Here is a 57,671-nt window from a genome sequence, read left to right as displayed (position 1 = left end):
TGCCTTCCGACAGCACCGAGCCCTCGTGCAGGCAGGTCACCTTGACGCCAAGTTCGCGCACGAAATGCATGTCGTGCTCGACGACGATGACCGAATGGTCGCGCGCAATATCCTTGAGCAGCCGCGCGGTCTCCTCGGTCTCGGCGTCGGTCATGCCGGCCACCGGCTCGTCGACCAAAAGCAGCTTTGGGTCCTGCGCCAACAGCATGCCGATCTCCAGCCACTGTTTTTGGCCGTGGCTGAGATTGGCCGCCAGCTCATGGCGCTTGTCACCCAGCCGGATGATGCCGAGAATATCGTCGATCTGCCGCGCCTCGGCCGCCGAGCGGCGATGAAAAAGCGCCGGAAAGATCGAACGCGGTCCCTTCAGCGCCAGCATCAGGTTTTCCTCGATCGTGTGGCTTTCGAAGACCGTCGGCTTCTGGAACTTGCGGCCGATGCCCATCATGGCGATCTCGGCCTCGTCATGCCTGGTCAGATCGACCTGGCCGTCGAAGAAGACTTCGCCCTCATCGGGCCGCGTCTTGCCGGTGACGATGTCCATCATCGTCGTCTTGCCGGCGCCGTTGGGGCCGATGATGGCGCGCATCTCACCCTTGTCGAGCACCAGCGACAGATTGTTGATGGCGCGAAACCCGTCGAAGGAGACCGAGACGCCGTCAAGATAGAGGATGGTGTTCGATTTGCTCATGGTCGCTTACTCCGCCGCCTGCGGCTCAGGGTCGGACCATGACCATTCGCCTGGATTTCTCGCCGGCGAGCGAGCGGGCTTCGAAGTCGCGGTCGCCACGCCAACCTCGGTGCCGGCTTCTTCAGCCACGGCGGCTGCGCGCAAGGCCTTCGCATTGCCGCGCCAGCTATCCCACATGCCGATGATGCCCTTCGGCAAGAGCAGCGTGACGGCGACGAAGAGGCCGCCGAGCGCGAACAGCCAGAGCTCCGGCAGCAGGCCGGTGAACCAGGATTTGCCGGCATTGACGAGCAGCGCGCCGATGATCGGCCCGACGATGGTGCCGCGCCCGCCGACGGCCGCCCAGATCACCACCTCGATCGAGTTGGACGGCTCGAACTCGCCGGGATTGATGATGCCGACCTGCGGCACATAGAGCGCACCGGCAATGCCGGCCATGACGGCCGATACGGTGAAGGCGAACAGCTTGACGTTCTCAGCCCGCCAGCCAAGGAAGCGGGTGCGGCTTTCGGCATCGCGCACGGCCATCAGCAGCTTGCCGTATTTGGAGCCGACGATCGCCCAGGTGATGAACACAGCGAGCGCCAGCATCACCGCGCTGGCGGCAAACAGCGCCGAACGCGTCGCATCGGCCTGCACGTTGAAGCCCAGAATATCCTTGAAATCGGTCAGGCCGTTATTGCCGCCGAAACCCATGTCGTTGCGAAAGAAGGCAAGCAGCAGCGCGTAGGTCATCGCCTGGGTGATGATGGAGAGATAGACGCCGGTGACGCGGCTGCGGAAGGCGAACCAGCCGAAGATGAAAGCGAGCAGGCCCGGCACCGCGAGCACCATGATGGCGGCGAACCAGAAATGGTCGAAACCGGTCCAGAACCAAGGCAATTCCTTGTAGTTCAGGAAGACCATGAAATCAGGCAGGATCGGATTGCCATAGACGCCGCGCGAGCCGATCTGGCGCATCAGATACATGCCCATCGCATAGCCGCCGAGCGCAAAGAAGGCGCCGTGGCCAAGCGAAAGGATGCCGCAATAGCCCCAGACGAGGTCGAGAGCGAGCGCCAGCAGCGCGTAGCAGAGATATTTGCCGGTCAGCGCCACGATGTAGGACGGAATGTAGAACGCGCTGGTCGATGAAACCGCCAGGTTGAGCAGCGGCACGATGATGGCCACCGCCAGCAGGATTAAGATGGTGAAGGCGATGCGGCGGTCCGCGCCGGCGGCAAAGAAGCGCCCGGTAATCATGCTTCCACCGCCCTGCCCTTGAGCGCGAACAGGCCGCGCGGGCGTTTCTGGATGAACAGGATGATCAGCACCAGCACGACGATCTTGCCGAGCACGGCGCCGGCATAGGGCTCGAGGAACTTGTTGACGATGCCGAGCGAAAAGGCGCCGACCAGCGTGCCCCAGAGATTGCCGACGCCGCCGAAGACCACGACCATGAAGCTGTCGATGATGTAGCCGCGGCCGAGATTGGGCGAGACATTGTCGATCTGGCTGAGCGCGACACCGGCAATACCGGCAATGCCGGATCCGAGCGCAAAGGTCAGCGCATCGACCCACGGCGTCCTGATGCCCATGGAAGCGGCCATGCGCCGGTTGGCGGTGACGGCGCGCATCTGCAAGCCCCAGGGCGTGCGCTTCATGACGTAGAGCAGCAGGCCGAAGACGGTGAGCGCGAAAACCAGGATCCAGAGTCGGTTCCAGGTGACAGCAAGCTGTCCGACATTGAACGAGCCCGACATCCACGAAGGGTTGCCGACCTCCTGGTTGGTCGGTCCGAAGATCGAGCGCACCGCCTGCTGCAGGATCAGCGACACGCCCCAGGTCGCCAGCAGCGTCTCCAGCGGCCGGCCGTAGAGGAAGCGGATGACGCCGCGCTCGATGATCAGGCCAACCAGGGCTGAGACAAGGAAGGCCAGCGGCAGCGCGATCACCAGCGACCAGTCGAACAGGCTGGGAAAGGACGTGCGGATCACCTGCTGGACGACGAAGGTGGTGTAGGCGCCGAGCATGACCATCTCGCCATGCGCCATGTTGATGACGCCCATGACGCCGAAGGTGATGGCGAGCCCGATCGCGGCGAGCAGCAGCACCGAGCCCAGCGAAATGCCGTACCAGATGTTTTGGCCGGCATCCCAGAAAGCCAGCGTCGAATTGATGCTGGCGATCGCGGCCGTCGCCGCTTCCTTCACGGCTTCCGAGGTATTTGCCTCGACCGAAGTGAGCAGCGAAACCGCGTCGCGGTCGCCGCGCGCGCCGATCAGCGCGATGGCCGCCAGCTTGTCTGCATCGGGCTTGTCTGACACCAGTATGGAAGCGGCACGCGCCTGCTCCAGCAAAGCCTTGACGCTCGCCACGCTTTCACTGGCGATCGCTGCGTCGAGCGGCTCGATATTCGCGGCATCGGGCGTCTTGAACATGGTGTCGGCGGCGGCGATGCGGACAGTCGGATCCTTGGAGCCGAGCGTCAACGTGCCCAATCCATCGCGGATGGCGCGGCGAAGCGTGTTGTTGACGCTGACCTTGGTGATGTCGTCCGCGGAGGCCACGCCTGCCGCCTCGCCGCTCAGCGGATCGAAAAGCTTGACGCTTTCGTCGCCTTCCTCGCCGACAAACACCATTGAGTCGGCCGTGCGAATGTAAAGATTGCCGTCCGCCAATGCGGCAAGCGGCCGTTCGACAGCCGGGTCGCCTGTGGCTGTCAACTCTTGAACGACAGCTCCCGTCTCGGAAAAGTCCGTCACTGTCGCGAATTTGGCGATGATGGCACGCAGATCGGCTTCCGCAGCGCCCGAAGACGACAGGGTCGTCAGCAGGAACAAGAGCGTGAGGCCCATCGCATGGAAAATCTTCATCGGTTTTTGGCGACCCTTGATGGTTGAACTGGGCGTCCGGACAGTGGAGGAAACCGTCCGGACGCACGCGGTCATGGACATGGACCTGAAGTCCAGTCCGGGGAGGATCAGTTCGTGCCCTTGCCGCCGCACTTGCCGGTTTTGACGTTGAAGTTGCCGCAGCTGAGCGGCGCGCGCCAATCCGAGATCAAGTCCTTGGAATCCGGCAGGTAGTCGGACCATTCGTCGCCCATCACCAGGCCAGGTGTCTTCGAAACCGTTTCGAACTGGCCATTGGCCTGGATTTCGCCGATCAGGACAGGCTTGGTGATGTGGTGGTTCGGCATCATCGTCGAATAGCCGCCGGTCAGGTTCGGCACCGAAACGCCGATCATGGCATCGATGACCTTGTCCGGATCGGTGGTGCCGGCCTTTTCAACCGCCTTCACCCACATGTTGAAGCCGATATAGTGGGCTTCCATCGGGTCGTTGGTGGTGCGCTTGTTGTTCTTGATGAACTTGTGCCAGTCGGCGATAAACTTCTTGTTCTCAGGCGTGTTGACGCTCTCGAAATAGTTCCAGGCGGCGAGATGGCCGACCAGCGGCTTGGTGTCGAGACCGGCAAGTTCTTCCTCACCGACCGAGAATGCCATGACCGGGATGTCCTCGGCTTTGATGCCCTGGTTGCCGAGTTCCTTGTAGAATGGGACGTTGGCGTCGCCGTTGACGGTCGAGACGACGGCGGTCTTCTTTCCGGCCGAACCGAACTTCTTGATCGCCGAAACTTCCGTCTGCCAATCGGAGAAGCCGAACGGCGTATAGTTGGTCATGATGTCTTCGGCCGCGACGCCCTTGGACTTCAGATAGGCTTCGAGGATCTTGTTGGTGGTGCGCGGATAGACGTAGTCGGTGCCTTCCAGCACCCAACGCTTCACCGAGCCGCCGTCCTTGCTCATCAGATAGTCGACGGCCGGAATGGCCTGCTGGTTCGGAGCCGCACCCGTGTAGAACACGTTGCGCTCACTTTCCTCGCCTTCATACTGGACGGGATAGAACAGGATGTTGTCGAGTTCGGAGAACACCGGCAGCACCGATTTGCGCGACACCGAGGTCCAGCAGCCGAACACGGCCGCGACCTTGTCCTTCGAAATCAACTCGCGTGCCTTTTCGGCAAACAGCGGCCAGTTGGAAGCCGGATCGACGACGACGGCTTCGAGTTTCTTGCCGAGCAGACCGCCCTTGGCGTTCTGTTGCTCGATGAGCATCAGCATGGCGTCCTTCAGCGTCGTCTCCGAAATCGCCATGGTCCCCGACAGCGAATGCAGAATGCCGACCTTGATCGTGTCCTCAGCCGCTTTGGCTGGTACGGACATCAGCAGGCCGGCGGCGACCACGCTTGCCGAAAACATTTTTGTTATTGTAGAGAAACTACCCCTCATACCGAAGACTCCCAAGCTGGTTGATTGCACCGAAACAGTTCAATGCAACCCCCATGCCAACTGCTGGGACGACGTTAGAAAAAGAAAATATCCTAACGTTCTCAAATGGTTGTTATATTAGTTTGGATAAATGCAGGAAAGCCGGTTAACAATTGGTTGAGGGAAATTTGCGCAGCGCACAAAGGAATTTGCCTAATTTTCGCCCAAATTGAGTATGTGCCTATATTTTGAACTCGGCAGTCAGATCGCAATTAGCGGATGTTGCGGCGCGGCGCAAAAATAGGGCAAGCTCGCTCCTCAACCGAGCAACGTCATGGCATCCCTGATTTCACGCATTTTGATCGGCATCGTGTTTCTGGCGACAGCGACCGGGGCAGCACGGGCCGACTTCAGTGACGGCAAGATGCCCGATGGCACCTATCACTGCGAAGTCTACCTGCTCGGCATGTTCATCAACCTCGGCGACATCACCATCAAGGGAAATGTCTACACAGGCCCTGTAACCTTCGGCACCGTCCAACAGGGCTATAATTACCAGATGGACGCAAACGGCGTGATCTCCTGGCTGGGACCGCTCGGTGGCTACACCACCGGCGGCAACGCGCTGTCGATGACCCAGGCAACGCTGGATGGCCAGAGCCCGCCCTCCTTCGACATCATCATGAAGCAGCCCGACGGCGCCTTCACCGCCTCGACCTGCACCAAGGAAGGCAGTCAGTAAGCCTTTCCTCTGGCAACGGCGCCGCCTCCGTGCGGCCCGCAAGCCGTGTCCGCCGGTCTGATGTCATCTGAATGTTGCCGAAGCTGGATAGGGCAGCGGTGCGCCGTCACCCATCCACATCGAGAGGCAGACACATGGCCGACTTCCCGTCTTCATCCTCCCCTGTCATCCGCGAAATCATTGCCGAGCGCGTCTCGCGCCGGGCCCTCCTGAAAGGCAGCCTCGCTTCCGGCACCCTGATCGCCGGTGGCAGCTTTGTCGGCTCGCTGTTTGCCGGCGAAACACACGCCGCGGCAGCGCTTTCCACACTCGGTTTTCCCGAACTGAAGCGCGTCTATGACAAGACCCACGCCGCCGCGGAAGGTTATGAAACAACGATTGTCGCACGCTGGGGCGATCCGCTTGTCGCCGGCCTGGCGGATTTCGACGGCAACAAGGTCGCCGCCGCAGAACAGGAAAAGCGCTTCGGCTATAACTGCGATTACATCGCCTTCCTGCCGCTGCCCAAGGGTTCGATAAACTCCGACCACGGCCTGCTTTGCGTCAACAACGAATACATCTCGCCCAATGTGATGTTTCCCGGCATGACCGAGGACAACGCCGGCAAGACGATGAACAAGGAACAGGTCGATCTCGGCCTGGCGGCGATGGGTCACTCGATCGTCGAAATCATGTTCAAGGACGGCAAGTGGCAAACCGTCGAGGACAGCCCGCTCAACCGCCGCATCACCGCCAACACCGAAATGACGGTTTCCGGACCGGTGGCCGGCCATGCGCTGCTCAAGACATCCACTGACGCGACCGGCACAAAAGTGCTCGGTACCAGCTACAATTGCAGCGGCGGCTTCACCCCATGGGGCACAGTGCTGACCTGCGAGGAAGGCGTTTCCGACCTGTTCGGCGGCGACCCGAAAAAGGCGCCGACCGCGGACATTCTCGAGCGCTACGGCTTCGACGGCTCCGACATTTATGGCCGTGGCCGTTTCCATGACCGCTTCAACATCGACAAGGAACCGAACGAGCCGAACCGCTTCGACTGGGTGGTCGAGATCGACCCTTATGATCCCCAATCCAAGCCGCTGAAGCGCACCGCCCTTGGCCGCATGTCGCACGAGGCCTCTACCGTCGTCCTCAACAAGGACGGCCGCATCGTCGTCTACATGGGTGACGACGACTATTTCGAATACATGTACCGCTACGTCTCCAACAAGGCCTACGACAAGGCGAACCCGGCTTCCAGCAGCGGCCTTCTGGACGATGGCGTGCTCTCGGTCGCTCGTTACGATGCCGATGGCTCGATGACCTGGCTGCCGTTGGTTCACGGCCAGGGCAAGCTCACCGTAGAGAACGGCTTTGCCGACCAGGCCGAAGTGCTGCTGAAGACGCGCCTTGCCGCCGACGCGCTGGGCGCGACCCCGATGGACAGGCCGGAGGACATCGAGACCAATCCGGTCACCGGCCGCGTCTACGCCGTCATGACCAAGAACAAGAAGCGCGACGAATCCAAGGTCAATCCGGCCAACACGCGGCCCGAAAACCTCTGGGGCCACATCGTCGAGCTGATCCCGCCTGGCGGCCGCGGCACCGAGGCCGATCACACATCAGACAAATATGCCTGGGACCTGTTCGTGCTCTGCGGCAATCCCAAAGATGCCAAGATCGGCGCCACCTTCCATCCCGATACGTCGGAAAATGGCTGGTTCGTCTGCCCCGACAACATCACCTTCGACCCGGCCGGGCGGCTGTGGGTGGCAACCGATGGCGCCAATGATTTCGACCTGCCGGACGGTGTCTATGGCGTTGACACGGAAGGCCCGGCGCGCGGCCTGCCAAAGCTGCTGTTCACCTGCCCGCATGGTGCGGAAGCGACCGGCCCCTGCTTCACCCCGGATGGCACGACGCTGTTCCTTTCGGTCCAGCACCCGTCCGAGGATGCCGAAACGCTCGACAAGGCACAGTCGCTGTGGCCGGATTTCAAGGACGGCCAGCCGCCACGGCCATCGGTCGTCGCCATCCGCCGCAAGGACGGCCAGCCGGTCGGTGCGTAGCGTCCAGCAGACAAAAAAAGGCGCGGAACCGTGTCAGGTTCCGCGCCAGCAGGCAGTCGGGGAGGTCAGATGGTTTTCGCCGACATTTGGGCGGCGATGTAGTCGGCCTGGCGGATCGCCAGCGAGACGATGGTCAGGGTCGGGTTTTCGGCAGCGCCTGTCGTGAACTGGCTGCCATCCGACACGAACAGGTTCTTGATGTCGTGCGTCTGGCCATGCTTGTTGACGACGCCGTCCTGCGCCTTCTCGCTCATCCGGTTGGTGCCGAGATTGTGGGTCGAGGGATAGGGTGGCGTCGGGAATGTGCGGGTGGCGCCGACCGCATCGTAAAGTGCGGTGGCCTGCTTGTAGGCATGGTCGCGCATCGCCGTGTCGTTGGGATGGTCGTCGAAATGCACGTCGGCGATCGGCATGCCGTGTGCGTCCTTTTCGTCCTTGTGCAATGTGATGCGGTTCTCCTCGCGGGGCATGTCCTCGCCGACGATCCACAGGCCGGCCATATGGTCGTAGTGGTCGAGCGCCGTGGTGAAGGAGCGTCCCCAGCCGCCCGGGTTGAGGAAGGCCGCCATGAACGGCAGGCCGAGCGACAGCGTCTCGAACTCGTAGCCGCCGACAAAGCCGCGCGATGGATCATGGCGCGCCTCGTCGCGGATGATGCCGGCCATGGTGGTGCCGCGATACATGTGCACAGGCTTGTCGAAGATGGCATAGACCGAACCGGTGGTGTGCCGCATGTAGTTCTTGCCCACTTGCCCCGACGAATTGGCAAGCCCGTGCGGGAATTTGGCCGATTGCGAATTGAGCAGCAGGCGCGGGCTCTCGATCGAATTGCCGGCAACCGCGACGATGCGAGCCTTCTGCTCCTGCAGCTTGCCGTCCTTGTCGGCGTAGACGACGCCGGTCACCTTGCCGCTGGCATCGTGGTTGATCTTGATCACCATGGCGTTCGGCCGGACTTCGAGATGGCCTGTCGCTTCGCCCTTCGGGATTTCGGTGTAGAGCGTCGACCATTTGGCGCCCCATTTGCAGCCCTGGAAGCAGAAGCCGGTCTGCTGGCAGGAGTTGCGATCGTCGCGCTCGACCGAGTTGATCGCCATGTTGCCGGTGTGGCATTCCTTGTAGCCAAGTTTGTCGGCCCCGGCCTTCAGCACCTTGAAATTGTTGTTGCCCGGCAGGCGCGGCCAGTCATTGGTGCCGGTGACGCCCATTTTGGCTTCCGCCTTGGCGTAGTACGGCTCCATCTCGGCCAGCGTGATCGGCCAGTCGAGCAGGTTCGCGCCTTCCACTTTGCCATAGGTCGACGCCGTCTTGAACTCATGCTCCTGGAAACGCAGTGAGGCGCCGGCCCAGTGCGTGGTCGAGCCGCCGACCGATTTGACGATCCAGGCCGGCAGGTTGGGGAAATCCTTCGCCACGCGCCAGTCGCCGGACGTCGTGCGCTTGTCCGTCCAGGCAAGCTGGGCGAACGAACCCCACTCGTCGTTGATGAAGTCCTCATATTCGTGGCGGGCGCCCGCCTCGAGGATGACGACGTCGATGCCCTTCTGGGCGAGTTCATTGCCGAGCGTGCCGCCGCCGGCGCCCGAGCCGATGATGACGACCACGCCATCGTTTTTCAGATCAAATGTAGCTGCCATGGTTTCCTCCCATGAATTCCTGTTTGCGGGTTACTGGAACGATCGAGGCTCAGAGCCACTCGATGTCGCTGAAACCGCGCGCGATATAGCCGCCCTTGGAGTAGGACTCGCCCTCGTAGCCGAAGATCGGCCACACCTCCTGCTGATTGTAGAGGCTAACCACCAGGCCGCCGCGAACCGTCTGGAAGAAGGGCGTCTTTTCTATCTCGGTGAGCAGCGCCACACGCTGCTCTTCCCAGCCGAGCCCGCGATAGCCGCCCTTGCCGGCCTTCTTGTCGAGTTCGGCAATGCCCTTCTCGATCAGCTCCTTGTGGGCAGGATCCTTGGCGGCCGTCTCGTCATGGCCCTTGACCGCGACGGCATAGTATTTGTCCGGCACCTGGTCGTGCGGATAGATATCGCGCGCCACCTGGATCAGTGTCGCCATCGTCTCCGGCTTCAACGCCGAGGTTTCCAGCCCCCAGGCCTGTTCGGGACTGATGACGGCGCTGCCGGAAATGACGAGCAACGCGCCGATGCTGCCGCGCTTGAGAAGTTCCCGACGTGAAAGTCCAGGCTTCCCGTCATAGATCGTGACCATTTGTTCCTCCCTGCTTGCTATTTGCACCCCTAGGAGTGCCGTTGCTGGCACCGCACCTTTCGGTGCGGCTGCGATGTGTCCTATTGGAAGCGCCCTCCACGCTGCAGAACCTCGATCTTGTAGCCGTCGGGGTCCTCGATGAAGAAAAAGCGGGCGATCAGCGAACCGTCGCGGTTGAACTCGACGATCTTCTTCGGGTTGAGGCCAAGCGCGCCGAGGCGGTCGTGTTCGCCGTCGAGATCGGCAACCGAGACCGCGAGGTGGCCGTAGCCGTCGCCAAGCGCATAAGGCTCCTGCCGGCCCTTGTTGACGGTCAGCTCGACTTCGAAAGGCGTATCGGCATTGCTGAGGTAGATCAGCGTGAAGGTCTCGAAATCCAGCCGTTGGGCAACGTCGAGACCGAAGGCCTTGTTGTAGAAATCGATGGACCGGGCCTCCTCGAGAACCCGGATCATGGTGTGGATCGCCTTCGCCAAATCAGACTCCGCAGCGTTCGTGCTTTCGAAGGTGATTATGCGCGCCGGTCGAGATAAGGTGGTGGCAGCCGATTACCACGCATAGGATCGAAAAACGGGTACATGCATTAAGGACGAAAGTCCGATTGCCGTTGTCGGCCGTCCGGTCGAAAATGAAATCGCAGGCAGTGATCAAAAGGCGCCGATGGCTCCGTCGACGCCCAAGACCAACAAAAATGGGAGGTAACGATGTGCAGAGTGTTTGCCGCACAGGATCCGGAAGGCTATCGCCAGATCAACCGGTCGATTCGTATCGATGGCCATTCGACCAGCATCCAGCTTGAGGCGACGTTCTGGGCCTTGCTCGACGAAATCGCTGAAAGCCAGAACCTGACGACGCCCAAATTCATCTCGAAGCTTTACGACGAAGCCATCGAGATCAATGGCGAAATACCTAACTTCGCGTCCATGCTACGCACCACCTGCGCACTCTATCTGCGCGGCCATCGGCCTGACTTGGACGAGCGGATGGCGTTGAAGCAGGAAGCCGCCTAGAGCAATTCCAGCAAAAGTGTGAGCGGTTTTGCGTCCGGAATTGCGTCAAAACTAAGAGTTAGAGCAATTCGCCGTTTCCGTGAAACGGTGAAATGCTCTAGCGCGCTTCCACGGCGATTTCGAACGCCAGCCGGCTCATATCGGTGAAAAGCGCCTGGCGTTCGGAATAGTCGGCCTGTTCGCCGGTCACCAGATTGTCGACGACGGTCAGCAGCGACAAGGCCCTCGCGCCGAAATGCGCCGAGATCCGGTAGAGCGCGCTGGTTTCCATGTCGACGGCCAGCGCTCCGAGCGCCCTTGCTTCGGCATAGCGGGCGCGCGCTTCAGGATGGTAGAATATGTCGGTGCAGGCTGTCAGGCCGGCGTGGTGGTCGATGCCGAGTTCGGTCGCCTTGGCCAAGGCGCAAGCAAGCAGCGCCGAATCCGGGCCGGCATCAGCTCCGTAAAGGCCAAAGACCTGACCGCTCTCGGTGTTTTCCGGCCGCGCCATTTGCGAGATCACCAGGCTGCGCAGCTTTACCTCATCGCTGAGGCCACCGCAGGTACCGGTGCGGATCAGTGTTCGGACGCCATAATAGTCAAGCAATTCATGGGCATAGATCAGGAAGGATGAAACACCTATACCCGTCGACTGAATGCTGATCGGCCGGCCGCGAAACAGGCCTGTAAAGCCCAGAGCACCCCGCCGGCGATTGACGCAGCGTGGCGCCTCCAGAAATGTCAGCGCCATCCATTCGGCGCGCTGCGGGTCACCCGGCAACAGCACCGTTTCGGCGTAGTCGCCCTTGTCTGCCTCGATGTGTGGCGTCAATCGCTGCTCCCCCAAGCCCGCTTGCCGTTTCATCCACAATCATGGCGCTGTCACGGCGTTACGCAAAACGGTTATTGGAGGACGCTAAATTAGGATTCAAGCACGTCCTTGACGATCGTTGCCAGTTGCTTGAGCGAGAATGGCTTCGGCAGGAAGCCGAAATGCGCGTCGGCCGGCAGGTTTCTGGCGAATGCGTCCTCGGCATAGCCCGACACGAAGACGAACTTGATGTCCGGCTGGCGCTTGCGCAATTCGCCAAGCAGGGTCGGCCCGTCCATTTCCGGCATCACCACGTCGGAAACGACGATGTCGACCTTGCCACCCAAGGCTTCGAACACTTCCAGCGCCTCGACGCCGGAGGATGCCTCGTGCACCGTATAGCCGCGCGAAATCAGCGCCCGCATGCCGCCCATGCGCACGGCATCCTCATCCTCGACCAGCAGCACCGTGGCTGACCCGGACAGGTCCTTGGTGCTGTCGATTGGTTTGACCGGTGCTGCGCTTGGCGCTTCCCCGGCTTCGGCTGCCGTCTTCGCTTCGGCGATGTGGCGCGGCAGGAAGATGCGGAAGGTCGATCCCTTGCCGACCTCGGAATCGCAGAAAATGAAGCCGCCGGTCTGCTTGATGATGCCGTAGACCATGGACAGGCCAAGGCCCGTGCCCTTGCCGACCTCCTTGGTGGTGAAGAACGGCTCGAAGATCTTCTTCAGCACGTCGGGCGCGATGCCGCTGCCGGTGTCCTCGGCTTCGACCACGACATAGTCGGCCGCGGTCAGTTCGCGATAAGGGAAGGTCTTGCACTCCTCGGCGGTGACGTTGCGGGTGCGCACGGTAAGATCGCCGCCGGCAGGCATCGCGTCGCGCGCATTGACCGCCAGATTCACCACCACCTGCTCGAACTGGCCGATATCGACCTTGACCGGCCACAGATCGCGGCCGTGGTCGATCTTCAGCTTGATGTCGTTGCCGACCAGGCGGGCCAGCAGCATCCTGAGATCGGCGAGCACGTCGGTCAGGTTCAGCACTTCCGGCCGCAGCGTCTGCTTGCGCGAGAAGGCCAGCAACTGCCTGACCAGCGAGGCCGCCCGGTTGGCATTCTGCTTGATGTTCATGATGTCGGGGAAAGACGGATCCGACGGCCGGTGATTGGTCAAAAGCAGGTCCGAGGCCATGATGATGGCGGTCAGCACATTGTTGAAGTCATGGGCGATGCCGCCGGCGAGTTGGCCGACCGCCTGCATCTTCTGGCTCTGCGCCATCTGTCCTTCGAGCGCCTTCTGCTCGGTCGTGTCGACGGCGTAGACAATGGCCGATTCCTCGGCACCCTCGCCGCCGGTGCCATCGGCAACGGCATTGACGTAGAATCGGATGTGCCGCTCTTCGTTACCGGGCAGCACAGTGTCGATCGGCTCGATGTCGGCCTGCCGCTGCCGGGCTTTCTCGAATGCGGCGGCAAAGGCCGGCCGCTCGCGTTCATGGATCACCGTATCGAGCCGCACGCGGCGATCCACGGCGTCCCGGTCGACGACCGAGGAAAACAGCGACAGGAACGGCGCGTTGGTGCGCAGGATGCGCCCACTGGCGTCGACACCCGCGATCGCCATCGGCGTCGAGTTGAAGAAGCGGGTGAAGCGCACTTCCGAAGCGCGCAGATCGGCCGAAGCGTCCTCGCCCTGGGTGCGGTTGAGCACGATCGTGCGCGTCGGGCCGCCGACACCTTCGCGGCTGGCCGAAACGCGATGCATGAAGCGCACCGGCAGCGCCTCTCCCGTCATCGTCGTCAGGTCGAGATCGATGACCGCGTTGCGCGTCGTGCCGGGATCGGCCTTGACCGACCGCACCAGCGCCATGCCGTCGCCGGCTACGATATCGGGCAAGGTCACGGCGCCAGGTGTGAAGCTGGCGAGATCGATACCCAGCCACTCCGCCAGCGTGGCGTTGATGTAGGTGACCCGACCGTCCTGGTCGGCGGAAAAGAAGCCGGCCGGGGCATGGTCGAGGTGATCAATGGCCTTCTGCAGGTCAAGGAAGAAACGCTCCTGCTCCGCCCGCTCCTGCGAAATGTCGGAGAGTTGCCAGGCCAGCATCGGCAAGCGCTGGCCCGGAACGCTGAAGGTGCGGGCGCGCGCCCTGTACCAGCGGGCGCCCGGTTCGGCGCCGGGCCGAATCGACTGCGCCAGCCGAAACTCGCCGTCCCCCGGCTGGCCGTCACGCAGGCCGGATGCCAGCCGGTAAATGGTCACCGAGGCCTCGGGAACATCCGATAGCAGCCCTTCGACCGTCTTGAGGTCGGCGGCCGAGGAAGCTCCGGTCATCTCGGCATAGGCCCGGTTGGCGTAGACGACGCGGCCCTTTGTGTCCGTCACCAGCAGGCCCTGTGCCATCGAATCGACGAAAGCCTTGGACAGTTCATCGCCGGTCGAGCGCGGCGTCACCTGTACGAAGCCGATCGCGGTCGCGAACAGGAAGCCGACGCCGATCATCGCCAGCACGCCCAGCATGCCGAGCAGGAACGGGTCACCGAGGCGCTCGCGGAACAGACCGAAAATGATCGCGGCGCCCGTCAGAACGACGATGAAGATGATGAGCCGGGTGACCGCGCCCGGTCGCGTGTTCTGGTCGACGATCGGTACCGGATAGAAATCGCCGCGCGCTTCCTTGGCCATATGCCCCCTGCTCGTGAAGTCCGATGTTCCGACACCCGCCCCTAATGCATGTCGCCCAAAAGTGACTTCGGTTTTGGGAAAACGACATGCATGAAAACAAGGACCTAAAGCGCGTCGCATGAATCGGCGTCAGCGCGACGCGCTTTAGCCGGTTGAATCACATTCTCCTAGTCCGGAAAAGGCCCGGGCGGCAAATGTCAGATAAAAATGATGCCGGCCGGCCTTCCCTGTGTTTCAAGCTGTTCACGATGCGTGAAGGCAACTTGCGGTAGCTAGTCCCAACGGTCTAGTGTCGCGTCACTTTCCGAACCGATCAGGGGAAACCAATGCAGTGGCTGGATAGCGTGGCGGGCCCTGGTTATGCGGCTGCACTCCTGTGGACCTTCGCGGCGCTGATCCTGCTGGTCATCGTGCTCGTCATCATCAGGCTCGTGCGCAACCTGACCTTCGGCACGTTTGTCGCGGGTGGCCGGAACCGCAAGACGCGGCTCGCCGTCATGGACGCAACCGCCGTCGACAGCCATCGCCGGCTGGTATTGGTGCGCCGCGACGACATCGAGCATCTGCTTCTGATTGGCGGCCCGACCGACGTCGTCGTCGAGCGCGACATCCGTCTCGCCGCCCCGCGCCGTCCGGCGCTGACTGGAGATGGCGGCTTGCAGCCTGTCCCGGCCACCGCGGCCCCGGCGAAACCGCGGCCGCCGCAGCCGGCTCCCGCACCGGCACGACCGGCACCGGTGCCGCAACCGGTGACCGCGGCCGTGCAGCCTGCCCGCCCGCGCCCGGCAGCGCCGCCACCGGCACCGGCGCCCGCACCAAAACCGGTAACGCAGGCCTATCAATCGACCAATGTCACGCCGCTGCCTGCATACGGCTCCGCCAACGCCAATGCCATCAGGCACGCACCACCACCGCCGCCAAGGCAGGACAGCATCGACGAAACATTGATGAAGGACCTCGAATTTTCGCTCGACCAGCCCCGCTCCGGCGGCCCTGTCGGCAAACCGGCAGCCAAGGCGCCGCAGTCGCTCGACGATGAAATGACCAAGCTGCTGGGCGAACTTTCAAGCCAGAAGAGATGATTGGCGCCTGAGGCGCCCCGCCGGCGATCTGGCCGAGGTTTGCTTCCGTTTGCTGCAATGGATTTGCCACGCACCAATAAAAACGGCCGGAAAACCCGGCCGTTTTTATTGCAACTTCATTGAAACTGCCCTGACAGACGGTTCACAATCAATACGTCAGTCGTCGCGATAGACTTTTTCGCGGCGCTCGTGCCGTTCCTGCGCTTCGATCGACAGGGTAGCGATCGGACGCGCGTCGAGCCGCTTCAGCGCGATCGGCTCGCCGGTTTCCTCGCAGTAGCCGTAAGTGCCCTCATCGATGCGCTGGAGCGCCGAATCGATCTTTGAGATGAGTTTCCGCTGACGGTCGCGGGCCCTGAGCTCGATGGCGCGGTCTGTTTCCGAAGAAGCGCGGTCGGCGAGGTCGGGGTGGTTGGCGTTTTCCTGCTGCAGGATTTCGAGAGTTTCGCGCGCTTCGCGCAATATGTCATTTTTCCAGGTGACGAGCTTCAGGCGGAAGTAGGATTTCTGCCGTTCGTTCATGAACGGCTCGTCTTCGGAGGGTACGTAATCGGCGGTAACGATGTCGTTCATTCGACTCACCCAAACTGCCCCAAATTTCGCGCCTATATATTCGCCGCCCGACGCCTGCACAAGCGCAATCGGCCACCGACTCACGCAATTGTTAAAGTGCCCCAACGGCACTTGCTGAAGAGAAATGCAGTTGATTCTATGACGAAAGCACCGCAACCCCTTACCACGTGGTGTTATGCGCAATTCCTTGCGCGGGAGAATACGGACCATTGTGCGCAACGCCCTTCTCGTGGCTAATCGCGATGCAGCTTCGGCATCGGCATCATTGGAGGTTGGGTGAGCAGGCTCTATCTGTTGCGACACGCCAAGGCCGGCTGGGCGCTGCCCGGCATGCGCGATTTCGATCGTCCGCTCGACGCATCCGGCCGCGCCGACGCCGAGATCATGGGCACCGCCATGCGCTCACGTGGCTATGTCCCCGACCTGACATTGTGCTCCAACGCCAGGCGCGCCAAGGAAACGCTCGAAGGCCTGGCCGGCCAGACCGACACCGGCAAGGTGCTGTTTTTCGATACGCTCTACAGCGAAGACGCGGCCGGCTACCTCCGCCTTATCCGGGAGCATGGCGGGCCGGGTTCGCTGCTGGTCATCGGCCACAACCCGATGACGGAGGATCTTGCCATGGCGGTGTCAGGCGACGGCGACGAGACGGCGCGTGCGCTGCTCAATCACGGTTTCCCGACCTCGGGCCTGGCGGTCGTGCGTTTCCTGGACGATCTGGCGAAAGCGGCCCAGGAAACGGGTTATCTCGAAGCGTTTCTGACACCGGCCGATCTCTAGCATCGATTTGGATGTCAATTTCTGGCGCCATTTCAAAGCCGGGTCCCAACGCCTATATCGGACGCACCGAAGCCCGAGAGATCACATTTTGGCATCATCGCTGACCACCTTCACCGACGAGGCAAGGATTGCCCTCGATACGCTGTCGGGACGCGCCACCGGGCTTTTTTCGCCGTCGCTGCGATTGGGCGTTACAGGCCTTTCGCGCGCCGGCAAGACGGTGTTCATCTCCGCGCTGGTCCACAATCTGATCCATGGCGGACGCTTGCCGCTATTCGAGGCGCAGAAATCCGGGCGTATCGCTCGCGCCTTTCTCGAAGAACAGCCCGACGACGCGGTGCCGCGCTTCCAGTACGAGGACCACATCGCCGCATTGGTCAACGACCGCGTCTGGCCCGATTCGACGCGCGCCATTTCGGAACTGCGGCTAACGATCGAATACGAATCAGCCTCCGGCTGGAGCCGCATGTTCTCCTCCGGCAAACTGTCGGTCGATATCGTCGATTATCCCGGCGAATGGCTGCTCGACCTGCCGCTGCTCGGCAAATCCTTCGCTGATTTTTCACATGAGGCCATCGAGATGGCCACTTTGCCGGTGCGCGAGGATCTGTCGCGGGCCTGGCGAGCGATTTCAGCCGAGATCGACCCGAATGCCGACGCCGATGAGATGACCGCACGCCGCCTGGCCGAAAGCTTCGCCGCCTATCTTCAGGCCTGCAAGCTCGACGAGCGTGCGCTTTCGACCCTGCCGCCTGGCCGTTTCCTGATGCCTGGCGATCTCGAAGGCTCGCCTGCGCTGACCTTCGCGCCGCTGGCCGGCCTCGACAGGCGTCCGCGCCTGGGATCGCTGCACGCCATGATGGAAAGGCGCTACGAGGCCTACAAGACGCATGTTGTGAAGCCTTTCTTCCGCGAACACATTGCGCGTCTCGATCGCCAGATCGTGCTGATCGATGCCATGCAGGCGCTGAACGCCGGCCCTGGCGCCATGGCTGACCTCGAGCGCGCGGTGACCGAGATCCTCAGCTGCTTCCGTCCTGGCCGGGGCAGCTTCCTCACCGACCTCTTTTCGCGGCGCATCGATCGCATCCTGGTCGCCGCGACCAAGGCCGATCACCTGCACCACGAGAGCCATGACCGGTTGCAGGCCATCGTGCGGCGACTGGCCGACCGTGCCGTGGCGCGGGCGAATTTCACCGGCGCCGATGTCGACGTGGTCGCCATGGCGGCGGTGCGGGCGACCCGCGAGGGCATGGTCAAGCAAGGTCGCGAAACCTTGCCCGTCATCATCGGCACGCCGATCGCCGGCGAGAAGATCAACGGCGAGACGTTTGATGGAAAGACGGAAACAGCTATATTTCCTGGTGACTTACCAGAGAAGATTGATGCGGTATTCGATACTTCGGGTCCAGATCACCGGCAGGATTCCACGGACCCGGCAATCCGCTTTGTGCGGTTCCGTCCGCCAAAACTCGAACGCACGGCCGAAGGCGTGACGCTGTCGTTGCCGCATATCAGGCTCGACCGTGCCCTGCAGTTCCTGATCGGAGACCATCTGGCATGATCGCGCCCCGCAAACCAGCGGCATTCCGCATCGAGCCGGAAGCCGCGCCAACGCAAGAGGCGTCAAAGACGCGCCAGGCCGAACCTTCGCGCAAACCCCGCGTGATGAAGACCGATGTCGCGCTGGTCATACCGGCGGAGGTCGACGTCTTCGACGAACCCGACATCATTGCCGCCGCACCGCCGCCGACGATCGCCCCCAGAAAACGCTCGCTGTTCGGCAGCATCTTCTTTGGCGCCATAGGCGTGCTGGTTTCGCTGGCTGTCGGCCTGTGGACCGACCAGCTGATCCGCGATCTCTTCGCCCGCGCCGAATGGCTGGGCTGGCTGGCCGCCGGCATGGCCGTTATCGCGCTGCTGGCGCTCCTGGTGATCCTCATTCGTGAATTCCTGGCGATTGCCCGCCTTGCAGAGGTCGAAAAGCTGCAAAAACGTGCGCTCGATGCCATCGCGCGCGACGATCCCAAGGCGGCGCGATCGGTGGTCGACGAGCTTTCGGCTTTCGTCGCGGCCAAGCCCGAAACCGCGGCCGGCCGGCGCGCACTGGCCGAACTGCGCGGCGAAATCATCGACGGCGGCAATCTGGTGCGCCTGGCCGAGGCGGAAATTCTTGGCCCGCTCGATGCCAGGGCAAAGGTGATGATTCTCGAGGCCGCCAAACGCGTCTCGCTGGTGACGGCGGTCAGTCCGCGCGCGCTCGTCGACGTCGCCTATGTCGTGTTCGAGGCCGGACGCCTCATTCGCCGTCTCTCGGAACTCTATGGCGGACGGCCGGGAACGCTGGGTTTCTTCCGCCTGGCACGCAGCGTGCTGGCGCATCTGGCGGTCACCGGCTCGATCGCCGTCGGCGACAGTTTCGTCCAGCAGATCGTCGGCCATGGGCTGGCCGCACGGCTTTCAGCCAAGCTTGGCGAGGGCGTCGTCAACGGCATGATGACGGCGCGCATCGGCATCGCGGCGATGGAAACGGCGCGCCCCCTGCCCTTCAGTGCAGCGAAGCGCCCAGGGCTTGGCGATTTCCTCTCGGCACTGACATCGTTTGCCACGAAGAAGGACACCGAGACGCCGGGCTCCGGCAAATAGCGTTTTACTCTTCGAGTCGGTGAACGGATCGCGGTTTCGAGGCCCCGCAGTGACGAAGCATTAACCAATCTTCTTCATGGTCAAACCGGTTCCAAACAGCATCTTTGTTGCCGGGTGTCGTCGATGAAAAGCGTAATTCTGTCCAGCGTCTTGCCCCTGGCCGTCGCGATCACAGCGGTCGTCGGTGTTGCCTCGGGGGCTTCCGCCACAGAGCCGGACAAGCAGTTCTTCCAGTCGGCCGAAGGCAAATGGGTCGGCCCGGGCGAAATCGTCGCCGGCAAGTACAAGGGCACGAAATTCAACTGCAGCTTCACCGGCTCCACGCCGGACGGCAAGATGGGCATGACGCTGGACGGCGGCTGCCGGGTCGGCATGTTCACCCAGCCGATGTCGGCCAAGATCGAGCGCAAGGGCCGTGACTACAAGGGTTCCTTCATGGGCGGCGCTGCCGGTTCCGGCCTCGACATCATCGGCGGCAACGTTGTCGATGCCCGCAAGGTGGTCTTCACCATCAACCGCAACCAGTTGCGCGGCGTCATGCAGGCCCGCATCCCCGACGACAATTCGATGACCGTGACGGTTGCCGTGCGTGTCCAGGACCAGCTGGTACCGGTCATCGGCATGAGCCTGAAGCGCGTCGACGCCGTCGAAGTCGGCTCCATCGCGCCGAACTGAGCGCGTATCGCGCCCTAGCACATTCCCCAAAAACAAAGAGGCGGCAGCCCATCGCCACCGCCTCCCCTAGAAACAAACAGTCGAACCAGGCGTTAGCCCTTGATGGCGGCCGTCACCTCGTCATACGCCTTGCAGGCGTCGGCAAGTGTCGTGGCGCCCTGATACTTGGTTGTCACCGCCTGGACCTTGGCAGTCAGGTCAGCCGCCTTGGACGGATCCTTGGTGATCGCTTCCTGCAGAGCGGCAGCCATGTCCTGCGCCTTCTTGGTTGCGATCTCGGTCGTGCATTCCGGCGCCTTCGAACAGGCAGAACCGGCGAGCACCGCCAGGCCGACGGCAACAAGCAAAAACTTCTTCATGTCAGTCATCTCCTCAAAAGGGCGCGACTTGATCGTCGCTCACCCTCCAATGGCCGTAGCCGAGCGTCCTTAGCCTTCGAATGTGGCAACAAGCAACGCGCACCCGGCGTAAACTTGTGTAACGCGCCTGCAATATTGTCCGGGCCGGATTCGGGCTACTGTGTCAGCGGCGGCAAAGTTTAGTTGCGCGGCTGTAGCAGCGCCAGGACGGCTGTCGATGCGGCAAGGATAGCAGTCACGGTCAAAGGCGCTGTAGGGCCATAGGTGTCCACGGCATAGCCACCGACAACCGCGCCGATGGTGATGGCGACCTGAAAAGAGGCGACCATCAGGCTGCCCGCTGCTTCCAGCGCGTCCGGCGCTGCGCGAGACAAATTTGTCGGCAGCACCACCGGCGCCATGCCGAAGGCGAAGCCCCACAACGTAGCGAAGCCAAAGGCAACGCCAATGTGCACGCCCCAAAGCACCAATGCCAGCGCCGCAAACGCCATCAATGCGGCGGTAACCACAAGAGCCACGTGGATATTGGCGTCGGCCATGCGGCCACCGGCAATATTGCCGATCACTGCGGCGATGCCAAATCCGAGCAACGCCAGGGCAATTGGCCCGGTTGCAAGCAGCGTCACATGTTCGAGAAAGGGGCGCACATAGACCGAGCCGGCAAAATGCCCCGTCATCAACAAAAGAATAGCAAGCATGCCAAGTTGAATGCCACGCCGCCGTGTCAGCCGAAGGACGTCTGCAAGACTATTGCTTGCCGTTGCGGGCAACGACGGCAGGCTAAGCAACTGCAGCAACATGGCGACCACGGCCAGCCCCGCTGTCATGGCCATGGCGCTGCGCCATCCCAGCCAGTCGCTGATCAGCGCACCCATCGACGGTGCGGCAATGGTGGCGAGCGAGACGCCGAGGGTGACGATAGCCATGCCCCGACCTGTCGCATTGGCGCCAACCAGCCTCGCGACGACGGCGACCGAAAGCGCCCAGAAGGCGCTGAGAGCGATTCCCAGCCCGGCCCGGCCTAGCAACAGCAGCCAGAAATTGGGCGCCAGCGCCGCAAGAATATTGGAAGCGACCGCTAGGGCCATGAGGCCAACCAGCACCGTCTTGCGGTTCAATCGGCCGATAAGAACATTGCTCAACATCGCCGTCACGGCGCCGACGGAAGCGGTGGCGGTGACGACCTGTCCGGCCGTTCCCTCGCTGATGCCGAGATCGCGCGCCATTGGTGTCAGCAGACCTGCCGGCAGAAATTCGGCTGAGACCAGGGCAAAGCTGGTGGCCGCCAATGAAATGACCGCGAACCAGGTGGTTGCGCTCCACGCGGTCGGCGCAGCCGCATCAACGTCTATCGCCGCGTCTTCAAGCTGTAATGTTGTGTCAGTCACGGAAAGATCTCCTAAGTTTGGAGATCTTCATAAACCAGTCTCTTCGGATGATATGTATCTAAAAATCCGAAATCCATGTCTATTCGTCCGGGAATTGTGCGACGCACAACGCCTGGCGAGACATTGGTGATGCGCTTGAAGGCGCGAGCGAAGGATGCCTCGGACTCATAGCCCAAGCGGGTAGCTACCTCGGCCACCGACAAGCCGTTTTGCCCCAACAACTCGCGGGCAAGCTGCATGCGCAAACGGGCGAGATAGCGTGCAGCACCCTCTCCCAATACAGCGCTGAAGCGCTCGGCGAAAATCGAGCGCGATTGGCCTGCCAGGCTGGCGAGGCTTTCGAGCGTCCAGTTATGGCCGGGGTCTCTGTGCATGGCTGCCAGAGCGCGGCCAATATGGGGGTCGCGGATGGCAGCGAGCCAGCCGGTGGTCGAAGCTCCCGTACAATTGACCCAGCAGCGAATGAGCCGGGCTGTCAGCAAGTCCGCCATACGCGACAAGATGGTGGCGCTGCCCATCTGCGGTTGCGCGGCCTCCGCGGTCATGGCCGCCAGCAACGGACCAACCACCGGGTCATTGCCAGCCACGTCGCAACCCTTGATGATAGGCGGCATCAGCGTGATCAATGGGTTTAACGCACAGGCGCCCAAGGCCATTGAGCCGCAAAAAAGTGTGCTTGTCGCGCCCGTGCCTTCCCGTACGACTTCGCAGACATTGCTCCCCAACTTGGTTACCCGGCAATCATCGAGCGAGCCGACTGCAACGTCCGGCGCACTGGCCAGCCGATGGGCGATGCCTTGCGGCAGCAGCACCAGATCGCCATCGCGCAACTCCTGCCATCCCTGCGCTTCGGTATGGATCCAGCAAGGACCCTGACCGACAAAGTGAAAACGAAGCAGCGATTGTTGCGGAAACTCTATGCTCCAAGGATGTCGGAGCTCGCAGCGGCCATAATTGACGCCACTCAAGCGAAAGTCTTGCAGGACCTCGCTAAGCGCATCCATCGGAATATGGGGCGGCGGAGACGGTCGGGACGAATGGATAGTCATCCCGCCGATATAGATACCAATCGTCCGGCAGGCAAGCGAAGACGGTTGTTCCACCAGGGGAAACGCTTCAACGGCACCTACCCGTCCTGGCAGGCTCCCCGCCCTTGCCTCCCGCTCCAACTGCATGCAAGGAGTGCTGTCGGACATAGGGACAAGAGGCATGGCAGCGGAAGCGTCGGGCAGCGATCTCATTCAGGTGGTGGCGCTGCTTGCCGCAGGGGTCGTCGCCGTCCCGATCTTCAAGCGCATGGGCCTCGGCTCGATCCTTGGCTATCTCGCCGCCGGCGTGGTGATCGGCCCGTTCGGCATCGGCGTTTTTTCCGAATCGGGGGCCATCCTCCATGTCGCCGAACTCGGCGTCGTCATGTTCCTGTTCATCATCGGACTGGAAATGCAGCCGTCGCGGCTCTGGGGCCTGCGCCGCGAAATCTTCGGGCTCGGCGCGCTGCAAGTCGGCGTCTGCGCGGTCTTGTTGACCGGTGTCGGAATGGCCGGTGGTTTTCCAATCTCGCAATCCTTCGTCGCCGGCGCCGGTTTCGTGCTGACCTCGACGGCGATCGTCATGCAGCTTCTCGAGGAACGCGGCGAGATCGCCTCGCCGAAAGGCCAGCGCATCGTCTCCATCCTGCTGCTGGAAGATCTGGCCATCGTGCCGCTGCTGGCCCTGATCGCGTTCCTGGCGCCCGGTGGCGCCGACACCAGCCTGTCGGAAAGGTTGACAGAGGTCGGCATCGGCCTTGCCGCGATCGTCGGACTGGTGCTGGCCGGTCGCTATCTGCTCAACCCCTTTTTCCGCATCCTGGCCGATGCCCGTGCGCGTGAGGTGATGACGGCCGCGGCACTTCTGGTCGTGCTCGGATCGGCGCTCGCCATGCAGCTCAGCGGCCTGTCGATGGCGATGGGCGCGTTCCTGGCCGGCGTTCTTCTGTCCGAATCGACCTTCCGCCATCAGCTCGAAGCCGACATCGAGCCGTTCCGCGGCATCCTGCTCGGCCTGTTCTTCCTGGCCGTCGGCATGTCGCTCGACCTGCATGTGGTGGCCGCGAACTGGAAGCTGATCGCCATCTATGTCGTCGCCTACATGGTGATGAAGGCATTTGGCATCTACATCGTCGCCCGCATCCTCAAGACCGGCCATCGCGAGGCGCTGGAACGCGCGGTCTTCATGGCGCAAGGCGGCGAATTCGCCTTCGTCCTCTACTCCGCCGCCGCTGCCGTCGGCATCATCGACAGCAACGCCAACGCAACGCTGACGGCGATCGTCATCATCTCCATGGTGCTGACGCCACTGGCGATCATCGCCCTGCGCTATATAATCCCGCGCGACGAGCAATCGCTCGATGGCGTCGATGTCGCCGACGGCCTGACCGGCAGCGTGCTGGTCATCGGCTTCGGCCGCTTCGGCCAGATCGCCAGCCAGCCGCTGCTGCTGCGCGGCATCGACGTCTCGATCATCGACAATGATGTCGAGATGATCCAGGCGGCGGCTGATTTCGGCTTCAAGGTCTATTATGGCGACGGCACGCGACTCGACATCCTGCGCGCCGCGGGCGCTGGCCAGGCGCGCGCCGTGCTGATCTGCGTCGACAAGGCCGATGCCGCCGTTCGCATCGCCGAACTCGTCAAGGCTGAGTTTCCCTTGCTGACCGTGCTGGCGCGCGCCTTCGATCGCGGCACCGCGCTGCAGCTCATCCGCGCCGGCGTCGACTACCAGCTGCGCGAAACCTTCGAATCGGCACTGGTTTTCGGCGGCTCGGCGCTGGAATCGCTTGGCGTTGATCCCGAAGACGTGGCTGAAACGATCGAGGATGTCAGGCGCCGCGACAACGACCGGTTCGAAACCCAGCTCGCCGAAGGTATCCGCGCCGGCCAACGCTTCTTGCGGGGCAATATCGGCACGCCGATTCCGACACCCCTCTCCACGCCGCGCCGCCCTGGTCAGGCCCTCAACGAGGAGACGGCCGGCGTGCTGCACAAATCCGAAACCGCCGATTGAACTAAGGATTCATGAATGGAATTGGACAGCCGGGCTCTGTCGGTCACCAAATTCTGGCGTGACGCCGGCGAGGATGCATGGTTCGAGAAGAACGAGGCTTTCGATGCCGATTTCCGCGACCACTTTCTCGACCTGCACTATGCCGCCGCGCGGCGCGAATGCGACGACTGGTCCGGTCATGCCGAAGGCTCGCTGGCACTAATGATCCTGCTCGACCAGTTTCCGCGCAATTGCTTTCGCGGCACCAGCCATATGTACGCGACCGACCCGCTGGCGAAGCATTTCGCTCAAAAGGCGGTGGCTGCCGGGCATGATCTGGCGCTGGAGCCGGAACTGCGCGTGTTCCTGTATTTGCCGTTTGAACATGCGGAAAACCTTGCCGACCAGGACATCTCGGTCGAACTGCACACCGCCAAGGCCGAGTTCAACCTGAAATACGCGCTGGAGCATCGCGACATCATCCAGCGCTTCGGTCGCTTTCCGCACCGCAACAAAATGCTTGGCCGTGAGACGACACCGCAGGAGCAGGCGTTTCTCAACGAAGGCGGCTTCTCCGGTTGATCGCTACGACGGTCGCGGCGAAGAGCTCAGGTCAGCCACCAATCCCGGCCGGACGTCAGACGTTCGATGCCTGATGTCTCGACCGCAGCCAATCGCTCCGATACGCTTCGCCCGCCGACGGCAAGGTCCGGCGCGATCTCGGCCAGCGGCGCCAGCACGAAGGCGCGCTCCAGCATGCGCGGATGCGGCACTTCCAGCCCGGTCTCATGGATGACGCGGTCACCGAACACCAGTATGTCGATATCGATCAGGCGCGGCCCCCAGCGCTCCTCGCGCACCCGCTTGAGCTTGCGCTCGGCATCGAGGCAGAGGTCGAGCAGCGCCCGCGGCGAGAGCCGGGTCAACAATTCGGCCGCGGCGTTGAGGAAATCCGGCTGGTCGAGCTTGCCCCAGGGCGGCGTACGATAGAGCGAGGAGACTGCAGTGACCCGCGTCTCCGCATCGGCGTCGAGAATGCGTAGCGCAGCCGCCATCGAGGCAGCCGGGTCGCCCAGATTGCCGCCAAGGCTGAGGTAGACGGTGTTATTCGGGCCAGACAACGGTCACCTCGACATAATCGAGCACGCCGGGCACTGGCGCGTTCGGCTTGCGCACGGTGATTTCGGCCCTCTTGATCTGCGGAAACCGCTCCGTCAGCGCCTTTGCTACTTCCATTGCCAGGGCCTCGATCAGGAAGCGCCGCTCGCCGGTGATGATCTTCTCGATCACCGTGAAGGCAATGCCATAATTGACGGTTTCCTCGATGGCGTCGTCGACAAGCGCGCGTCCGGGTTCGACCGACAGCACCGCGTCGACATAGAAACGCTGGCCGAGCGCCTCCTCCTCGTCGAGCACGCCATGCCGGGCAAAGAAGGCGCAGTTCTTCAAGCGGATGACATACATGGCTCAGCGTCCCGGTGCGGCGGTTTCACGCGCCAGCATAGCATCCGCCACGGCCAGCGCGTCCACGTTGATTGCGACATCATGGACGCGAAACAGATGCGCGCCCTTGAGCCTGAGAATGACGCTGGTCGCCGCCGTCCCGGCAGCGCGGTCGACCGCATCGCGGCCGGTGACGGCGCCGATGAAGCGTTTTCGCGAGGTACCGGCCATCAATGGAAAGCCGAGCGCATGAAGCTCGGAAAACCGTGCCATCAGATCGAGATTTTCCTCCGCCGTCTCCTTGGCGAAGCCAAAGCCGGGATCGAGCACGATGCGATCGTCCGCAATGCCGCTCCGACGGGCGATCTCCAACGATTTTTCCAGGAACACCAGCTGGTCGGCGATGACGTCGGGCAGCTTTTGGCGATCCCGACCGGTATGCATGATGACGAGCCCGGCGCCGGTTTCGGCGGCGACCCGCGCAATGTCAGGCTCGCGCTGCAGACCCCAGACATCGTTGACGATATGTGCGCCGGCAGCCACTGCAAGCCGCGCGGTCTCAGTACGATAGGTGTCGACCGAAATCAGCACCTCGTTGGCGCTCGCCAGCGCCTCGATTATCGGCAGGACGCGCGCCTGTTCCTCGCTGGCCGATATGGCGGCGCTGCCCGGCCGGGTCGATTCTCCGCCGACATCGATGATCTGAGCCCCTTCCCCGATCATGCGACGCGCCTGGCTCAGTGCCGCTTCAGGCACATCGAACAGGCCGCCGTCGGAAAAGCTGTCGGGGGTGACGTTGAGGATGCCGACGACCACGGCCTTGCCGCCAAGGTCGAGATGGCGTCCATGCGCCAGCTGCCATCGCCTCGCCGTCATTGCATATCAACCATAGGCTCATCAACGATGTGTGATCCGCAAAGGATCAATTCCGTTGCGCCGGCAACGGCCGTAAAGCAAGGTGGTGGAAGAGGCAATATGATGAAACGATCCCTGCTTTGCGCGCTGCTGCTTGCCGTGACCGCCGTCCCGGCGGGCGCGGCCAATCTGGTGAAAACATACAGCTATTTTTCCATTGGCGGCAGCACGCTCGAAGACATCGAGAAGCAGCTCTCCACACGTGGACCGCAGGTCAAGAGCACGGGCTCGCGCCACCCCGGCGCCACCCAGATGGCCTTCACCACCCGTATCAGCTACGCAAGGCAGGCTGGCTCCTGCCGGATCGCCGACGCCGCCGTGACCGTCAAGGTCAAGGTGATCCTTCCGGAATGGCGGCGCCCGCGCAAGGCAGACCCCGATGTGAAGCTGTTCTGGGATACGCTGGCTGCCGACATCAAGCGCCACGAAGAACGCCATGTCGAGATCGCCAAGAACCATGGCCGCCAGTTGGAAGACGCGCTGAGGGCGACCTATCCGCAGAAGGATTGCGGTGCGGCCAAGGCCAAGGCGGCCGAGATCACCGCCGCCATCCTCGCCAAGCACGACCGCGCCCAGGTGCAGTTCGATCGCGTCGAAAGCGTCAATTTCGAAAGCCGTATCCTGCGGCTCATGCGCTATCGCATCCAGCGCATCGAGAGCGGTCAGTTGCCGCCACCGGCCTGAATTTGGGCGGCGCAACTGATGGCGCCAACGCAGGCCAACCACGCCGAAGCGTAGTGCCAGCTTCGAAAAATTTTCGAGCAGAGGTCGAAATCGGCTTATACGGAACGACATATCACGGGGTTGGCAGGGCACAACCTTCGAAGCACGAGCACCACGACCGATCGCGCGGCGAACACACCAGGCAAGCCCAATCGGTGACCCGCACAGCGCGCAAACACATGGACAAAGACTATGGACCAAGCTGCCGACAAGCAGACCATGGCGGCTGCCGCCACACCACTGACCGAAAGCGAGAAGAACGCCATCATTGGCGGCGTTCTCCTGTCGATGCTGCTGGCCGCACTTGATCAGACCATCGTCGCGCCTGCCATGCCGACCATCGGGCGCTCGCTCGGCCATGCCGAATACCTGCCATGGATCGTCACCGGCTATCTTTTGACCGCAACCGCCGTGGCGCCGCTCTACGGCAAGATTTCCGATGTCTATGGCCGTCGGCCCACCGTCTATGCGGCAATCCTTATCTTTCTCCTGGGATCGCTGGTCAGCGCAATGGCTCCCAACATGTTCGTCCTCGTCCTGGGACGCGCCATCCAAGGTGCCGGTGGCGGTGGCCTTTTCGCGCTGACGCAGACGGTGGTCGGCGACCTTGTTCCGCCGCGAGAGCGGGCGCGCTATGCGGCGTGGTTCTCCGGCACCTGGGCCGTCGCCAGCGTCGCCGGACCGCTGCTGGGCGGCACTTTCGCGGAACATCTGCACTGGTCGCTGATCTTCTGGATCAATATTCCGCTGGGCTTCCTGGCGATGGCAATCATCAACAAGCCACTCAAGAAACTGCCGATCGCCGCCAAGAACCACAGCATCGATGGTCTTGGTGCCTTGCTTCTCATCGTGGCCACGGCACTGCTGCTGCTGGCGCTGAACTGGGGCGGCAGCGCCTACCCCTGGTTATCGCCGGAAGTCATTGGCGTCCTGGCCTGCTCCGCCCTTTTCTGGGGCGCCTTTGCCCTGCGCTTGATGCGAGCCGCCGAACCGCTCATCTCGCTCGAGGTGCTTGGCAATCCGATCGTCCTGGCCGGCACTCTGTCGATGTTCCTGTTCCAGGCCTCCAGCGTCGGCGTTGCCGTCTACCTGCCTGTCTACCTGCAGTCGATCCTTGGCCTGACGGCCAGCCAATCGGGCATTGCGATGCTTGGCCTTCTGCTTGGAACCGTGGGCGGCGCCGCTTCCAGCGGCCGCCTGATACCGCGCTTTACCCACTACAAGCGCATCGCGATGACCGGCGTCATCTTCGCCTCCCTGTCCATGGGCCTGCTGGCCTTTGTCGCCGGACATGCATCGTTGCTTGTCGTCGAAGTGCTGACCATCTGCATTGGATTGGGAACCGGAACGACGTTTCCGGTAACCACCGTCTCCGTGCAGAACGCTGTCGATCGTATGCACCTCGGCGTAGCAACGGGCGTGCTGACCTTCCTGCGTTCGCTGGGCAGTGCCTTGGGAGTCGCGATGCTTGGCGCCGTCGCTCTGGGCTTTGGGCTGCCGCTGGCCGGTGAAGGCGTGCAGATGGCTGGACATGTCGTATCCGTCCAACCCTTCATGATGATCTTTCTCGTCGCGGCCGCCACTTTGGTGCTGGGGTTAATCACCCTGACGCTGATGCCCGAGAAAGAGCTTCGCGGTCATGTCGACAATCCGGCGCCGATCCTGGCGGAGTAAAAAGGGTTAGCCGGAGACGCCGAGCTTCTTCTGCAGGCTTGTCGACGAGGTCGTGTACTGGAACACAATGCGTTCGCCGGGGCTGATGATGCGCTTGGCTGCCTGCGCCATCAGCGCCACTTCATGAAAGCCCGACAGGATCAGCTTCAGCTTGCCCGGATACCAGTTGATGTCGCCGACCGCGAAAATGCCGGGCACCGACGTCTGGAACTTCTCGGTGTCGACCGGGATCAGGTTCTCGTGGAGATTGAGCCCCCATTCCGCGATCGGCCCGAGCTTCATGGTCAGGCCGAAGAATGGCAGCATGCGCGTGCATGGCACTTCGATATCGCCGTCCGGACCACCCTTGATGGTAGCCGATGATAGCTGGCCGTCGGCCCCGGTCAGCCCGGTCACCTGGCCGACCCTGAATTCCAGCTCCTTCATCTCCTGCATGGCGTACATCTTGTTGACGCTGTCGGGCGCGGCGCGGAATTCAGCGCGCCGATGGACCAGCGTCACGCTCTTTGCCACTGGCTGCAGGTTCAGCGTCCAGTCCAGCGCCGAGTCGCCGCCACCGACGATGACAAGGTCGTGGCCGCGAAAATCCTCCATCCGGCGCACCGAATAGAAGACGCTCTTGCCCTCATAGGGTTCGATACCCGGGATCGGCGGCCGCTTCGGCTGGAACGAGCCGCCGCCGGCGGCGATCACCACCACCTTGGCCTCGAACACCTCGTTCTCGTCGGTGGTGACACGAAAGCTGCCATCCTCCAGCTTCTCCAGGCTGGAGACCATGCGGTTGTAGGTGAAGTCAGGCTTGAACGGGTGGATCTGCTCGAGCAGCTTGTCGACCAGTCCTTGCGCCGAGATCGAAGGCCAGCCGGGAATGTCGTAGATCGGCTTCTCCGGATAGAGTTCCGCGCATTGGCCACCGGGCCGGTCGAGGATGTCGATCAGGTGGCACTTCATGTCGAACAAGCCAAGCTCGAACACCGCGAACAGGCCAACCGGCCCTGCCCCGACAATGAGAACGTCCGTCTTGATTGTTTCGGTCATGCGATGTGTCCCCTTGGGAATGGGGCGAGACTGCATGAGCCGTGGCCTGCTGCCAAGCAGCAAGTATCAAAGAAATTGGAACGTGGGCCGAAGGCGCCTTAGCCCTGACGCTCCGGCACCCGCACCACAAGGCCATCGAGCGCGTCGCGCACCTTGATCTGGCAGGACAACCGCGAGTTCGGCTGGACGTCGTAGGCGAAGTCCAGCATGTCCTCTTCCATCGCTTCCGGTTCGCCGACTTCCGCCGTCCAGGCCTCGTCGACATAGATATGGCAGGTGGCGCAGGCGCAGGCGCCGCCGCACTCCGCCTCGATCCCCGGCACGGCGTGGCGGATGGCGTTTTCCATGACCGTCGAGCCGTTTTCGGCGTCCACGTCGAATTGTGTGCCGTCATGGGCGATGAAGGTCAGCTTGGTCATTTGTCACCTGAAGGGAGTTACCGCCGAGATAATCACTCCGGCGGACAAGTCAACTGCCGCGCGAAAGCGCCGCTCGGTGACGTTTTTCCGCAAACCGGGGTCAGCGATTGATGGCGGCGATGAAATCGCGCACTTCGTCGATCAGCTTGCCAAGCCGCTTGAGGGTTTGGCCGTCTTCCGGCCGCTGCTCGATCAAGGTGGCACAATCGGCGATGGCGAAGGCGCCGACGCCGCGGGCAGAGCCCTTCAGCCCATGCGCCAGCAGCAATCGATCCTTGATGTCGGCATCGACTATTTTGTCGCGCACGGACAGCGCCTGCTGTACGAACAGTGCCAGCACTTCCTGCTCAAGGGCGCGGTCGCCCATCGTTTGCCGGGCAAGGTGTGCCAAATCGACCGGTCGGGACTGCCTGGTTCCCGATACGTCGCCCCCGGGCATTGAGAAGGCAATGCCGCTTTCGCCACGCATGAACTCGAACTCCGTTTCTTCGGTCGCCCGGAAAACTAGGCGAATCCAATGGACAACGGGTTAATGAATGGCCGGGAAAAATGTTGCGAAAGCGGCGCCCAAATCACGCTTCCGTTAACCTTATATTTAAAGTTTTACGTATCCCACGGAATGCATGTTTTCTTTACCCCCCTGTGTCATTACGATACGAGGGTCCATTTTCAGCCTCCTGCGCGGGGGTACGACAACGACAAATATAAGCCCGCGGCAGCTAGTACAGGGTAGCGAAGGCATGGCAAAGAAACCAACGACGACGACGAGAACGCTTGACAGCGACGTAGCCAGGGAACTGGAAAAGGCACTCGATCTCGACCTCAGCAGCGATGTCGGCAGCGGCGACCTCGATATCGCGGCTTCGATGGAAGATCTGGAAGCGCAGATATCCCAGGCCGCCGACGAACTGGCCCGCGAGGGACGCAACCAGAAGCCGGCACCCGCCGCCAATCAGGCTCCCGTCGTCAATCAGGCCGCCAAGCCCGCGCCGAAAGCCAAGCCCGCCGAGCTGCGTCCCGTTGAGACACGCAATGGCAATGGCACCCAGCAGACGGGCTTTGCGCCGGCCAATGACGATCGTCAGAAGGACTACAAGACGCTTCTGCACAGCCTCAACAGGCGTGCCTCCAACACGGTCTACTGGATCATTGCCTTTGTCTCGCTCGCCTGGATCGCGGGCGCCGGCGGGCTGGCCAACCTGCTGTTCGGACCGAGCATCTGGCGTATCCGCACACTCGACCAGTTCCTGGCCCGTCCCGAACTGATTGGCCTCGCCATAGCTGCGATCGTGCCGATCATCCTGTTCTGGGCCTTCGCGGCCATGATTCGCCGCGCCCAGGACATGCGCATTGCCGCACAGTCGATGACGGAAGTGGCCTTCCGCCTGACCGAGCCGGAAAACATGGCACAGGATCGCGTCATGATGATCGGCCAGGCCGTTCGCCGCGAAGTGGCGGCCATGGGCGAAGGCATCGAACGCACGCTTGCCCGCGCCGTGGAACTGGAAACGCTGGTCCACAGCGAAGTCAACCAGATCGAGCGCTCCTATTCGGAAAACGAAACCCGCATCCGTTCGCTCGTTGACGGGCTCGGCAGCGAGCGCGAGGCGGTCGTCACCCATGCGGAGCGCGTCCGCGCCTCGATTTCGGGTGCGCATGAGACGCTCCGGGATGAAATCGGCGCGGCCAGCGACATCATCCGCGACTCGATCCTCAACGCATCGACCAAGCTGTCGATGACGATCACCAATTCCGGCGACACGCTGATCGACCGCATCAACGAAAGCTCGATGTCGATCTTCGATTCCGTGGAAGGCCGGCTGGATAACATCACCGACAGGCTTTCGACCTCCGGCGAGGCCTTCGCCAGCCTGCTCGACACGCGCATTGCCAAGCTGACGGATACGACCGACGGCCTGACCCGGTCGCTGACCGATCTGCTCGACGATCGCACCACCGGCATGGTGTCGCTGCTTGGCGGCGCCGCGCGCACGCTCAATTCGGAATTCGAAGCCAGCCTCAACGGCATCGAGCGCACGCTGGCCGAACGCGGCCAGGCGCTGATCAGCGAGTTCCAGACCCGAGCCGAGGCTCTGGACACCGGCACGCAGAAGCTCAACGCCGCGCTCGAGGCCCGCGCCCGCCAGATCAATGAGACGCTGGTCGAGCGCGCCCGCGAAATCGCCCACACCTTCGCCGAGAGCAAGGACACGCTGGCCGCGATGATCGATCAGGGCAAGACCCAGATCGGCGCCGACATGGCCGACATCGTCACTTCGACTTCGAGCATGCTCGAAGCCCGCGCCAGCGACTTTGCCGGCCGCATGGAAGCCGCGCGTCATGTCGTCTCGCGTTCCTTCGACAGCGACATCCAGCGGCTTGCCGACGCCCGCGTCGGCATCGAGGAAGCCGTCGAAAACCACAGCCGCAAACTGTCCGAAAGCCGCGAACGCATGGCCGCCGCCATGCAGGCTGACCTGGCGAAATTCGCCGAGGGCCGCGCCGGCATCGATGCCGCGGTGACCAACCAGGTGCAGAAGCTGGCCGAAGGCCGCACCCTGATCGCGCGCGCCCTCGAAGAGGATCTGCGCAAGGTCAACGAATCGCGCGCCGCCATCGATGCGTCGCTCGGCAGCCACCTCGAAAGGCTCGAAGACGGCCGCAACCGGCTCTCGCTTGCTCTCAATGAAGACTCCGGAAAACTCGTGCAAGCCCGTACGATCATTGATGAAATGGTCGCCGGTCACGTTGGGAAGCTCGCCGAAGGCCGCAACATCCTGTCGCGCGCCCTGGAAGCAGACCTCGGCAAACTGTCCGACAGCCGCGCCAGCATCGACGGCCTGGTCGCCGGCCAGGTCGAGAAGATCGCCGAGGGCCGTGCGGTGCTCGCCAAGGCCTTGGAAAACGATATTGCCGGCATCAAGAGCCTGATTGAGGCGCATTCGACAAAGCTGGTGGAAGACCGCGGCCATCTCGGCCGTTCGCTCGAGAACGACCTCTCGGGCATAAGGGGCCTGCTCGACGATCATTCGGGACGGCTTGCCAATGACCGCAGCCTGCTGTCGCAGACGCTCGAAGCCGATCTTGCCAAGCTGGCCGAAAGCCGCTCGAGCATCGACGGCCTCGTCGCCGGCCAGGTCGAGAAGCTGGCCGAGGGCCGCGACATTCTCAAGCGCGCGCTGGAATCGGACCTCAACACCATCAAGGGCGTCATATCGAGCCAGTCGGAAAGGCTGGCGGAGGATCGCGGACAGCTTTCGCGGGTCCTGGAAGCCGACCTGCAGAATGTGAACAGCGTCATCGCCGACCACATGAACAGGCTGGTTCAGGACCGTTCGACTTTGTCGAAGGCTCTCGAGGACGACCTCGCCAAGCTTGCCGACAGCCGTTCCAGCATCGACGGTCTGGTCGCCGGCCAGGTCGAGAAACTGTCGGAAGGCCGCGACATTCTCAAGCGCGCCCTGGAAGCCGACCTCCACACGATCAAGAACACCGTTGCCGACCAGTCGCAGAGACTGGTCGACGACCGCGCCCAGTTCGCTCGGGCGCTGGAAGCCGATCTCGACAGCGTCAACAGCCTCGTCAACAGCCATGGCGAAAAGTTGGTGCAGGACCGGTCGACGCTGTCCAAGGCGTTGGAAGATGATCTGGCAAAATTGGCTGAGAGCCGGTCCAGCATTGACGGGCTGGTTTCGGGCCAGGTCGAGAAGCTCGCCGAAGGCCGAGATATCCTCAAGCGGGCTTTGGAAACCGACCTCAACACAATCAGAGGTGCAGTTACCGACCAGTCGCAGAAGCTTGTCGATGACCGCGCGCAGTTCGCGCGAGCTTTGGAAGCCGACCTTGAGAGCGTCAGCGGCCTAGTCAACAGCCATGCAGAAAGGCTCGTCCAGGATCGTTCTACTCTGTCGAGAGCCCTCGAGGACGATATTGCCAAGCTGGCCGAAAGCCGTTCCAGCATCGACGGCCTGGTTGCCGGCCAGGTCGAGAAGCTGGCCGAAGGCCGCGACGTTCTCAAACGCGCCCTCGAAGCCGATCTGGCCAAGCTGGCCGAAAGCCGCTCCAGCATCGACGGTCTGGTCGCCGGCCAGGTCGAGAAGCTCGCCGAAGGCCGCGACATTCTCAAGCGCGCGCTGGAATCGGACCTCAACGCCATCAGGGGTGTCATATCCAGCCAGTCGGAAAAGCTGGTGGAAGATCGCGGGCAGCTTTCGCGGGTCCTGGAGGCCGACCTGCAGAAGCTGACCGAAAGCCGCGGTGAGATCGACGGTATCATCGCCGGCCATGTCGGCAAGCTGGCCGAAGGCCGCAACATGCTCACCCGCGCGCTGGAAGACGATCTCGGCAGGCTGTCCGAGACCCGCAAGGATGTCGACCGCTCGCTGTCCGGCCACATCGACCAGATCGCGGCCAGGAGCACCGATATCTCGGCCGCGATCGCCGCCGATGTGGACAAGATCGAGCAGGCATTCAGCCGTCAGACCGGCATCATCGAGGAACGCGCCGGAACCATGGAGCGTGCGCTCTCGACCGGCGTCGACAATGTTCGCAGCGTGCTTGAGAAGAGCGCGGTATTCGTTGCCGGCGCCTTGCGCGAAAAAGTCCTGGAGGTCACCAGCACGCTGCATGAGCAGGCTGGTGCCGCCTTCAGCGACGCCGATCGCAAGATCGCCGAGCGTGCCGAACAGACGTCCGCCGCCCTTCTGGCGCGGGCCGAAGACATCGCCCGCACCTTCGAGGAGGCCGATCGTCGCCTCCACGCCCGTGCGGAAGATACGTCGAACGCCTTGCTTGCCCGCGCCGACGACACCTCCAGCTCGCTGCTGGCCCGTGCCCATGAAGCCGCCGACCAGCTGGCCGCCCGTGCCGGCGAAATCGCCGGTACCTTCGACGTGGCGGACCAGAAGCTTGCCGCCCGCGCCCAGGCAACAACCGACCAGTTGGCCTCCCGGGCTCAGGACACTGCGGATCATCTGGCCGCCCGTGCAAACGAGATTGCCGGGGCCTTTGATGCGGCCGACCAGAAACTGGTTGCCCGCGCCGTCGAGACGGCACAGTCGCTGGCCGCCCGCGCCGGCGACATCCTGCGCAACTTCGAAAGCGCTGACCAGCGGCTCGGCGTGCGTATCGGCGAATCGGCCGAGGCGCTGGCCGCCCGCGCGTCGGATCTTGGCCGCATCTTCGACGCCGCCGACCAGCAACTGGTTTCACGCATCGCGGAAGGCTCGGACGCGCTGTCCAACCGTGCTTCGGAAATCGGCCGCATCTTCGACGATGCCGACCAGCGCCTGGTCTCGCGCATCGCCGACAGCACGTCGACGATCGGCGAGCATGCGCAGACCATCGTCGGTGCTTTCGCCAGCACCGAGCAGAGGGTTGCCGACCGTGCGCGCCAGACCGGCCAGGAGATGGCCGTGCATGCCCGCGAAATCGAGCAGGCGCTTGCCGGCGCCGACGAGCGTCTTGCATCGAGCGCGGCGGCAGCGGCCGCCCGTGTCGAGGAGCAGATCGCCGGCGTCGAGAACCGGCTCGCCTACACCACGGAGGCAATGGGCCAGAGGCTCAACGAGCAGGTGTCGACAGCCGAGGCGCAGCTCGTTTCGCGTGCCAATGTGATCGCCGAGACCTTCACCGCGGTTGGCCAGCATATCGGCCAGAGCACCAACGATGCCGCCAAGACGATCGGCGCCAACACCCGCGAACTCAACACCATGCTCGCGGCGCGGTCCGCCGAAATGTCCAAAATCCTCGACGAGACCGCGCGGCCTTTGGTCGAGCGCTTCGCTCAGGGTGGCTCGGAACTGCAGAAGAGCATGGAGGAGGTCACCGAACGCGCCACCGAGAAGCTGCGCAGCGAGAATGCTGCCCTGGTCAATGCGCTCGCCAGCCGCACCGCCGAGACCTTGTCGGCGGTCGAAGGCGCCCGCTCGTCGCTGTCCGACAGCGTTGCCGATCTCATCGGCCGCATGACCAAGTCCAGCTCGCAGCTCGGTCAGCTGATCGAGCAGGCCGCGGTCAACCTCGGCCAGGTCGACGAACGTCTGAGCGGCAGCACGCAGAGCTTCGCGGCGACCACCGAAAAGGCGGCGCAGACCTTCGCCAGCTCGGCGCGTCTGGTCGATTCGAACACGACAAGGCTGACGGAACTGTCATCGTCGACCTTGCGCGAAGTGGCCTCGATCGCCACCAAGTTCGATGAGCACAGCCGCCTGCTCGCCAGCGCCTCGGACCTGTTGAGCTCAGCCCAGAGCAACCTCGAGCACACGCTGGAAAGGCAGTCGTCGCTCGAAGACCTCGCCGTCGGCCTGGTCAAGAAGTCGGAAGATCTCGAAAGGGTCATGCGCTCGTTCGAAAACCTCGTCGGCCAGACGCTGCAGAACGCAGAAGGCAAGACGATGGAGTCGGCCGACAAGATCCGCAACGCCATCACCGACGTCGTTGATTCGGCGACCAAGCGCTTCGCCGATGCCACCGATGAGATGCGGCGCACCGCGAGCTCGATCAAGAGCGAACTCGACCTCACCCGCGCCGAGCTCAAGAAAGGCGTCATCGAGATGCCGGAAGAGGCAAAGGAATCGACCTCTGCTATCCGCCGCGCGGTTTCCGAGCAGATCAACGCCCTGAAGGAGCTTTCGGACATCGTTGCGAAGTCTGGCCGTGGCGGCGGCGACAGCGCGGAGCCACGCAATCTGCGCCCGGCACCGCAGGCGCCGGCGGCTCGTCCTGCCGAGCCGCCGCGTCGTGCGCCGGCGCCGCAGCAGCCGGAGCTTCGCACACCTCAGGCGCCGCTGGGCGGCACCGCGTTGCGCGGTACGCTCGATCTCGAGCGTCCGGCCGAAGCTGCTGCACCGCGCCAGCGTCCCGACGCCAACGCCCGCACGCCGCAAGGCGGCTGGGTGCGTGACCTCTTGACCGCGGCGTCGAACGATGCGGAGCTCAGGCCGGCGGCACCACCCTCGGCGCCTGCTGAGGCACCGCGCGCGGCCCCTGCCCAGCGCTCGCCGCTGCATGTCGTGGAATCGCTGAACTCGCTCTCCGTCGACATCGCACGGGCCATCGACCACGATGCTTCGATTGAGTTGTGGAACCGCTATCGGCGCGGCGAGCGGGACGTGTTCACGCGCCGGCTCTACACGCTGAAGGGCCAGCAGACGTTCGACGAAATCCGCCGCAAGTATCAAGGCGAGGCCGAGTTCCGCGCCGCCGTCGACCGTTACTGCGACGACTTCGAGAAGCTGCTCAAGGATGTCTCTCGCAACGACCGCGACAACATCATGGCGCAGACCTACCTGACGTCGGACACCGGCAAGGTCTACACCATGCTGGCTCACGCCAGTGGCCGACTGCACTAAGCTTCAGTGGCCAGGCGGCCACCGAGATTCGCTTGCGGAAACCTCTGCATTTCCGCAAGCGGGGTGCCGAAAATGCCGATTTCCCTGTCGGCTTTGACCACATCTAGAGAGTGCCATCACCTTCTTCAGGCGAGCCTACGCGGTGAAAGTCACATTCAAGGGAAACACTCAGCCATACGAGACCTTCGAAGAATTCGCCCCAGTCCTTGGTCACTTCGACCTGGAGCGGCAGTTTGAATTATGGATCTCGGCCCCAGGTGGCCAGTCTCTCTCTATGCTGAGGAATGGCGACAACGCCTGGCTGATGTATTTGCGCTTCGATGGAGACAGCGGTTCGGTGACACAAGGGACCCAACTTAAGGATGGGACCTGCGTTTACACGCTGGCGAATGGTCAGGTTGACGAATATCCGCTGTCGTGGTGCATCCCGATCAAGCAGTGCTACGAGGCGATAGCATACTTCTTCCTCAACAACGGTGGCCAATACCAGTCGGTGGCATGGCAGGACACGTGACGAACGCGACCCCGCGATCCGCTAGATAGAAGGGTACCGACCGTGAAGACGGCGATCATATTCGACTGCGAGTTTCTCTGCCTTGAGGGCTCGCAACGCCGATTTTGGTGCGCGGCCGACGATCCCGACCCGATCATCGCGCAGATTGGCGCGGTCAGGCTTGGGCTTGAAGACGACTTTCCGCTGCTCGGCACACACAAGGCCTATGTCAGGCCGATCGACCGATTTGGCGGGAGATACGCACTCGATCCGTTCTTCACCAAGCTGACCGGCATCACCGAGGACAACATCGAGACCGAGGGCGTCGCGCTGGGAGATGCCCTTGCCGACGTCGACCGTTTTTCCGGCGGGGCGCGATTCTGGTCCTGGGGCAAGGACGAACTGAACATGATCGCCATCAGTTGCTATGTCGCAGGCATTCAGCCTTCCATCCCGGCCACCCGGTTTGACAATGCCGTAAAGCTGCTGATCGCGGCTGGGATGCCGATCGAGGATTTGGCGAGGACGCCGAGCAACAAGCTTGCGGACTATTATGGCGTCGAACACCCGCCTTTGCAGGGACATGACGCACTCGACGACGCACTGTCCGTAACTTACACCTTGCAGCACCTGCTGAAGGCCGGAAAGCTGCGGCCTGATGCCTTCGGCTGCCTGTAGCTTGAAAGAGTCGGGCGCGATTCCAGTGCGCCTGAAGCTCAGATCACCGAATCGGTCCAGCGAACGATCTGCTTGGCGGCATCCCCAAACGCGCTGTCGAGCGCGCTGACATAGGCAGGGTTGCCGCTGCCCGAAACAGGCGCGGATGCCGTAAAGCTCTTGGACGCCCGCACCTCGCCGTTGCGATCGTTGAGGATGCGCACGAACAGGTCGACCTCGGCGTGTTCGCCGCCTTCGACGCGCACCTCGAAGGACCGGATCTCGACGATCACCTGGTAATCGATCGCCAGGCCCTCGCCCGGCTTGCCGACACCGGCAAAGCTGCCCGAGCGCTGGAAGGTCTCGGCCAGCCGCGCCTGCACGATCAGCGGCAGACGGTCGGCCCATTGCGCGCCCTTCAGATACTGGATCGAGCGGTCGGAAGGCTTGATGACGATATTCTGGCTGTCCAGCGCCTTGAGCGCCGAAGGCTGGGCGATCAGGATTTGCTTGCGGCTGTGGCCATGGGCGTCAACCGACGGCGCCGAAAGCTCGAATGTGTCCAGCGGCGCAGGCTTGCCGCCCAGTACCGCACAGCCGGCAAGCGATAGCGCAAGCAGCACCGCAGCCGGTGTCAATCCACCCGTTCTCACCCACACCGACTTCACGCGCGATCCCCGTTGTCCCCGGATCGTAAGATCAACCCGCATCCGCAACTCATGTTCTTGGGGCGCGCCGACGCCGAAGTCAACGCCGCGCCCTGCCATCGAATTGCCGAACCTCGCCGTCGCCACCCGAAAGAATGCGTTGCGGATTGCGGCTGAGATCCGTGACCGCCTCCTCGATGCGGCTGATCGAGCGGCGGCTGTCCTGGACCAGCGCCTCGACGTTCGACAGGCCCTGGCCCGAGAAGCGCGCCAGATTGTCGGTGATGACGCCAAGCCGCGCATTCAGCGTATCGGCGACCTGCTTGAACGACTTCAGCGTATCCCTGGCGTCGGCCATCACGCCATCGGCCTGTCCCGACCCGAGCAAGGTATCCACCTTGGCGAGGATGCCGTCGACACGCACCGAGGCGTCGTTGAGCCGCTGCGCCAGTTGCTTGGCGTCCTTGATCGTCTGGTCGATATCGTCGGCGCGGTTGGCGAACTTGCTGGTCACGACGGCGATATCGGCGGCGGCCTTGTCGGCGCTTTCACTCGCCTTCTGGATGTTGGCCAGAGCAGTGCGCACCTGCGCCGGGTCGATGCCGTCGAGCACGCCATCGACCTTGGCCAGCGTGCCTTGCGTCTGCTTGGCGAAATCATTGACGGATCCGACCGCCGTATCGACATTCTTGATCACGCCGTCGAGCTGCTGCGATGTTTCCTTGAGATTCGCGGTCACCGTGTCGACATTGGCAACGATGCTCTTGATCTTGTCCTTGTCGACGGCATTGAGAATCCCTTCGGCGGCCTTCAGCGTGCCGTCCAGCTTGCCGGAAACGCCTTTCAGCTCATCGGACAGCGCACTGACCGCAGACAGGAACTTGTCGATGCCGTCGGCATTCTTGGCCAGCGCATCGGAGAATGTCTGCGCGTTCTGGACGGTCTGCGTCAGCGGCCCGCGAACATCCTTGGTGAAGCCTTCGAGCTCCGAAAGCACCTTGTCGGCACGGGTGAAGATGTTCTGCGCCGTCTGCAGCAGGTTGGTCACGGCTGAGGGGTTGGCAACGATCTCGGCAACCTTGCCTTCCTTCTCGGCCTGGTCGAGAAGCTTGACTTCCTTGGGGTCGGCACCCTTGAGTTCGATGTTGGCCTGGCCGGTGAGGTTGGCAAGGCCGAGATCGGCCTGCGTCGACTTGGTGATCGGTGTCAGCCGGTCGACTTCGGTGTCGGCGATGGCTACCGTCGGATTATCGAGGTCGAGATATACGCGTTTGACCACACCGACCTTGACGCCGTTGAACAGCACCAGACTGCCTGGGCCGAGGCCGGAAGCCGAACCCGGAATGCGCACGCGCAGCAGCGTGGTCTCGCCCCTGTCGCCGATCGCGGCGGTCCAATAGACGAAAGCGAACGCCGCCAGGATCGCAACCAGCGTAAAAATGCCGACAATGACGTAGTTGGCTCTGGTTTCCATGCCTTCACTTATGGCTATGCACGTGCGGCAAGATCAAGTTGCCGCGCGCGTTTTCCGCGGAAATAGGATTTTACCCACGGTTCCTCGCTCTTCAGCATGTCGTCGATAGTGCCCTCGACCAATACTTTCTTCTTGCCGAGCACCGCCACGTGGTCGCAAGCGGTAAACAGCGTATCGAGGTCATGCGTGACCATATAGACGGTCAAATCCATGGTGTCGCGCAGCTTGACGACGAGTTCGTCGAATTCGGCCGCGCTGATCGGATCGAGGCCGGATGTCGGCTCGTCGAGAAAGACGATGTCAGGGTCGAGCGCAAGCGCGCGTGCCAGTGCGGCGCGCTTGATCATGCCGCCGGAGAGTTCGGAGGGAAATTTCTGCGCCGCGTCCGGCGGCAGCCCGACCAGCTCGATCTTGAGCAGCGCCAGCTCGTCCATCAGCTTTTTCGGCAAGTCGAGATATTCGCGCATCGGCACCTGCACGTTTTCCTGCACGGTCAGAGCCGAAAACAGCGCGCCATGCTGGAACAGCACGCCAAGCCGCATGTCGACGCGAAGACGTTCAATGTCGCTCGCTTTATCGACATCGACGCCGAGCAACTTGATCGTTCCGGATTGCTTGCGCATCAGGCCAAGGATGGTGCGCAAAAGCACCGATTTGCCAGCGCCCGAGGCGCCGACAAAGCCTAGGATCTCGCCCCGTCTGATATCGAGCGAAAGTTTGTCGAGGATCAGCTTTCCGTCGATAGCAACGGTGACGTCACGCACGGAAAGAACGATTTCGCTCTCGTCCACTTCCTTCATCTTGATGATGCCATTGCCCTCCGCCATCTGTCAGAACGCGATCGCTGCGTAGAAGATGGCGAAAAGCCCATCCAGGATGATGACGACGAAGATCGACTTCACCACCGAGGCGGTCACGTGTTGGCCGAGCGATTCGGCGCTGCCGCCGACCTTCATGCCTTCGACCGAGGCGATCGTACCGATGATCATGGCCATGAAAGGCGCCTTGATCAGGCCGGCAAAGATAGTGCTGAGATCGATGGCGATGCGCAGCCGGTCAATAAACGCCGCTGGTGTAATGCCCGAATAAAGCCAGGCGGCGGCCATACCGCCGCCAAGTGCGGCGAAATTGGCGATGATGGTCAGGCAAGGCAGCGCGATGACAAGAGCAACCAGCCGCGGAAACACCAGAACGCCGATCGGGTTGAGGCCGATAACCTTGAGCGCGTCGACCTCCTCGCGCATCTTCATCGAGCCGATCTCGGCGGTGATCGCGCTGCCGGAGCGGCCGGCGATCATGATTGCCGTCATCAGCACGCCGAGTTCGCGCAGGATCAGCACGCCGACCAGATCGACGACAAGGAGGTCGGCACCAAAATAGCTGAGCTGGTAAGCGCCCTGCTGGGCAACGATGGCGCCGACAATCGCCGACATCAGCACCACCACAGGGATGGCGCCGACGCCCATGCGATCGATCTGGTTGAAGATCGCCGCCGGGTTGACGGCATGGCCGCGACCGAGCTTCATCTGCGCGCCACGGATGGTGGCGCCCAGAATATTCATCGACGCGAGGAAATCATCGCGCATCTCGTAGACGCGCCGTCCAACCGCCTCCAGGGCGCGAATGACGATGTTGGGCGGCCGCGCCGGTGCGGATTCGGGCTCGCGCCGGACAGCCTCGCTCACCGCGTCGAGCAGGATGGAAGCGATCTCGCTTTGGCCTTGCAGACGGATCTCGACGTTCTTCTTCTCGAAGGCGCTGACCAGCCGGTCGATCAGCCATGCACCGGCGGTGTCGATCTTCTCGATTTTCGAAAGATCAAGCGCCAAGGTCTTGAAACCGCTTCGCTTCTCGATTTTGCGCATGTCGGCGTCGATCAGCGCCACGGTCCGTGTCGTCCAGATTCCGGAGAATGCGCAGCCGAGAACGCCGCCCTCCTCGCCGACCGCCACGTGCGGTTGGTGGTCAGCCTCCGAGGCGGTCGTGCCGCTTGCGTCGCGCTTGCCGATGGTCAACATGGCGTCCTGTTTAGCCTGACGGGTCTGACCTGTCGATTTGCCGACCACGCTTGTCGCATAGCCGGAGCAGAAAAATATGGCGCGTGTCATTTCGGTTGAGGCCGAGCGTTTTCCCATCGCCGGCACCTTCACCATTTCGCGCGGCTCCAAGACCGAGGCCGAAATCATCACCTGCACCATCGGCGAAAACGGGCATGTCGGTCGCGGCGAATGCGTTCCCTACAAGCGCTATGGCGAGACCATGGACGGCGTGCACGCCGCGATCGAGGCAATGCGCGACCAGATCGCCGGCGGCATCGGCCGGACCGCCCTGCTCGGTGCAATGCCTGCCGGCGCAGCTCGCAACGCAGTCGACTGTGCGCTGTGGGACCTTGAGGCCAAGATCAGCGGCAGCCCGGTGGCGAACGCAATCTGGCCGGCCCCGCTGCGTCGGCTCGAAACCGCCTACACACTGTCGCTCGGTGAGCCCGAGGCGATGGCGGCACAAGCCCGTGCCAATGCGGACCGGCCACTGCTGAAGGTCAAGATCGGCGGCGACAACGACATCGCCCGGATCCAGGCGGTGAGACAGGCCGCGCCTCAGAGCCGAATCATCCTTGATGCCAATGAGGGCTGGACCGACGACAACATCGTTGCAAACCTGGCTTTCGCCGCGGCGCAAGGCATTGCCCTCATCGAACAGCCGCTGCCCGCAGGCCAGGACGAAATCCTGCGCCACATCGCGCATCCGGTGCCGATCTGCGCCGACGAAAGCGTGCACGAGGCGAAGAACCTGGAAATGCTGGTTGGTCTCTACGACGCCGTCAACATCAAGCTCGACAAGTCGGGGGGCCTCACGGCGGCGCTCGTGCTGCGTGACCGCGCCCGCGATCTGGGTTTTGGCGTCATGGTCGGCTGCATGGTCGGCACATCGCTGGCGATGGCGCCTGCGGTCCTGCTCGCCCAGGACGCCGATTTCGTCGACCTTGACGGTCCGCTGCTACTTGCCCGCGACCGTGTGCCCGGCCTCGTCTACCAGGGCTCGCTTGTCTTCCCTCCGGACCGGGCGCTTTGGGGCTGAGCGCGCGGCGAGCCCGATCAGCACGAGGCCGACGATCGCGATCGGGATCATCACCAGGAAACCATCGACGCCGAGACGGTCATAGAGCGGGCCGGAAGCAAGCGTAACGGCGGCCATGAAGAAGCCGTTGAAGAAATAGGCGATGCCTTGCGCGGCACCCGTGCGCTCTTCGGAGACGGTTTCGGCGATCATTCTCTGCAGGCCTATGAGCACCATTGCGACAGACACCGAATGCAGCGACTGCACTGCGAAGAAGCCGGGAATGCCAAGGCCGAGCGGCCATACCAGTGGAAAGATGATCCAACGCACGATCGACCCGATGCCGGCTATCACCATCACCCTGACGACGGAAACGGAGGCGAAAATACGATTGAAAAACAAAAACATGCAGACTTCGGACACCACGCCCCAGGCCCATAGAAGGCCGACGACGGAATCGCCGATGCCGATCGATTTCCAGTAGATGGAAACAAAACCGTACAGAAAGGCGTGACTGGCGGTGATGATGCCGACGCCAAAGGTGAAATAGAGAAAATAAGCGTTGAACAGGCTCGGCGCCGCGTGCTGGATCTCCGCCGCCGACAGCGGCGAGGCTTTTCGCGGCCTCCCCATGCGCGGCGCAAGCAGCCCTGCGACGAGTGCCGCGCCAAGGGCAAGGAATATGATGACCGGAACAGCCTGGGGACCGGTGGCCGCCAGGATGAAGCCGCCCGCCACATTGGCGCAGAGATAGCAGATCGACCCCCACTTGCGCATGCTTGCGTAGTTCGAGCCGAAGCGACGCACACCCGAAAGCGCCAGCGAATCGGCGATCGGCGATTGTGGCGTCCAGACAATGGTCAGCGCCAGCGACACCGCCAGCACCATCGCGTAGGTCGGGGTGAGGAAATAACCCGCCGAGAGCAACAGCGAGGCTGCCACCAGCGCGACATAGACATTGGCGCGGTCCCTCGCCCGATCGGCGAGCGTCGTCAGCAGCGGTGTCGCCACCACGCGCAGGAACATCGGCGCCGCCAGGATGATCGCGATCTGCTCGGCGTGAAACCCCTTGGCCTGCAGCCAGAGCGGGAAATAGGGCAGATGCGTGCCGAGCGATATGAACAACGTGCCGAAAATCAGGCTCATGCGCAGTTCGAAATGGCGCGGCTTGACGAGCTGTTCTGGCGAAAGCGGCGGCAGGGACATGAATCGATCCAATTACGCCGCGCTCGACCGGCTGGCGGTGTAGATCGATCCCTTAACATGGCGGAAAACCAGACGAAACCGGCTGGACCAATCGATCAACGCTAAAAAAACGCAGTGCCTTCCGCGTCAGGCCGCCTGCCCTACGCGATCTTCGATCAGCATCGGGATGAAAGGCTCGTCCAGCGACTCCGGCAGCACCTGCGCCCAGGTCAGGATTTCCATGCGGCCATCGAAGTGCTCGACCACGGCCGTGCAGCTTTCCACCCAGTCACCGGTGTTGATGTAGCGCACGTCATCGAAATTCTCGATCGCGGCATGGTGGATATGGCCGCAGATCACGCCGTCGACATGCGAGCGGCGGGCTTCCTCGGTCAGCACGGTCTGGAACGAGCCGATGAAGTTGACCGCCTTCTTGACCTTGACCTTGGCCCAGGATGAGAACGACCAGTAAGGCAGGCCGAGCAGCTGGCGCAGGCGCGTGATCACCCGGTTGACCTGCATGGCTGCGTCATAGGCATGATCGCCGAGATAGGCGAGCCAGCGCTGGTTGTGAACGACAGTGTCGAACTGATCGCCATGGATGACGAGCAGGCGCTTGCCGTCGGCCGTCTCATGGATGGCGCGGTCGGCGACGACGATGCCGCCGAAATGCACGCCCTGGAACTGGCGGGCGAACTCGTCGTGATTGCCGGCGATATAGGTGATGTTGGCGCCCTTGCGCGCCTTGCGCAGCAATTTCTGCACGACGTCATTGTGGCTCTGCGGCCAGTGCCAGCTCCGCCGCAGCCGCCAGCCATCGACGATGTCACCGACCAGATAGATGATATCGGCGTCGTGGTAACGCAGGAAATCGATCAGGAACTCGGCCTTCGCCGCCTTCGAGCCGAGATGGACATCGGAAATGAACATGCTGCGGAAAGTGCGGGGCTCTTGGCCTGACATCGCGATTTCACCCTTGCTTTCGCGCAGCCTATGCCCCGATTCATGCAACAACCGTATGACGGTTGCGATTGGTCCAGCCTAAGGACTAGCTTGCCGGCCAAATCACAGGAGAAATCGTCATGGATCTCGGTATCAGCGGAAAGAAGGCCATCGTCTGCGCTTCGAGCAAGGGTCTTGGAAAAGGCTGCGCGATGGCGTTGGCCGAGGCCGGTTGCGATATCGTCGTCAACGGCCGCAATGCCGAACTGGTCGCCAAAACCGCGGCGGAGCTGCGCCAGCGCTATGGCGTGACGGTGACGGAAGTCGTCGGCGACGTTTCGAAGCCTGAGGTGCAGAAGGCGCTGCTCGCCGCCTGTCCCGAACCCGACATCCTGGTCAACAACAATGGCGGCCCGCCGCTGCGCGATTTCCGCGAACTCGATCGCGCGAAAATCCTTGAAGGCGTCACCCAGAACATGGTCACGCCGATCGAACTGGTGCAGGCCGTTCTCGACGGCATGGCCAAGCGCGGCTTCGGCCGCATCGTCAACATCACCTCGCTGTCCGTTTATGTTCCCATCCCTGGTCTCGACCTGTCGTCGGGCGCGCGCGCCGGCCTGACCTCGTTCCTTGCCGGCGTGGCGCGAACGGTGATCGACCGCAATGTCACCATCAACAGTCTCTTGCCGGGCAAGCTCGACACCGACCGGCTGCGCGGCCCGCATGAGGCAGGCACCGTCGAGGACCCCGCTGCTGCCGCAGCGCGCAAGACCCGCATCAGTGCCGATGTGCCGGCCAAGCGGCTCGGCACGCCGGAGGAATTCGGACAGATCTGCGCCTTCCTCTGCTCGGTCCACGCCGGCTACCTGACCGGGCAGAACATACCGGTAGACGGCGGTCTCTACGTCAGCGCCTTCTGATCGAAAGGTCGGCGAAACCGCAGGACTCATCTGGCATGAAACAGCCGTAAGCATCTGACATCTAGCGATTTTCGACGCGCCGCCGTTTAAAGCTGCCGGCGCGTCAATTAGCGTCGCGAAAAACCTTGGCCGCATGCTAAAAGGTCTCTCGAAGCAGGTTTCGAGGGAGCGGCCGCATGGAAGGCGAGAACAAGAAAACGGCACGTTCGGACCTCGACGAAGCCGCCCTCTACTTCCACAAGCATCCAACGCCGGGAAAGCTCGAGATCCAGGCGACCAAGCCGCTCGGCAACCAGCGCGACCTGGCGCTCGCCTATTCGCCCGGCGTGGCCGCCCCTTGCCTCGAAATCCGCGACAATCCGGCAACCGCCGCCGACTATACGGCGCGCGCAAACCTCGTCGGCGTCGTCTCCAACGGCTCGGCCGTGCTCGGCCTCGGCAATATCGGCCCGCTGGCCTCCAAGCCGGTCATGGAAGGCAAGGCGGTACTGTTCAAGAAGTTCGCCGGCATCGACGTCTTCGACATCGAGATCGACGCACCTGGCATCGAGCGCATGGTCGAGACGATCTCGGCGCTGGAGCCGACCTTCGGCGGCATCAACCTCGAGGACATCAAGGCGCCGGAGTGTTTCGAGGTCGAGGAACAGCTCAAGGCGCGTATGAAGATACCGGTCTTCCACGACGACCAGCATGGCACCGCCATCATCGTCGCCGCCGCCGTGCTCAACGGGCTGGAATTCGCCGGCAAGACCATTTCAGACATCAAGGTCGTCACCTCGGGCGCCGGCGCCGCCGCCCTTGCCTGCTTGAACCTTCTGGTCTCGCTCGGCGTACGCATCGAAAACATCTGGGTCACCGACCGTTTCGGCGTCGCCTACAAGGGCCGTGTCGACGAGATGGATCGCTGGAAGGATCCTTATGTGAAGGATACCAAGGCGCGCACGCTGGCCGATGTCATCGCCGGCGCCGACGTCTTCCTCGGCCTTTCGGCGGCGGGCGTGCTGAAGCCGGAACTGCTGCAGCACATGGCGCCGAAACCGCTGATCCTGGCGCTGGCCAACCCCAATCCCGAGATCATGCCGGAAGAGGCGCGCGCGGCGCGTCCCGATGCGATGATCTGCACCGGCCGGTCCGATTTTCCCAATCAGGTCAACAATGTCCTGTGCTTCCCCTACATCTTCCGTGGCGCGCTCGATTGTGGCGCCAGTGCTATCAACGAAGAGATGAAGATGGCGGCCGTGCGGGCCATCGCCGCCCTTGCCCGCGAAGAGCCGTCGGACGTCGCCGCGCGCGCCTATTCGGGCGAGACGCCGATCTTCGGACCCGAATTCCTGATCCCCTCGCCCTTCGATCCGAGGCTGATCCTGCGCATCGCGCCGGCCGTCGCCAAGGCAGCCTGCGACACCGGTGTGGCGACGCGGCCGATCACCGATTTCGCCGCCTATATCGACAAGCTCAACCGCTTCGTCTTCCGCTCCGGCCTGGTGATGAAGCCGGTGTTCTCGTCCGCCAAGGCATCGAGCGCCAAGCGCGTCATCTACGCCGATGGCGAGGATGAGCGCGTGCTGCGCGCCGCCCAGGTGGTGCTCGAGGAAGGCATCGCCGAGCCAATCCTGATCGGCCGTCCGCATGTCATCGAGGTCAGGCTGAAGCGCTATGGCCTGCGCATCAAGCCGGGCGTCGATTTCGGCCTGATCAACCCGGAGGACGATCCGCGCTACCGCCACTATGTCGACCTGCTGATCGAACTCGCCGGCCGGCGCGGCGTGACGACGGAGGCCGCGCGCACCATGGTGCGCACCGACAACACCGTGATCGCGGCACTTGCACTGAAGCGCGGCGATGCCGATGCCATGGTCTGCGGCCTCGAAGGGCGCTTCGAGCGGCATTTGCGCAATGTGTCCCTGATCATTGGCCCTCGCGCGGGCATCAAGGACCACGACCTGTCGACGCTTTCCATGCTGATTTCGCAGCGCGGCATCATCTTCCTCACCGACACACACGTCTCCGTCGACCCGACAGCCGAGGAGATCGCCGAGATGACCGTGCTGGCGGCCGAGGAAATCCAGCGCTTCGGCATCGAGCCGAAGGCTGCCCTTCTGTCGCATTCAGATTTCGGCTCGCGCGATTCGCCAAGCGCGCTCAAGATGCGGCAGGCGGCGGCGATCCTGGCGCGCATCGCGCCGGAGTTGCAGTGCGACGGCGAAATGCATGCCGATTCCGCGCTGTCGGAGCATCTGCGCCAGCGCGTCTATCCGCATTCGCGGCTGAAGGGCGAAGCCAATTTGCTGGTGTTCCCGAACCTCGATTCGGCCAACATCACGCTGACGGCATTGCGCGCCATGATGGATGCGCTGCATGTCGGGCCAATCCTGCTCGGCACCGACATGCCGGCGCACATACTGACGCCCTCGGTCACCTCGCGCGGTGTCGTCAACATGACGGCGCTGGCCGTGGTCGAGGCGGCGCACAAGGCGCAGGCAGTGGTCAATCTGGGCGGAACACAGGTTTCGCAGTAAACTGCGGTTAACCGCGAACACGGTAGCCTCGCGGACGAACAGGCGGGATTGAGGCGGATGACAAGCGGAGGGTTGAAGCGGGCGCATGCTGCCATGCTGCTTGGCCTCCTGCTGTCCGGCGCCACCATCACCGAGTCCCAGGCTGCCTCGCGCGTCTGCCGTCAGTTGGAGGCCGATCTTGCCGCGGCTTCGCGCGGCAGCGGCGGCGGTCCGGCAATGATCCGGAAATACGACGCCGCGATCGATCGGCAGCGCGAACAGATCTCGAAGGCCCGCGACCAGGCAAGCAACTCCGGTTGCGGGTTTTCGCTGTTTTCCCGCAACATCAATCGATGCGCAGGCCTCAACGCCACCATCGACCGCATGAACGCCAATCTCGACAGTCTGCAGGCCAAGCGTGCCCAGCTCGCCGGTGGCGGATCACGCCGCGACCGTGGCCGCATCCTGGCCGCGCTCGATGCCAATGGCTGCCGCGACGACACGGTTGCGCCACGCCGCGCACCACTGCAGGAAGCAGACCGTGGCGAAGAAGACGGCAACGCAAACCTGTTCGACCAGCTTTTCGGCAACGACGCCCCGCCCAGCGACACGCCTGACCAGCCGGAGGATCCCGGCGAGGAACGCAATGTCCGCCGCGTCCTGAACCTGCCCGGCATTCCGGACTTTCCAAGCTCCAGTGGCGAGTTCCACACCACCTGCGTGCGCACTTGCGACGGCTATTTCTTTCCGATGTCGAACGCAGCCTCGGTCGGCGACTTCGAGCGCGATCAGAAGAATTGCGAATCGAGCTGCCCAGGCACTGAGATGCAGGTCTTCTATTCGCGCGGCATGGACGACGATTCAGCCGCGATGACATCATCGGTTACCGGCAAGCCTTACAGCGAATTGCCGACTGCCTATCTCTACAAGCAATCCAACATGTCGCGGCCGCCGGCTTGCGGATGCAACGCGGCGCAGAACTTCCAGATCATTGGCGGCAATCCGCCGAACCCACAGCAGTCGCAGCCGGAACCGGACGCAGCACCGTTGGTTCCCGTGCCGGCCTCCAAGCCCGATCCGAGCGCCGACCCAGAAACGCTGGCCAACAGGGACGGCGGGCTCGACCGCGAAGCCATCAAGCGGCTTTCCGCCAAACCGGTGACGTCGCCCGTGTCCGCCTTGCCGCCGGAACAGCGCAAGGTCAGGGTCGTCGGGCCAACGTTCCTTCCCGACCCATCAGCGGCAATAAATCTGCAAGCTCCGGCCCCGAAGGCAGTCCAGTAAGCGCAAGCCTCAGCGGCATGAACAGCCCCTTGCCCTTGCGCCCGGTCGCTTCCCTGATCTTGCCGGTCCAATCCTTCCAGACCGTCCCGTTCCAAGGCTCTTCAGGCAGTAGATCGAAGGCCTGTCCGAGGAACTCACGATCATCATCGGAGAACTCCGGTCCGTCCTGCGGCCCCTCGCGCAGGATACGCCACCAGCCCACCGCGTCGGCAAGCCGGTCGAGATTGCCGCGCACCGCCAGCCAGAACGGCTCGGCCTGTTCGCCGGAGATGCCCAGCACCATCAGCCTGTCCCGTGCCTCGTCGAACGGCATATGGTGCAGCAGCACGCGGTTGAGCACGAACAGTTCGTCCGGATCGAACTTAGCCGATGATTTCGAGGTCGCGGCGGGGTCGAAATGGCCGGCGAGTTCGGTCAGGTCGTGCGCAGCCGCGACATTCTCCGAGGTGCCGACCAGCACGGCCAGCGAAGCGACGGCCATCGGCTCGATGCCATCCTCGCGCAGGCTTTCGATGGAGAGCGCGCCGGTGCGCTTCGACAGCCCCTCACCCGAGACGGTGGTCAAAAGGTTATGGTGGCCGAAAACAGGCGGCTCGGCGTCCAGCGCCTTGAACAGGGCGATCTGCACGCCGGTGTTGGTGACATGGTCGTCGCCGCGGATGACGTGGCTGACGCCCATCTCCATGTCGTCGACGACGGAGGGCAGCGTGTAGAGATAAGTGCCGTCCTCGCGCACCAGGACCGGGTCGGACAGCGAGGCCAGATCGACCGTTTCCTCTCCACGCACCAGATCGGTCCAGTGGACCTCGGTGCGCTCCGGCTGCTGCGGATCGCCCGAGAAATTGGGCAGCAGGAAGCGCCAGTGCGGCCGGCGCCCGTCAGCCTGGTACTCGGCCACCTGCTCTCGCGTCAGCGCCAGCGCCTCGCGGCCATAGACCGGCGGCAGGCCGCGCGTACGGCGCACTTTTCGCCGGAGATCGAGTTCCTCCGGCGTCTCGTAGCAGGCATAGAGCACGCCCTCCGCCTTCAGCCGCTCGACCGCCGCGTCATAGACTTCGAAGCGCCGCGACTGATATTCGGTGGCGTCGGGAAAAATGCCCAGCCAATGCAGGTCGTAGAGGATGGCGTCGGCGAATTCCTGCTTCGAGCGGGCGATGTCGGTGTCATCGAAGCGCTGGATGAAGCGGCCCTTGTTGTTGAGCGCAAACAGCCAGTTGAACAGAGCGGTGCGCGCATTGCCGATATGGATGCGGCCGGTCGGTGACGGGGCGAAACGAACGGTAACTGTCATGAGCGGGGCGTACCGGATGCTTTTGTGGTTGACAAGACGCGCCCCCGCGCCGGTCGGCACACATAGAACATGACGCGGGCAATGAAAAGACTTAAGCAATTCCAGGAAAAGTGTGAAACGGTTTTCCCGGGAAAAGCGCGCAGCGCTTTCCCTTGGAATTGCGTTAAAACAAACAGTTAGAGCGGTTCGCCGTTTTCGTGAAACGGTGAACTGCTCCAAGGGCCAAGCGAGGCGCATGGCCCTTGTCCGATCAGGTCAGATCGTTGAAGGCGATCAGTGGCCGAAGTCGTCGGAACTGAGGCGGGTCCAGCGGTCGCCCATCAACCCACCGATGAAGATGTCGCCGGTGCGGACCGCTTGCGTTACCTCGGGGATGCGCGAGCGCACCATCGTCCCCCCGGCATAACGGAAGAAGACATTCTTGTAGCTGAAGAGCTGCGGCATGAATCTGCTCTGCGTCTGCCCGATGATGCCTGCGCAGCCCATATTCCATGCGTCCGCGATGAGGCTGTCCAGCGTTGCGCCCCAGTGAGATCCGGAGGCCTGGATTTGCAACAGGTTCGCGATGCCACCGGCTTGACCGTAGAAAGCGTAGCAGCCGAGCAATTTACCAGCTTCGTCGTAGGTCCCGCCGAAATGAAGGGGGCCGTCGGCCTGCTTCTCGGTCGCCAGTGCGAGCAGCCGTGGCAGCTCGCCATCCTGCCAACGCGGCCGAAGCGCGTAATCGGACGTAAGCGTCGGCAACCGTTCCGCAAATTGCGCGGCATCCATCGGCTCGCGATGGACCCGGTGTGGCGAGGAATGCTGGACGGGCGGCTCGAACCTCTTTCTCGTAAAAGCGTCGAATGCTCTGGCGCAAGGATCGAGTGCGAAGCGAGGCAGGCCCGGCCATTTACCGCGCACCACTGCGGAGACCACCGCGGCCGGGCGGAAAATGCGGGTCCATCCCAGACAATGCGCCGGCAGGAGCTGGTATTTCATCGGGCGTGCGAAGGCCAGGGATACCCGGTTGGCCGAATCGGTCAGATACAGATCGAACTCGCCTTGATGCAGGGCACGCAGCAATTGCGGTCCAGCCGAGCCGTGATCGGTGCCGGGGTCGGCCATCAGTGGACCGATGATCGCCGCATTCAATGCCGCTCCGTTGAGCTCGTAGCGGGCCTTCAGGACACCGAGGAAGCCACCCAGATCGCCCTGCGGGTTGATCTGGACAAGAGCGTTGCTCGCACCGGGCTGGCCGACAGGGTCGAGATAGATCTTTCTCATATACTCGGCCGTCTCCACGATCGCACGGTCGAGGAGGTGACGCCGGCGGCGGCGAAACTTCGTCAGGAAGAGTGCGGCGACGCGCTCGAGATCTTCGGCAGCGAGCGGCCGAACCGAGCCGTGGTGAGACTCCTGCACCGCCGGCGCAGCCACCTTTTCCACACCGGCATTTTCGGAAACAAGATGCATCGTGAAGCCTATGGAGGTCGTCTGCCGCAGGGCGAAATCCTGCGCTGAATCAATCGGATCCCAGCATCTGCATCGACCGCCTCTGGGTTGCTTGGAGTAAATGTATATCAATCAATGGTTGAAACAACGTATCTCGCTCGGTATCGTAAACAGGCGTCTCGAGATTCAGGATCTGGAAAAGAATTCGATGCTGCTTGGCGTCACGGATTTGCTCGGCCAGCAGACGCCGAGCGACAGGGGTTTCGGACACGCGTTCCCTATGGGCTCACGAGAGTTCTGTTGCCCAGCCCCGCCCGGCTTATAGCGCTTGATAGAGGTGGCCTCCGGCCAAAGCCGGAGGCCACCTCAGGTCAGATGACCAGCCCCTTGGTCAGTTCGAGCGCCTGACGCTCGAACAGCCGGCGGTAGATGCCGCCCTTCAGCCGGATCAGCTCGTCATGCGAGCCCTCCTCGACGATCTTGCCGCGATCGAAGACCAGCAGCCTGTCGAGCGCCCGCACCGTCGAAAGCCGGTGCGCGATCACCAGCGTGGTGCGGCCGACCATCAGCCGTTCCATTGCCTGCTGGATCAGCACCTCCGATTCCGAATCGAGGCTCGATGTCGCCTCGTCCAGGATCAGGATGCGCGCATCGGCCAGGAAAGCGCGCGCGATCGCCACGCGCTGCCGCTCGCCGCCCGACAGTTTAACGCCGCGCTCGCCGACCAGCGTGCCATAATCCTTCGGCAGGCTGGTGATGAAATCATGCGCGCTCGCCAGGCGTGCGGCATGCTCGATCTCCGCCTGCGTCGCACTCGGTCTGGCATAGGCGATGTTCTCTGCCAGTGACCGGTGAAACAGGATCGGCTCCTGCTGGACAATCGCGATCTGCCCGCGCAGCGACGCTTGCGCCACCTGCGAGATGTCCTGGCCGTCGACCAGGATCTTGCCCGCATTCACGTCATAAAGCCGCTGGATGAGCTTGACGAAGGTTGTCTTGCCCGAGCCCGAGTGACCGACGAGCCCGACCCGTTCACCCGGCGCGATATCGACCGAAAAGTCGCGATAGAGCGGCGACCGATGATTGCCGTAATGGAAGGTGACGTTGTCGAAGCTGATGGCCCCTTGCGTGATCCGGATCGGTTTGGCGCCGGGCCGGTCCTCGATGCCGAGCGGTTCGGATTGGAAATCGACCAGTTCCTCCATGTCGTTGATCGAACGCTGCAAATTGCGGATATGCGTGCCGATATCCCTGAGATAGCCCTGCAGCACGAAGAACGAGGTCAGCACGAAGGCGACGTCGCCTGCACTCGCCTGGCCCCACGACCACAGCATCAGCGCCAGGCCGATCACCGCGGCGCGCATGACCAGCAGCAGCGCCCCTTGCGTGGTGCCGTTGATGGTGCCGCGCACCCAGGTGCGCCGCGTGCGCGCACGCCATTTGGCGACCACCCTGGCAAGGCGGCCCTCCTCGCGCTCCTCGGCGCCAAAGCCCTTGACCACGGCGTTGCAGCTCACCGCATCGGCGAGCGAACCGCCGAGGCGCGTGTCCCAGGTGTTGGCAAGCCTAGCCGCCGGCGCGACATAGCCAAGCGACAGCAGCGCCGTCACCATGATGAACAGCACCGAGCCGGCGGCCACGACCACCCCCATCAACGGCCAGAACCAGCCAAGCAGCAGCGTCGAACCGACAAGCATGACGACCGACGGCAAAAGCGCGATCAGGATGGTGTCGTTGAGCAGGTCGAGCGCCCACATGCCGCGCGTCACCTTGCGCACCGTCGAGCCGGCAAACGAGTTGGCGTGCCAGTCGGTGGAAAACCGCTGGACGCGATGGAAGGCATCGGCGGCGATGTCGGCCATCATCTTCAGCGTCAACTCGACGATGCCCATGAAGGCGAGGTTGCGCAGCACGAGGCCGGTCAGGGCCAGCGCCATAAGGATGAAGAACGCCGTCATCGCGGCATTCCAGGCAATGGCGTCGGCGCCGGCGCTGCTGGCAACGGCATCGACCAGCCGGCCGGAATAGAGCGGCGTCAGGACGTCGGCCAGCGTCGACAGCAGGAAACCACCCATGATCAGCGAAAGCCGCCAGGGCTGGCGCCGCCAATGGGTGAGCGTGAAACCAAGAACGCTGCGAAAGGCGCGCGCGCGCAAATCGATCTTGAAACGAGCCATGATGTCATTCGGGCGCAAACGAGCCCGATCCCAGTAAGGTCGAAAATTGAAGAAGCCGCGCAGGGGGCGAATGGCTGCCCAGAAGCGGAGTGGCATATTTGGGCGTCACGCCCGTAATCGGGCGGCGACCGGCATCGGCATAAGCCTGTGCTCAAACCGGCTTCGATGCGAAGGATGGACCTTCGCGGAGCGCAGGCAGAGACCTAAGCTTCGCGGCCTCGCATTACCATTTTAAATACTGCCATTCGGACCTCCCGCAAATGAATCGCGGAGTGGTCGTTATAGAGACGGCCTGATGCATCGCCAAGACGGGCTCACGCAAAAAGCATATCTGGTCCAACCACTGCGATTATTTTGCAACAACGGGCGCGGCTGGCTCGATTACGGCACGACGAGATAGGCCTTCTGGTCGGCAATCGCGATCGTCACGTCGGTACCGGAATTGAACTCGACGAAATCGACCTCCATTCCGTCGCTGAAGATGACGCCGCCCTTGCTCTGTCGCGAGGAGACGACCAGCGGCCGATCGCGGGTGATAACGCCATGGACCAGCGACACGCCTGTCGTGTTGCTCGGAAACGGCTCGCGCACCGAGAAGAACAGCTGCTCGCCTTCACGGTCATAGCCTTGCGGCGGCACTGTCGGCACGGATGTGTCGCCATAGGCCGCGGCCAGTCCGGCAGCACCCGCCATGACCGAACGCAGCCAGCCGGTGGAGCCCGCCCCAGTTGAAATGATGATGCCGCTCGACGACTGGCGCTCGGTCCTGCCGCCATAGGTCAGTTCGTAGCGGGCCGAGACGTGCGTGCTCGCGCCGACGAACAGGTCGTTGAAGGCAATCAGCCGCCTTCCGTCATTGGAACGCGCCTCGGCCATCACCACCGCCTGGCGCTTCGCCTTGCCGGAAATCGTCAGATCGAGCACCTTTTCGGTGTCGTCGGCGTTCCAGGGCAACAGCACACCGTCAAAAAGCGCCGGATTGGGATTGACGCCGATCAGCGGCTGATGTGGCAGGTACTTTGCCGTGTTGGAGACCAGCCCGTCCTGACCGAGCGCAATCACCACATCGGACCCGAATTCGAAC

General features: G+C 62.8%; 48 protein-coding genes (2 of these 48 cut by a window edge). 19 read left to right on the top strand and 29 right to left on the bottom strand.

Annotated features, from left to right (window positions below):
• The 4 genes from urtD to urtA form a co-directional block, all read right to left on the bottom strand.
• On the bottom strand, window positions 1-691 hold the 5' portion of the coding sequence (gene urtD, locus AC1DX4_RS11190; RefSeq protein ID WP_095200084.1) for an urea ABC transporter ATP-binding protein UrtD. 56 nt of this gene lie to the left of the window's left edge; only the first 691 of its 747 coding nucleotides appear in the window; its start codon is at window positions 689-691; its stop codon lies beyond the left edge, outside the window.
• A 6-nt stretch (window positions 692-697) separates the two neighbouring features.
• A complete protein-coding gene (urtC, locus tag AC1DX4_RS11185; RefSeq protein ID WP_477220378.1) occupies window positions 698-1,933 on the bottom strand; it encodes an urea ABC transporter permease subunit UrtC in 1,236 nt (411 codons plus the stop codon).
• Window positions 1,930-3,546: an urea ABC transporter permease subunit UrtB gene (gene urtB / locus AC1DX4_RS11180; protein WP_477220377.1), complete on the bottom strand. Its 1,617-nt coding sequence runs from the start codon at window positions 3,544-3,546 to the stop codon at window positions 1,930-1,932. The genes urtC and urtB overlap by 4 nt, the downstream gene beginning before the upstream one ends.
• Before the next feature lie 107 nt (window positions 3,547-3,653).
• Window positions 3,654-4,934: an urea ABC transporter substrate-binding protein gene (urtA, locus tag AC1DX4_RS11175; protein WP_477220376.1), complete on the bottom strand. Its 1,281-nt coding sequence runs from the start codon at window positions 4,932-4,934 to the stop codon at window positions 3,654-3,656.
• Between the two features lie 343 nt (window positions 4,935-5,277).
• Between urtA and AC1DX4_RS11170 the strand changes: the two genes are divergently transcribed.
• Together AC1DX4_RS11170 and AC1DX4_RS11165 are read left to right on the top strand one after the other, a co-directional pair.
• The gene (locus tag AC1DX4_RS11170) at window positions 5,278-5,685 is read left to right on the top strand and encodes a hypothetical protein (protein WP_477220375.1); all 408 of its coding nucleotides are present in this window, start codon (window positions 5,278-5,280) and stop codon (window positions 5,683-5,685) included.
• A 134-nt stretch (window positions 5,686-5,819) separates the two neighbouring features.
• Window positions 5,820-7,733 (top strand): PhoX family protein, encoded by a 1,914-nt coding sequence (locus AC1DX4_RS11165; protein ID WP_477220374.1) that lies wholly within the window; start codon window positions 5,820-5,822, stop codon window positions 7,731-7,733.
• A gap of 65 nt (window positions 7,734-7,798) precedes the next feature.
• Here the strand turns inward: AC1DX4_RS11165 and AC1DX4_RS11160 are convergent, their stop codons facing one another.
• From AC1DX4_RS11160 to AC1DX4_RS11150, 3 genes are all read right to left on the bottom strand, one after another.
• On the bottom strand, window positions 7,799-9,370 hold the full coding sequence (locus AC1DX4_RS11160; RefSeq protein WP_477220373.1) for a GMC family oxidoreductase: 1,572 nt from the start codon (window positions 9,368-9,370) through the stop codon (window positions 7,799-7,801).
• Window positions 9,371-9,419: 49 nt separating this feature from the next.
• Complete coding sequence (locus AC1DX4_RS11155; RefSeq protein WP_477220372.1) at window positions 9,420-9,950, bottom strand: gluconate 2-dehydrogenase subunit 3 family protein; 531 nt, start codon at window positions 9,948-9,950, stop codon at window positions 9,420-9,422.
• A gap of 80 nt (window positions 9,951-10,030) precedes the next feature.
• A complete protein-coding gene (locus AC1DX4_RS11150; protein WP_477220371.1) occupies window positions 10,031-10,426 on the bottom strand; it encodes a VOC family protein in 396 nt (131 codons plus the stop codon).
• Window positions 10,427-10,654: 228 nt separating this feature from the next.
• On the opposite strand from AC1DX4_RS11150, the gene AC1DX4_RS11145 reads away from it, so the two are divergent.
• Window positions 10,655-10,960 carry a ribbon-helix-helix domain-containing protein gene (locus AC1DX4_RS11145; RefSeq protein WP_027044642.1) on the top strand — a complete coding sequence of 102 codons (306 nt, stop codon included), beginning with the start codon at window positions 10,655-10,657 and terminating at the stop codon, window positions 10,958-10,960.
• Window positions 10,961-11,057: 97 nt separating this feature from the next.
• Here the strand turns inward: AC1DX4_RS11145 and AC1DX4_RS11140 are convergent, their stop codons facing one another.
• On the bottom strand, window positions 11,058-11,771 hold the full coding sequence (locus AC1DX4_RS11140) for a purine-nucleoside phosphorylase (RefSeq protein ID WP_477220370.1): 714 nt from the start codon (window positions 11,769-11,771) through the stop codon (window positions 11,058-11,060).
• An 89-nt stretch (window positions 11,772-11,860) separates the two neighbouring features.
• Entirely contained in the window at window positions 11,861-14,437 is a 2,577-nt protein-coding gene (cckA, locus tag AC1DX4_RS11135) for a cell cycle histidine kinase CckA (RefSeq protein WP_477220369.1), read from the bottom strand.
• 326 nt (window positions 14,438-14,763) lie between these two features.
• Between cckA and AC1DX4_RS11130 the strand changes: the two genes are divergently transcribed.
• A complete protein-coding gene (locus AC1DX4_RS11130) occupies window positions 14,764-15,519 on the top strand; it encodes a hypothetical protein (protein WP_477220368.1) in 756 nt (251 codons plus the stop codon).
• Between the two features lie 156 nt (window positions 15,520-15,675).
• Here AC1DX4_RS11130 and dksA read toward each other — a convergent pair whose 3' ends face one another.
• Entirely contained in the window at window positions 15,676-16,092 is a 417-nt protein-coding gene (gene dksA / locus AC1DX4_RS11125; RefSeq protein ID WP_006202025.1) for an RNA polymerase-binding protein DksA, read from the bottom strand.
• 276 nt (window positions 16,093-16,368) lie between these two features.
• Between dksA and AC1DX4_RS11120 the strand changes: the two genes are divergently transcribed.
• The 4 genes from AC1DX4_RS11120 (at window position 16,369) to AC1DX4_RS11105 (ending at window position 20,193) form a co-directional block, all read left to right on the top strand.
• The gene (locus AC1DX4_RS11120; RefSeq protein WP_477220367.1) at window positions 16,369-16,872 is read left to right on the top strand and encodes a SixA phosphatase family protein; all 504 of its coding nucleotides are present in this window, start codon (window positions 16,369-16,371) and stop codon (window positions 16,870-16,872) included.
• 88 nt (window positions 16,873-16,960) lie between these two features.
• Window positions 16,961-18,436 carry a YcjX family GTP-binding protein gene (locus AC1DX4_RS11115; protein ID WP_477220366.1) on the top strand — a complete coding sequence of 492 codons (1,476 nt, stop codon included), beginning with the start codon at window positions 16,961-16,963 and terminating at the stop codon, window positions 18,434-18,436.
• Window positions 18,433-19,518: a YcjF family protein gene (locus AC1DX4_RS11110; protein WP_477220365.1), complete on the top strand. Its 1,086-nt coding sequence runs from the start codon at window positions 18,433-18,435 to the stop codon at window positions 19,516-19,518. Before AC1DX4_RS11115 ends, AC1DX4_RS11110 begins: the two co-directional genes overlap by 4 nt.
• A 123-nt stretch (window positions 19,519-19,641) precedes the next feature.
• Window positions 19,642-20,193 carry a hypothetical protein gene (locus tag AC1DX4_RS11105; RefSeq protein WP_172228651.1) on the top strand — a complete coding sequence of 184 codons (552 nt, stop codon included), beginning with the start codon at window positions 19,642-19,644 and terminating at the stop codon, window positions 20,191-20,193.
• Between the two features lie 92 nt (window positions 20,194-20,285).
• Here the strand turns inward: AC1DX4_RS11105 and AC1DX4_RS11100 are convergent, their stop codons facing one another.
• The 3 genes from AC1DX4_RS11100 to AC1DX4_RS11090 form a co-directional block, all read right to left on the bottom strand.
• Window positions 20,286-20,552, bottom strand: coding sequence for a hypothetical protein (locus AC1DX4_RS11100; protein WP_477220364.1), 267 nt, complete (start codon window positions 20,550-20,552; stop codon window positions 20,286-20,288).
• A 179-nt stretch (window positions 20,553-20,731) separates the two neighbouring features.
• On the bottom strand, window positions 20,732-21,940 hold the full coding sequence (locus AC1DX4_RS11095; RefSeq protein ID WP_477220363.1) for an MFS transporter: 1,209 nt from the start codon (window positions 21,938-21,940) through the stop codon (window positions 20,732-20,734).
• A gap of 11 nt (window positions 21,941-21,951) precedes the next feature.
• A complete protein-coding gene (locus AC1DX4_RS11090; protein ID WP_477220693.1) occupies window positions 21,952-22,989 on the bottom strand; it encodes an AraC family transcriptional regulator in 1,038 nt (345 codons plus the stop codon).
• Between the two features lie 160 nt (window positions 22,990-23,149).
• On the opposite strand from AC1DX4_RS11090, the gene AC1DX4_RS11085 reads away from it, so the two are divergent.
• Both AC1DX4_RS11085 and AC1DX4_RS11080 read left to right on the top strand, forming a co-directional pair.
• The gene (locus tag AC1DX4_RS11085; RefSeq protein WP_477220362.1) at window positions 23,150-24,985 is read left to right on the top strand and encodes a monovalent cation:proton antiporter-2 (CPA2) family protein; all 1,836 of its coding nucleotides are present in this window, start codon (window positions 23,150-23,152) and stop codon (window positions 24,983-24,985) included.
• A gap of 15 nt (window positions 24,986-25,000) precedes the next feature.
• Complete coding sequence (locus AC1DX4_RS11080) at window positions 25,001-25,546, top strand: DUF924 family protein (protein ID WP_477220361.1); 546 nt, start codon at window positions 25,001-25,003, stop codon at window positions 25,544-25,546.
• Between the two features lie 26 nt (window positions 25,547-25,572).
• Here AC1DX4_RS11080 and folK read toward each other — a convergent pair whose 3' ends face one another.
• From folK to folP, 3 genes are read right to left on the bottom strand one after another with little or no spacing between them, the layout of a single operon-like run.
• A complete protein-coding gene (gene folK, locus AC1DX4_RS11075) occupies window positions 25,573-26,085 on the bottom strand; it encodes a 2-amino-4-hydroxy-6-hydroxymethyldihydropteridine diphosphokinase (RefSeq protein WP_477220360.1) in 513 nt (170 codons plus the stop codon).
• Window positions 26,069-26,428 carry a dihydroneopterin aldolase gene (gene folB / locus AC1DX4_RS11070; protein WP_027044656.1) on the bottom strand — a complete coding sequence of 120 codons (360 nt, stop codon included), beginning with the start codon at window positions 26,426-26,428 and terminating at the stop codon, window positions 26,069-26,071. The genes folK and folB overlap by 17 nt, the downstream gene beginning before the upstream one ends.
• Before the next feature lie 3 nt (window positions 26,429-26,431).
• Window positions 26,432-27,283 carry a dihydropteroate synthase gene (gene folP, locus AC1DX4_RS11065; protein ID WP_477220359.1) on the bottom strand — a complete coding sequence of 284 codons (852 nt, stop codon included), beginning with the start codon at window positions 27,281-27,283 and terminating at the stop codon, window positions 26,432-26,434.
• Between the two features lie 99 nt (window positions 27,284-27,382).
• Between folP and AC1DX4_RS11060 the strand changes: the two genes are divergently transcribed.
• The gene (locus tag AC1DX4_RS11060; protein WP_477220358.1) at window positions 27,383-28,006 is read left to right on the top strand and encodes a DUF922 domain-containing Zn-dependent protease; all 624 of its coding nucleotides are present in this window, start codon (window positions 27,383-27,385) and stop codon (window positions 28,004-28,006) included.
• A 231-nt stretch (window positions 28,007-28,237) separates the two neighbouring features.
• A complete protein-coding gene (locus AC1DX4_RS11055) occupies window positions 28,238-29,719 on the top strand; it encodes an MDR family MFS transporter (RefSeq protein ID WP_477220357.1) in 1,482 nt (493 codons plus the stop codon).
• A gap of 6 nt (window positions 29,720-29,725) precedes the next feature.
• Here the strand turns inward: AC1DX4_RS11055 and AC1DX4_RS11050 are convergent, their stop codons facing one another.
• The 3 genes from AC1DX4_RS11050 to AC1DX4_RS11040 all read right to left on the bottom strand — a co-directional run bounded on the left by AC1DX4_RS11050 (window position 29,726) and on the right by AC1DX4_RS11040 (window position 31,645).
• Window positions 29,726-30,757 carry an NAD(P)/FAD-dependent oxidoreductase gene (locus AC1DX4_RS11050; protein ID WP_477220356.1) on the bottom strand — a complete coding sequence of 344 codons (1,032 nt, stop codon included), beginning with the start codon at window positions 30,755-30,757 and terminating at the stop codon, window positions 29,726-29,728.
• Window positions 30,758-30,855: 98 nt separating this feature from the next.
• Window positions 30,856-31,176 carry a 2Fe-2S iron-sulfur cluster-binding protein gene (locus AC1DX4_RS11045; protein WP_477220355.1) on the bottom strand — a complete coding sequence of 107 codons (321 nt, stop codon included), beginning with the start codon at window positions 31,174-31,176 and terminating at the stop codon, window positions 30,856-30,858.
• A gap of 100 nt (window positions 31,177-31,276) precedes the next feature.
• Entirely contained in the window at window positions 31,277-31,645 is a 369-nt protein-coding gene (locus tag AC1DX4_RS11040) for an Hpt domain-containing protein (protein ID WP_477220354.1), read from the bottom strand.
• Between the two features lie 271 nt (window positions 31,646-31,916).
• Here AC1DX4_RS11040 and AC1DX4_RS11035 point away from each other — a divergent pair, with 271 nt between their 5' ends.
• The 3 genes from AC1DX4_RS11035 (at window position 31,917) to AC1DX4_RS11025 (ending at window position 39,699) form a co-directional block, all read left to right on the top strand.
• A complete protein-coding gene (locus tag AC1DX4_RS11035; RefSeq protein WP_477220353.1) occupies window positions 31,917-38,528 on the top strand; it encodes a kinesin in 6,612 nt (2,203 codons plus the stop codon).
• 142 nt (window positions 38,529-38,670) lie between these two features.
• A complete protein-coding gene (locus AC1DX4_RS11030) occupies window positions 38,671-39,042 on the top strand; it encodes a hypothetical protein (protein WP_477220352.1) in 372 nt (123 codons plus the stop codon).
• A 42-nt stretch (window positions 39,043-39,084) separates the two neighbouring features.
• Window positions 39,085-39,699, top strand: coding sequence for a 3'-5' exonuclease (locus AC1DX4_RS11025; protein ID WP_477220351.1), 615 nt, complete (start codon window positions 39,085-39,087; stop codon window positions 39,697-39,699).
• A gap of 38 nt (window positions 39,700-39,737) precedes the next feature.
• Here the strand turns inward: AC1DX4_RS11025 and AC1DX4_RS11020 are convergent, their stop codons facing one another.
• Genes AC1DX4_RS11020 through AC1DX4_RS11005 form a run of 4 tightly spaced genes read right to left on the bottom strand, consistent with a single transcriptional unit; the run spans window position 39,738 to window position 43,817 of the window.
• Window positions 39,738-40,388 (bottom strand): ABC-type transport auxiliary lipoprotein family protein, encoded by a 651-nt coding sequence (locus AC1DX4_RS11020; protein ID WP_197033298.1) that lies wholly within the window; start codon window positions 40,386-40,388, stop codon window positions 39,738-39,740.
• Between the two features lie 37 nt (window positions 40,389-40,425).
• A complete protein-coding gene (locus AC1DX4_RS11015; RefSeq protein WP_477220350.1) occupies window positions 40,426-41,799 on the bottom strand; it encodes an MlaD family protein in 1,374 nt (457 codons plus the stop codon).
• A 14-nt stretch (window positions 41,800-41,813) separates the two neighbouring features.
• Window positions 41,814-42,626 carry an ABC transporter ATP-binding protein gene (locus AC1DX4_RS11010; RefSeq protein ID WP_477220349.1) on the bottom strand — a complete coding sequence of 271 codons (813 nt, stop codon included), beginning with the start codon at window positions 42,624-42,626 and terminating at the stop codon, window positions 41,814-41,816.
• A gap of 3 nt (window positions 42,627-42,629) precedes the next feature.
• The gene (locus AC1DX4_RS11005) at window positions 42,630-43,817 is read right to left on the bottom strand and encodes an ABC transporter permease (protein ID WP_477220692.1); all 1,188 of its coding nucleotides are present in this window, start codon (window positions 43,815-43,817) and stop codon (window positions 42,630-42,632) included.
• 76 nt (window positions 43,818-43,893) lie between these two features.
• On the opposite strand from AC1DX4_RS11005, the gene dgcA reads away from it, so the two are divergent.
• The gene (gene dgcA / locus AC1DX4_RS11000) at window positions 43,894-44,877 is read left to right on the top strand and encodes an N-acetyl-D-Glu racemase DgcA (RefSeq protein WP_477220348.1); all 984 of its coding nucleotides are present in this window, start codon (window positions 43,894-43,896) and stop codon (window positions 44,875-44,877) included.
• On the opposite strand, the gene AC1DX4_RS10995 is transcribed toward dgcA, so the two are convergent.
• Window positions 44,797-46,062, bottom strand: a complete 1,266-nt coding sequence (locus AC1DX4_RS10995) for an MFS transporter (RefSeq protein ID WP_477220347.1) — start codon at window positions 46,060-46,062, stop codon at window positions 44,797-44,799. The genes dgcA and AC1DX4_RS10995 overlap by 81 nt on opposite strands.
• A 126-nt stretch (window positions 46,063-46,188) precedes the next feature.
• Complete coding sequence (locus tag AC1DX4_RS10990) at window positions 46,189-47,004, bottom strand: UDP-2,3-diacylglucosamine diphosphatase (RefSeq protein ID WP_477220346.1); 816 nt, start codon at window positions 47,002-47,004, stop codon at window positions 46,189-46,191.
• Window positions 47,005-47,123: 119 nt separating this feature from the next.
• Here AC1DX4_RS10990 and AC1DX4_RS10985 point away from each other — a divergent pair, with 119 nt between their 5' ends.
• The 3 genes from AC1DX4_RS10985 to AC1DX4_RS10975 all read left to right on the top strand — a co-directional run bounded on the left by AC1DX4_RS10985 (window position 47,124) and on the right by AC1DX4_RS10975 (window position 51,685).
• Window positions 47,124-47,903 (top strand): SDR family oxidoreductase, encoded by a 780-nt coding sequence (locus AC1DX4_RS10985; protein WP_475450615.1) that lies wholly within the window; start codon window positions 47,124-47,126, stop codon window positions 47,901-47,903.
• Between the two features lie 176 nt (window positions 47,904-48,079).
• A complete protein-coding gene (locus tag AC1DX4_RS10980) occupies window positions 48,080-50,422 on the top strand; it encodes an NADP-dependent malic enzyme (protein WP_477220345.1) in 2,343 nt (780 codons plus the stop codon).
• Between the two features lie 57 nt (window positions 50,423-50,479).
• Complete coding sequence (locus AC1DX4_RS10975; RefSeq protein ID WP_477220344.1) at window positions 50,480-51,685, top strand: DUF2865 domain-containing protein; 1,206 nt, start codon at window positions 50,480-50,482, stop codon at window positions 51,683-51,685.
• Here the strand turns inward: AC1DX4_RS10975 and gltX are convergent.
• From gltX to AC1DX4_RS10955, 4 genes are all read right to left on the bottom strand, one after another.
• Window positions 51,603-52,976, bottom strand: a complete 1,374-nt coding sequence (gene gltX, locus AC1DX4_RS10970; RefSeq protein WP_477220343.1) for a glutamate--tRNA ligase — start codon at window positions 52,974-52,976, stop codon at window positions 51,603-51,605. The genes AC1DX4_RS10975 and gltX overlap by 83 nt on opposite strands.
• A 273-nt stretch (window positions 52,977-53,249) precedes the next feature.
• Window positions 53,250-54,431: a hypothetical protein gene (locus tag AC1DX4_RS10965; RefSeq protein WP_477220342.1), complete on the bottom strand. Its 1,182-nt coding sequence runs from the start codon at window positions 54,429-54,431 to the stop codon at window positions 53,250-53,252.
• 350 nt (window positions 54,432-54,781) lie between these two features.
• On the bottom strand, window positions 54,782-56,587 hold the full coding sequence (locus AC1DX4_RS10960; protein ID WP_477220341.1) for an ABC transporter ATP-binding protein: 1,806 nt from the start codon (window positions 56,585-56,587) through the stop codon (window positions 54,782-54,784).
• 381 nt (window positions 56,588-56,968) lie between these two features.
• Window positions 56,969-57,671, bottom strand: the 3' portion of a protein-coding gene (locus tag AC1DX4_RS10955; protein ID WP_477220340.1) for a diacylglycerol kinase catalytic domain-containing protein. 248 nt of this gene lie beyond the right edge of the window; only the last 703 of its 951 coding nucleotides appear in the window; its start codon lies off the right edge, out of view — the gene reads right to left on this strand; it ends in the stop codon at window positions 56,969-56,971.

This window comes from Mesorhizobium sp. P3_A8 (genome assembly GCF_056402995.1).
The sequence above is the reverse complement of the archived record's forward strand: the minus strand, read 5'-3'. Positions and strand labels throughout refer to the sequence as shown.

What these genes read in the sequence shown, in the direction of transcription:
- urtC (WP_477220378.1), bottom strand. Translation starts at nt 1,933, where the DNA reads ATGATTACCGGGCGCTTCTTTGCCGCCGGCGCGGACCGCCGCATCGCC.
- urtB (WP_477220377.1), bottom strand. Translation starts at nt 3,546, where the DNA reads ATGAAGATTTTCCATGCGATGGGCCTCACGCTCTTGTTCCTGCTGACG.
- urtA (WP_477220376.1), bottom strand. Translation starts at nt 4,934, where the DNA reads ATGTTTTCGGCAAGCGTGGTCGCCGCCGGCCTGCTGATGTCCGTACCA.
- AC1DX4_RS11170 (WP_477220375.1), top strand. Translation starts at nt 5,278, where the DNA reads ATGGCATCCCTGATTTCACGCATTTTGATCGGCATCGTGTTTCTGGCG.
- AC1DX4_RS11165 (WP_477220374.1), top strand. Translation starts at nt 5,820, where the DNA reads ATGGCCGACTTCCCGTCTTCATCCTCCCCTGTCATCCGCGAAATCATT.
- AC1DX4_RS11160 (WP_477220373.1), bottom strand. Translation starts at nt 9,370, where the DNA reads ATGGCAGCTACATTTGATCTGAAAAACGATGGCGTGGTCGTCATCATC.
- AC1DX4_RS11155 (WP_477220372.1), bottom strand. Translation starts at nt 9,950, where the DNA reads ATGGTCACGATCTATGACGGGAAGCCTGGACTTTCACGTCGGGAACTT.
- AC1DX4_RS11145 (WP_027044642.1), top strand. Translation starts at nt 10,655, where the DNA reads ATGTGCAGAGTGTTTGCCGCACAGGATCCGGAAGGCTATCGCCAGATC.
- cckA (WP_477220369.1), bottom strand. Translation starts at nt 14,437, where the DNA reads ATGGCCAAGGAAGCGCGCGGCGATTTCTATCCGGTACCGATCGTCGAC.
- AC1DX4_RS11130 (WP_477220368.1), top strand. Translation starts at nt 14,764, where the DNA reads ATGCAGTGGCTGGATAGCGTGGCGGGCCCTGGTTATGCGGCTGCACTC.
- dksA (WP_006202025.1), bottom strand. Translation starts at nt 16,092, where the DNA reads ATGAACGACATCGTTACCGCCGATTACGTACCCTCCGAAGACGAGCCG.
- AC1DX4_RS11110 (WP_477220365.1), top strand. Translation starts at nt 18,433, where the DNA reads ATGATCGCGCCCCGCAAACCAGCGGCATTCCGCATCGAGCCGGAAGCC.
- AC1DX4_RS11105 (WP_172228651.1), top strand. Translation starts at nt 19,642, where the DNA reads ATGAAAAGCGTAATTCTGTCCAGCGTCTTGCCCCTGGCCGTCGCGATC.
- AC1DX4_RS11100 (WP_477220364.1), bottom strand. Translation starts at nt 20,552, where the DNA reads ATGAAGAAGTTTTTGCTTGTTGCCGTCGGCCTGGCGGTGCTCGCCGGT.
- AC1DX4_RS11090 (WP_477220693.1), bottom strand. Translation starts at nt 22,989, where the DNA reads ATGACTATCCATTCGTCCCGACCGTCTCCGCCGCCCCATATTCCGATG.
- AC1DX4_RS11085 (WP_477220362.1), top strand. Translation starts at nt 23,150, where the DNA reads ATGGCAGCGGAAGCGTCGGGCAGCGATCTCATTCAGGTGGTGGCGCTG.
- AC1DX4_RS11080 (WP_477220361.1), top strand. Translation starts at nt 25,001, where the DNA reads ATGGAATTGGACAGCCGGGCTCTGTCGGTCACCAAATTCTGGCGTGAC.
- folB (WP_027044656.1), bottom strand. Translation starts at nt 26,428, where the DNA reads ATGTATGTCATCCGCTTGAAGAACTGCGCCTTCTTTGCCCGGCATGGC.
- folP (WP_477220359.1), bottom strand. Translation starts at nt 27,283, where the DNA reads ATGACGGCGAGGCGATGGCAGCTGGCGCATGGACGCCATCTCGACCTT.
- AC1DX4_RS11060 (WP_477220358.1), top strand. Translation starts at nt 27,383, where the DNA reads ATGATGAAACGATCCCTGCTTTGCGCGCTGCTGCTTGCCGTGACCGCC.
- AC1DX4_RS11055 (WP_477220357.1), top strand. Translation starts at nt 28,238, where the DNA reads ATGGACCAAGCTGCCGACAAGCAGACCATGGCGGCTGCCGCCACACCA.
- AC1DX4_RS11050 (WP_477220356.1), bottom strand. Translation starts at nt 30,757, where the DNA reads ATGACCGAAACAATCAAGACGGACGTTCTCATTGTCGGGGCAGGGCCG.
- AC1DX4_RS11045 (WP_477220355.1), bottom strand. Translation starts at nt 31,176, where the DNA reads ATGACCAAGCTGACCTTCATCGCCCATGACGGCACACAATTCGACGTG.
- AC1DX4_RS11040 (WP_477220354.1), bottom strand. Translation starts at nt 31,645, where the DNA reads ATGCGTGGCGAAAGCGGCATTGCCTTCTCAATGCCCGGGGGCGACGTA.
- AC1DX4_RS11035 (WP_477220353.1), top strand. Translation starts at nt 31,917, where the DNA reads ATGGCAAAGAAACCAACGACGACGACGAGAACGCTTGACAGCGACGTA.
- AC1DX4_RS11020 (WP_197033298.1), bottom strand. Translation starts at nt 40,388, where the DNA reads ATGCGGGTTGATCTTACGATCCGGGGACAACGGGGATCGCGCGTGAAG.
- AC1DX4_RS11015 (WP_477220350.1), bottom strand. Translation starts at nt 41,799, where the DNA reads ATGGAAACCAGAGCCAACTACGTCATTGTCGGCATTTTTACGCTGGTT.
- AC1DX4_RS11010 (WP_477220349.1), bottom strand. Translation starts at nt 42,626, where the DNA reads ATGGCGGAGGGCAATGGCATCATCAAGATGAAGGAAGTGGACGAGAGC.
- AC1DX4_RS11005 (WP_477220692.1), bottom strand. Translation starts at nt 43,817, where the DNA reads ATGTTGACCATCGGCAAGCGCGACGCAAGCGGCACGACCGCCTCGGAG.
- dgcA (WP_477220348.1), top strand. Translation starts at nt 43,894, where the DNA reads ATGGCGCGTGTCATTTCGGTTGAGGCCGAGCGTTTTCCCATCGCCGGC.
- AC1DX4_RS10995 (WP_477220347.1), bottom strand. Translation starts at nt 46,062, where the DNA reads ATGTCCCTGCCGCCGCTTTCGCCAGAACAGCTCGTCAAGCCGCGCCAT.
- AC1DX4_RS10990 (WP_477220346.1), bottom strand. Translation starts at nt 47,004, where the DNA reads ATGTCAGGCCAAGAGCCCCGCACTTTCCGCAGCATGTTCATTTCCGAT.
- AC1DX4_RS10985 (WP_475450615.1), top strand. Translation starts at nt 47,124, where the DNA reads ATGGATCTCGGTATCAGCGGAAAGAAGGCCATCGTCTGCGCTTCGAGC.
- AC1DX4_RS10980 (WP_477220345.1), top strand. Translation starts at nt 48,080, where the DNA reads ATGGAAGGCGAGAACAAGAAAACGGCACGTTCGGACCTCGACGAAGCC.
- AC1DX4_RS10975 (WP_477220344.1), top strand. Translation starts at nt 50,480, where the DNA reads ATGACAAGCGGAGGGTTGAAGCGGGCGCATGCTGCCATGCTGCTTGGC.
- gltX (WP_477220343.1), bottom strand. Translation starts at nt 52,976, where the DNA reads ATGACAGTTACCGTTCGTTTCGCCCCGTCACCGACCGGCCGCATCCAT.
- AC1DX4_RS10965 (WP_477220342.1), bottom strand. Translation starts at nt 54,431, where the DNA reads ATGCATCTTGTTTCCGAAAATGCCGGTGTGGAAAAGGTGGCTGCGCCG.
- AC1DX4_RS10960 (WP_477220341.1), bottom strand. Translation starts at nt 56,587, where the DNA reads ATGGCTCGTTTCAAGATCGATTTGCGCGCGCGCGCCTTTCGCAGCGTT.